At 71.8% G+C, this 56,027-nt stretch carries 52 protein-coding genes and 1 tRNA gene; 16 read left to right on the forward strand and 37 right to left on the reverse strand.

Annotated elements, in window-relative coordinates; translation table 11 throughout:
* The 9 genes from VFC33_11995 to VFC33_12035 form a co-directional block, all read right to left on the reverse strand.
* The coding region (locus VFC33_11995; GenBank protein HZR13957.1) for an HAD-IC family P-type ATPase at window positions 1-1,032 on the reverse strand (1,032 nt) is incomplete at its 3' end.
* Window positions 1,029-2,735, reverse strand: a complete 1,707-nt coding sequence (kdpA, locus tag VFC33_12000; GenBank protein HZR13958.1) for a potassium-transporting ATPase subunit KdpA — start codon at window positions 2,733-2,735, stop codon at window positions 1,029-1,031. The genes kdpA and VFC33_11995, both read right to left, overlap by 4 nt.
* A complete protein-coding gene (locus tag VFC33_12005; GenBank protein HZR13959.1) occupies window positions 2,732-2,824 on the reverse strand; it encodes a potassium-transporting ATPase subunit F in 93 nt (30 codons plus the stop codon). The genes kdpA and VFC33_12005 overlap by 4 nt, the downstream gene beginning before the upstream one ends.
* Entirely contained in the window at window positions 2,821-2,976 is a 156-nt protein-coding gene (locus tag VFC33_12010) for a hypothetical protein (GenBank protein HZR13960.1), read from the reverse strand. Before VFC33_12010 ends, VFC33_12005 begins: the two co-directional genes overlap by 4 nt.
* A gap of 1 nt (window position 2,977) precedes the next feature.
* Window positions 2,978-3,718, reverse strand: coding sequence for a DUF4118 domain-containing protein (locus VFC33_12015; GenBank protein HZR13961.1), 741 nt, complete (start codon window positions 3,716-3,718; stop codon window positions 2,978-2,980).
* Window positions 3,719-3,806: 88 nt separating this feature from the next.
* Window positions 3,807-5,780 (reverse strand): APC family permease, encoded by a 1,974-nt coding sequence (locus tag VFC33_12020; protein ID HZR13962.1) that lies wholly within the window; start codon window positions 5,778-5,780, stop codon window positions 3,807-3,809.
* Between the two features lie 162 nt (window positions 5,781-5,942).
* A complete protein-coding gene (locus VFC33_12025; GenBank protein HZR13963.1) occupies window positions 5,943-8,300 on the reverse strand; it encodes a sodium-translocating pyrophosphatase in 2,358 nt (785 codons plus the stop codon).
* A 217-nt stretch (window positions 8,301-8,517) separates the two neighbouring features.
* On the reverse strand, window positions 8,518-8,820 hold the full coding sequence (locus tag VFC33_12030; protein HZR13964.1) for a hypothetical protein: 303 nt from the start codon (window positions 8,818-8,820) through the stop codon (window positions 8,518-8,520).
* Complete coding sequence (locus VFC33_12035; protein HZR13965.1) at window positions 8,817-10,826, reverse strand: APC family permease; 2,010 nt, start codon at window positions 10,824-10,826, stop codon at window positions 8,817-8,819. Before VFC33_12035 ends, VFC33_12030 begins: the two co-directional genes overlap by 4 nt.
* Window positions 10,827-10,924: 98 nt before the next feature.
* Between VFC33_12035 and VFC33_12040 the strand changes: the two genes are divergently transcribed.
* The 6 genes from VFC33_12040 (at window position 10,925) to VFC33_12065 (ending at window position 16,710) form a co-directional block, all read left to right on the forward strand.
* The gene (locus tag VFC33_12040; GenBank protein ID HZR13966.1) at window positions 10,925-11,596 is read left to right on the forward strand and encodes a TrkA family potassium uptake protein; all 672 of its coding nucleotides are present in this window, start codon (window positions 10,925-10,927) and stop codon (window positions 11,594-11,596) included.
* Complete coding sequence (locus VFC33_12045; protein HZR13967.1) at window positions 11,596-12,258, forward strand: TrkA family potassium uptake protein; 663 nt, start codon at window positions 11,596-11,598, stop codon at window positions 12,256-12,258. Before VFC33_12040 ends, VFC33_12045 begins: the two co-directional genes overlap by 1 nt.
* Window positions 12,259-12,334: 76 nt before the next feature.
* Window positions 12,335-12,955 carry a hypothetical protein gene (locus VFC33_12050; protein HZR13968.1) on the forward strand — a complete coding sequence of 207 codons (621 nt, stop codon included), beginning with the start codon at window positions 12,335-12,337 and terminating at the stop codon, window positions 12,953-12,955.
* Window positions 12,952-13,875 (forward strand): LCP family protein, encoded by a 924-nt coding sequence (locus VFC33_12055; protein ID HZR13969.1) that lies wholly within the window; start codon window positions 12,952-12,954, stop codon window positions 13,873-13,875. Before VFC33_12050 ends, VFC33_12055 begins: the two co-directional genes overlap by 4 nt.
* Before the next feature lie 109 nt (window positions 13,876-13,984).
* Entirely contained in the window at window positions 13,985-16,261 is a 2,277-nt protein-coding gene (locus tag VFC33_12060; GenBank protein ID HZR13970.1) for a DEAD/DEAH box helicase, read from the forward strand.
* Window positions 16,262-16,305: 44 nt separating this feature from the next.
* A complete protein-coding gene (locus tag VFC33_12065; GenBank protein ID HZR13971.1) occupies window positions 16,306-16,710 on the forward strand; it encodes a protease inhibitor I42 family protein in 405 nt (134 codons plus the stop codon).
* Here VFC33_12065 and VFC33_12070 read toward each other — a convergent pair.
* Genes VFC33_12070 through VFC33_12100 form a run of 7 tightly spaced genes read right to left on the reverse strand, consistent with a single transcriptional unit; the run spans window position 16,697 to window position 21,327 of the window.
* Complete coding sequence (locus VFC33_12070) at window positions 16,697-17,068, reverse strand: Rv3654c family TadE-like protein (GenBank protein HZR13972.1); 372 nt, start codon at window positions 17,066-17,068, stop codon at window positions 16,697-16,699. The genes VFC33_12065 and VFC33_12070 overlap by 14 nt on opposite strands.
* Entirely contained in the window at window positions 17,065-17,517 is a 453-nt protein-coding gene (locus VFC33_12075; GenBank protein HZR13973.1) for a TadE family protein, read from the reverse strand. Before VFC33_12075 ends, VFC33_12070 begins: the two co-directional genes overlap by 4 nt.
* The gene (locus VFC33_12080; GenBank protein ID HZR13974.1) at window positions 17,451-17,681 is read right to left on the reverse strand and encodes a DUF4244 domain-containing protein; all 231 of its coding nucleotides are present in this window, start codon (window positions 17,679-17,681) and stop codon (window positions 17,451-17,453) included. The genes VFC33_12075 and VFC33_12080 overlap by 67 nt, the downstream gene beginning before the upstream one ends.
* A gap of 49 nt (window positions 17,682-17,730) precedes the next feature.
* On the reverse strand, window positions 17,731-18,411 hold the full coding sequence (locus VFC33_12085) for a type II secretion system F family protein (GenBank protein HZR13975.1): 681 nt from the start codon (window positions 18,409-18,411) through the stop codon (window positions 17,731-17,733).
* Window positions 18,408-19,277, reverse strand: a complete 870-nt coding sequence (locus VFC33_12090; protein HZR13976.1) for a type II secretion system F family protein — start codon at window positions 19,275-19,277, stop codon at window positions 18,408-18,410. The genes VFC33_12085 and VFC33_12090 overlap by 4 nt, the downstream gene beginning before the upstream one ends.
* Entirely contained in the window at window positions 19,274-20,473 is a 1,200-nt protein-coding gene (locus tag VFC33_12095) for a CpaF family protein (GenBank protein HZR13977.1), read from the reverse strand. Before VFC33_12095 ends, VFC33_12090 begins: the two co-directional genes overlap by 4 nt.
* Window positions 20,470-21,327, reverse strand: a complete 858-nt coding sequence (locus VFC33_12100; GenBank protein ID HZR13978.1) for a hypothetical protein — start codon at window positions 21,325-21,327, stop codon at window positions 20,470-20,472. The genes VFC33_12095 and VFC33_12100 overlap by 4 nt, the downstream gene beginning before the upstream one ends.
* A gap of 70 nt (window positions 21,328-21,397) precedes the next feature.
* Here VFC33_12100 and VFC33_12105 point away from each other — a divergent pair, with 70 nt between their 5' ends.
* Window positions 21,398-22,327, forward strand: a complete 930-nt coding sequence (locus VFC33_12105) for an HAD-IB family hydrolase (protein HZR13979.1) — start codon at window positions 21,398-21,400, stop codon at window positions 22,325-22,327.
* Window positions 22,328-22,550: 223 nt separating this feature from the next.
* On the opposite strand, the gene VFC33_12110 is transcribed toward VFC33_12105, so the two are convergent.
* Both VFC33_12110 and VFC33_12115 read right to left on the reverse strand, forming a co-directional pair.
* The gene (locus VFC33_12110; protein HZR13980.1) at window positions 22,551-23,462 is read right to left on the reverse strand and encodes a hypothetical protein; all 912 of its coding nucleotides are present in this window, start codon (window positions 23,460-23,462) and stop codon (window positions 22,551-22,553) included.
* On the reverse strand, window positions 23,459-23,794 hold the full coding sequence (locus VFC33_12115) for a PadR family transcriptional regulator (protein ID HZR13981.1): 336 nt from the start codon (window positions 23,792-23,794) through the stop codon (window positions 23,459-23,461). Before VFC33_12115 ends, VFC33_12110 begins: the two co-directional genes overlap by 4 nt.
* Window positions 23,795-23,865: 71 nt before the next feature.
* Here VFC33_12115 and VFC33_12120 point away from each other — a divergent pair.
* A tRNA-Sec gene (locus VFC33_12120) sits at window positions 23,866-23,957 on the forward strand.
* Between the two features lie 43 nt (window positions 23,958-24,000).
* The gene (locus VFC33_12125) at window positions 24,001-24,900 is read left to right on the forward strand and encodes an alpha/beta hydrolase (GenBank protein ID HZR13982.1); all 900 of its coding nucleotides are present in this window, start codon (window positions 24,001-24,003) and stop codon (window positions 24,898-24,900) included.
* 75 nt (window positions 24,901-24,975) lie between these two features.
* Here the strand turns inward: VFC33_12125 and VFC33_12130 are convergent, their stop codons facing one another.
* Window positions 24,976-25,914, reverse strand: coding sequence for a sigma-70 family RNA polymerase sigma factor (locus tag VFC33_12130; protein HZR13983.1), 939 nt, complete (start codon window positions 25,912-25,914; stop codon window positions 24,976-24,978).
* A 269-nt stretch (window positions 25,915-26,183) separates the two neighbouring features.
* On the opposite strand from VFC33_12130, the gene VFC33_12135 reads away from it, so the two are divergent.
* On the forward strand, window positions 26,184-26,504 hold the full coding sequence (locus VFC33_12135) for an antibiotic biosynthesis monooxygenase family protein (GenBank protein HZR13984.1): 321 nt from the start codon (window positions 26,184-26,186) through the stop codon (window positions 26,502-26,504).
* A 9-nt stretch (window positions 26,505-26,513) separates the two neighbouring features.
* Here the strand turns inward: VFC33_12135 and VFC33_12140 are convergent, their stop codons facing one another.
* From VFC33_12140 to VFC33_12160, 5 genes are all read right to left on the reverse strand, one after another.
* Complete coding sequence (locus VFC33_12140; GenBank protein HZR13985.1) at window positions 26,514-27,155, reverse strand: hypothetical protein; 642 nt, start codon at window positions 27,153-27,155, stop codon at window positions 26,514-26,516.
* Window positions 27,156-27,157: 2 nt separating this feature from the next.
* A complete protein-coding gene (locus tag VFC33_12145; protein ID HZR13986.1) occupies window positions 27,158-27,988 on the reverse strand; it encodes a DUF455 family protein in 831 nt (276 codons plus the stop codon).
* On the reverse strand, window positions 27,985-28,647 hold the full coding sequence (locus tag VFC33_12150; GenBank protein HZR13987.1) for a hypothetical protein: 663 nt from the start codon (window positions 28,645-28,647) through the stop codon (window positions 27,985-27,987). The genes VFC33_12145 and VFC33_12150 overlap by 4 nt, the downstream gene beginning before the upstream one ends.
* 77 nt (window positions 28,648-28,724) lie before the next feature.
* On the reverse strand, window positions 28,725-29,597 hold the full coding sequence (locus VFC33_12155) for a DMT family transporter (protein HZR13988.1): 873 nt from the start codon (window positions 29,595-29,597) through the stop codon (window positions 28,725-28,727).
* Window positions 29,585-31,294, reverse strand: coding sequence for an NAD+ synthase (locus VFC33_12160; GenBank protein HZR13989.1), 1,710 nt, complete (start codon window positions 31,292-31,294; stop codon window positions 29,585-29,587). Before VFC33_12160 ends, VFC33_12155 begins: the two co-directional genes overlap by 13 nt.
* A gap of 63 nt (window positions 31,295-31,357) precedes the next feature.
* Here VFC33_12160 and VFC33_12165 point away from each other — a divergent pair, with 63 nt between their 5' ends.
* The 4 genes from VFC33_12165 to VFC33_12180 all read left to right on the forward strand — a co-directional run bounded on the left by VFC33_12165 (window position 31,358) and on the right by VFC33_12180 (window position 37,128).
* Entirely contained in the window at window positions 31,358-34,150 is a 2,793-nt protein-coding gene (locus tag VFC33_12165; protein ID HZR13990.1) for a bifunctional [glutamine synthetase] adenylyltransferase/[glutamine synthetase]-adenylyl-L-tyrosine phosphorylase, read from the forward strand.
* A gap of 142 nt (window positions 34,151-34,292) precedes the next feature.
* Window positions 34,293-35,246 carry a DUF3500 domain-containing protein gene (locus VFC33_12170; protein ID HZR13991.1) on the forward strand — a complete coding sequence of 318 codons (954 nt, stop codon included), beginning with the start codon at window positions 34,293-34,295 and terminating at the stop codon, window positions 35,244-35,246.
* Window positions 35,243-36,163 carry an alpha/beta hydrolase gene (locus VFC33_12175; protein ID HZR13992.1) on the forward strand — a complete coding sequence of 307 codons (921 nt, stop codon included), beginning with the start codon at window positions 35,243-35,245 and terminating at the stop codon, window positions 36,161-36,163. Before VFC33_12170 ends, VFC33_12175 begins: the two co-directional genes overlap by 4 nt.
* A 101-nt stretch (window positions 36,164-36,264) precedes the next feature.
* Complete coding sequence (locus VFC33_12180) at window positions 36,265-37,128, forward strand: enoyl-CoA hydratase-related protein (GenBank protein ID HZR13993.1); 864 nt, start codon at window positions 36,265-36,267, stop codon at window positions 37,126-37,128.
* 9 nt (window positions 37,129-37,137) lie between these two features.
* Here the strand turns inward: VFC33_12180 and VFC33_12185 are convergent, their stop codons facing one another.
* The 7 genes from VFC33_12185 to VFC33_12215 all read right to left on the reverse strand — a co-directional run bounded on the left by VFC33_12185 (window position 37,138) and on the right by VFC33_12215 (window position 44,725).
* The gene (locus tag VFC33_12185) at window positions 37,138-38,280 is read right to left on the reverse strand and encodes a lipid-transfer protein (protein HZR13994.1); all 1,143 of its coding nucleotides are present in this window, start codon (window positions 38,278-38,280) and stop codon (window positions 37,138-37,140) included.
* Window positions 38,280-38,735: a Zn-ribbon domain-containing OB-fold protein gene (locus VFC33_12190; protein HZR13995.1), complete on the reverse strand. Its 456-nt coding sequence runs from the start codon at window positions 38,733-38,735 to the stop codon at window positions 38,280-38,282. Before VFC33_12190 ends, VFC33_12185 begins: the two co-directional genes overlap by 1 nt.
* Before the next feature lie 5 nt (window positions 38,736-38,740).
* Entirely contained in the window at window positions 38,741-41,179 is a 2,439-nt protein-coding gene (locus tag VFC33_12195; protein HZR13996.1) for a CoA transferase, read from the reverse strand.
* Window positions 41,131-41,751, reverse strand: coding sequence for a TetR-like C-terminal domain-containing protein (locus VFC33_12200; GenBank protein HZR13997.1), 621 nt, complete (start codon window positions 41,749-41,751; stop codon window positions 41,131-41,133). Before VFC33_12200 ends, VFC33_12195 begins: the two co-directional genes overlap by 49 nt.
* On the reverse strand, window positions 41,752-42,825 hold the full coding sequence (locus VFC33_12205; protein ID HZR13998.1) for an amidohydrolase family protein: 1,074 nt from the start codon (window positions 42,823-42,825) through the stop codon (window positions 41,752-41,754).
* Window positions 42,826-42,953: 128 nt separating this feature from the next.
* Window positions 42,954-44,276: an ABC transporter substrate-binding protein gene (locus tag VFC33_12210; GenBank protein ID HZR13999.1), complete on the reverse strand. Its 1,323-nt coding sequence runs from the start codon at window positions 44,274-44,276 to the stop codon at window positions 42,954-42,956.
* A gap of 20 nt (window positions 44,277-44,296) precedes the next feature.
* Window positions 44,297-44,725 (reverse strand): nuclear transport factor 2 family protein, encoded by a 429-nt coding sequence (locus VFC33_12215; protein ID HZR14000.1) that lies wholly within the window; start codon window positions 44,723-44,725, stop codon window positions 44,297-44,299.
* A gap of 141 nt (window positions 44,726-44,866) precedes the next feature.
* On the opposite strand from VFC33_12215, the gene VFC33_12220 reads away from it, so the two are divergent.
* Window positions 44,867-45,718 carry a phytanoyl-CoA dioxygenase family protein gene (locus VFC33_12220; protein HZR14001.1) on the forward strand — a complete coding sequence of 284 codons (852 nt, stop codon included), beginning with the start codon at window positions 44,867-44,869 and terminating at the stop codon, window positions 45,716-45,718.
* Window positions 45,719-45,728: 10 nt separating this feature from the next.
* Window positions 45,729-47,501: a beta-N-acetylhexosaminidase gene (locus VFC33_12225; GenBank protein HZR14002.1), complete on the forward strand. Its 1,773-nt coding sequence runs from the start codon at window positions 45,729-45,731 to the stop codon at window positions 47,499-47,501.
* A gap of 10 nt (window positions 47,502-47,511) precedes the next feature.
* Here VFC33_12225 and VFC33_12230 read toward each other — a convergent pair whose 3' ends face one another.
* The 6 genes from VFC33_12230 to rhaD all read right to left on the reverse strand — a co-directional run.
* On the reverse strand, window positions 47,512-48,486 hold the full coding sequence (locus VFC33_12230) for a Gfo/Idh/MocA family oxidoreductase (protein ID HZR14003.1): 975 nt from the start codon (window positions 48,484-48,486) through the stop codon (window positions 47,512-47,514).
* 2 nt (window positions 48,487-48,488) lie between these two features.
* Window positions 48,489-49,235 (reverse strand): DeoR/GlpR family DNA-binding transcription regulator, encoded by a 747-nt coding sequence (locus VFC33_12235; protein HZR14004.1) that lies wholly within the window; start codon window positions 49,233-49,235, stop codon window positions 48,489-48,491.
* Window positions 49,232-51,880: a family 78 glycoside hydrolase catalytic domain gene (locus VFC33_12240; GenBank protein HZR14005.1), complete on the reverse strand. Its 2,649-nt coding sequence runs from the start codon at window positions 51,878-51,880 to the stop codon at window positions 49,232-49,234. The genes VFC33_12235 and VFC33_12240 overlap by 4 nt, the downstream gene beginning before the upstream one ends.
* Window positions 51,877-53,103, reverse strand: a complete 1,227-nt coding sequence (locus VFC33_12245) for an alpha-hydroxy acid oxidase (GenBank protein HZR14006.1) — start codon at window positions 53,101-53,103, stop codon at window positions 51,877-51,879. The genes VFC33_12240 and VFC33_12245 overlap by 4 nt, the downstream gene beginning before the upstream one ends.
* Complete coding sequence (locus VFC33_12250; GenBank protein HZR14007.1) at window positions 53,100-54,521, reverse strand: FGGY-family carbohydrate kinase; 1,422 nt, start codon at window positions 54,519-54,521, stop codon at window positions 53,100-53,102. The genes VFC33_12245 and VFC33_12250 overlap by 4 nt, the downstream gene beginning before the upstream one ends.
* Window positions 54,518-56,027, reverse strand: a 1,510-nt coding sequence (gene rhaD, locus VFC33_12255; GenBank protein HZR14008.1) for a bifunctional rhamnulose-1-phosphate aldolase/short-chain dehydrogenase, incomplete at its 5' end; no start/stop codon positions are given. The genes rhaD and VFC33_12250, both read right to left, overlap by 4 nt.

Consider the following 56,027-nt stretch of genomic DNA (forward strand, 5'->3'; position numbering starts at 1 on the left):
CTCGTCCGCCAGGCTCGAGACCTGCGCGGCCTCGGCGAGGTCCTGCAGCGCGACACCGTCGACCGGGACGAGCTCGGCTGCCTGCCGGTTCCCGAACGTGATCGTGCCCGTCTTGTCGAGCAGCAGGGTGGAGCAGTCGCCAGCGGCCTCCACGGCGCGTCCGCTCATCGCGAGCACGTTGCGGCGCACGAGCCGGTCCATCCCCGCGATGCCGATCGCGGACAGCAGGCCGCCGATCGTCGTCGGGATGAGGCACACGAGGAGCGCGACGAGCGTGATGACCGGCTGCCGCGCGTGCGCGTAGATCGCGAACGGCTGCAACGTGACCGTCGCGAGCAGGAACACGATCGTCAGGCCGGCGAGGAGGATGTTCAGCGCGATCTCGTTCGGCGTCTTCTGGCGGTTGGATCCCTCGACCAGCGCGATCATCCGGTCGACGAACGTCTCGCCGGGGCGCGCGGTGATCCGCACGACGATCTCGTCCGAGAGCACCCGGGTGCCACCCGTGACGGCCGACCGGTCACCGCCCGACTCACGGATGACGGGCGCGGACTCGCCCGTGATCGCGGACTCGTCGATGCTCGCGATCCCCTCGATCACCTCGCCGTCGCTCGGAATGACCTCGCCCGCCGTGACGACGCACTCGTCGCCGGGCTGCAGCTCGGTGCTCGGACACTCGGTGACCGACCCGTCGGCCCCGCGGCGCCGCGCGACCGTCTCCGTGCGCGTCCGCCGGAGCGTGTCGGCCTGGGCCTTCCCGCGCCCCTCGGCGACGGCCTCGGCGAAGTTGGCGAAGAGGACGGTGAACCAGAGGAACGCCGCGACCAGACCGGCGAAGACGTTCTCCTGCATCGACGACGAGGGCGCGTCGCGCAGGAACAGGATCGTCGTCAGGACGCTGCCGACCTCGACCACGAACATCACCGGATTGCCGACCATCGTGCGCGGGCTGAGCTTCACGAAGCTGTCGACGATCGCTCGCCGCACCAACGCGGCGTCGAGCAGCTTCGCCTTCTCACCGGGCTGCGTCATGCCAACCGCTCCACGATCGGACCCAACGCGAGGGCTGGGAAGTAGGTGAGGCCGACGACGATCAGCACGACACCACCGAGCAACCCGGCGAACAGTGGCGTGCCGGTCGGGAACGTGCCGGCCGACGCGGGGACCTTCTGCTTGCGCACGAGCGAGCCCGCGATGCCGAGCGTCGGCACGATGAGGAAGAACCGGCCGACGAGCATCGCGAGCGCGAGGGTCACCTGGTACCAGGTCGAGGTGACGGTCAGGCCGCCGAACGCGGAGCCGTTGTTGTTCCCGGCCGACGTGAACGCGTAGACGATCTCCGTGAAGCCATGTTGACCGGGGTTGAGGATCGCGTGCCGCGCGCTGCCGATGACCACCGACGCTCCGGCGAAGCCGAGCACGACGAGCGGCACGAACAGGATGTACAGCACGACGAGCTTGACCTCGCCGGCCTGGATCTTCTTGCCGAGGTACTCCGGTGTCCGGCCGACCATCAAGCCCGCGATGAACACCCCGAGCAGGACGAACACGAGCATCCCGTACAGCCCCGAGCCGACACCGCCCGGGCTGACCTCGCCCAGCATCATGTTGGCGAGCGGGACCGCACCGCCGAGCGGCGTCATGCTGTCGTGCGCGCAGTCGACGGCTCCCGTCGACGTGCCGGTCGTCGAGGCGGCGTACAGGCCGCACCCGGCCGAGCCGAACCGTGTCTCTTTCCCTTCGAGGTTCCCGCCCGGGTTCGTGGCGCTGACGTGTTGCGCGGCACCGGCCGTCGTCAGGTGCGGATTGCCCGCGGTCTCCTGCGTCATCGCGAACCCCGCCGCGCCGGCCCACAGCACGAACATGACCGCGAACACGACCCAGCCCTGGCGTTGGTCGCCGGCCATCTTCCCGAACGTGTACGTCAGCGCGAACGGGATGAGGAGCAGCAGGAAGATCTGCAACACGTTCGTGATCGCGTTCGGGTTCTCGAACGGGTGCGCCGAGTTCGCGTTCAGCGGGCCGCCGCCGTTCGTGCCGATCTCCTTGATCGACTCCTGGCTGGCGAACGGGCCGCCCGGTATGTGCTGCACCTGGTGAGTGACCGTGTGCGCGGTCGTGAACCCGTGCAGGTTCTGGATCACGCCCTGGCTGACGAAGACGAGCGCGAACACGAAGGAGAGCGGCACGAGGATGCGCAGCGTGCCGCGCACGAGATCGACCCAGAAGTTCCCGATCGTGCCGCCGCGCGCCCGGACGAGCCCGCGGACGAGCGCGATGGCGACCGCCATGCCGACCGCGGCAGACGCGAAGTTCTGCACCGCGAGCCCGGCCATCTGCGTGAGATGGCTCATCGTCGACTCGCCCGCGTAGCTCTGCCAGTTGGTGTTGGTCGTGAAGCTGACCGCGGTGTTGAACGCGACGCTCGGCGACACGCCCTTCACGCCCGTCGGGTCGAGAGGGAGGTGACCCTGCAGACGCTGGAGCAGGTACAGGAGCAGGACCGACACGACGCTGAACGCGAGCGTCGCGAAGGCGTACGCGCTCCAACGCTGCTCGCGCTCCGGGTCTACGCCGGCGACGCGGTAGACCGCGCGCTCGACGGGGAGGAACAGCCGGTCGCCGGGCGCGGCTCCGCCGCCGAACACCTTCGCCATGTACGAGCCGAGCAGCGGCGTCGCGACGACGAGTGCGACGGCGACGAGCGCGAACTGCCCCCACGCGGGGAACGTCATCCCAGCCGCTCCGGCAGCAGCAGGGCGATGACGAGGTACACCGCGAGCACGATCGCGACGACCAGCCCGACGACGTCGTCGATCTTCACGCCGCGCGCTCCTCGGGGCTCGTGGGCGTCTCGTCCGCCGTCACGACCGTCTCGTCGGCGCCGATGATCCGGTCGCACGCGAACACGAGTGCGACCGCGAGCGCGAAGAACGCGATGACGACCAACGGGTAGACGACGTCAGCGAGCTGCATGTCACGCGGTCCCGTTCACGAGGAGTGAGCCGAGCTGGTCGGCGAGTGCGATCGCGGTCGCGCGGTCGTCGCCCGGGATGAGCATCCCGAAGGTGTCGTACGGGAGGTCGAGAACGAACCGTCCGATCTGCCGGCCGTCGCCCCACACGGGGAGCTCGAGCCGGCGCGACTCGGCCGGACCGCCGTCGTCCCCGGCGATGCGGACCCGACCGTGCGCGAGCACGGGAAGCGTGGCGACGAACGGCGGCCGTTCGAACCAGCACGCCTCGAGGTCGAGCAGGTGGGTGAGCTCCGCCTCGACCGCGCGGATCAGCCGGCCCGGCGGCTCGCCACCGGCCGCGAGCTCGGCGAGCCGCTGGATCCGGTCGAGCTCGTGCTGCTTCTGCAGGGCGTGCATCCGGCTGCGGTACATGCGCACGACGAGCTCGCCGACGACGAGGCCGACCACGAGCAACAACACCGTCGTCTCGATGTCGTCACGCCCGTTGATCGCGAACGACCCGTACGGCCGGGTGAAGAAGACGTCGAACGCGACCGCCGACGCGAGCGCGCTCAGCGCGCCGCCCGCGCGGCCGCCGAGGATCGCGGACGCGACCACGACGACGACGAGCACCAGCGCGACGTTCGACGCCAGCATCTCGGACCGCAGTGGCACCAACGCGGCCGCCACGACGAAGGGCACGCCGACGGCGACCGCCAGACGCCACGGTGTCAGCCGGGGAAACGGTTCGACGGGCTTCACGCACGCCCTTGTACGACACGTGCGGCCGCGCCCGGAACGCACTTGACGGCTTCCTGACGCCCGGCGGACGCCTCTTGACGACCGTCCGCTACGCGTCCGCGTGGACGGACGTCTCGCCCATCTTGTACGGGATGATCGTCACGTTCGCGTGCTCGAGCCCGCTGATCGCCTCGGCGATCTCGTCACCGGTTCGGTCGTGCAGGAAGCGGTGCCACGTGTGGCTGTAGACGCGGTGCGGGAGCACCACGGTCACCTCGGTCTGGCCGTCGGCGAGCTCGGCTGCGACGTACTCCAGCACGGCGCGCGCGACACGCCGGTCGGGACAGTCGACGAGCTCGAGAGGAACGCGCGCGAGGCCCAGCCGCGCCCATTCGGCGGCGAGACGCGCGCCCGCGTCGCGGTCCCACGCGATGTGGACGGCGCGCATCTCGTCGGGAACGAGCGTGCGCGCGTACTGGATCGCACGCGCCGTGCTCTGGTCGAGCCGCGCGGCGAGGACGAGGACGACATGGCGGCGCAGCACGGGTGCGGTGACGGCTGCGGTCACGTCGTGCTCGAGCTGGTCGGCCTCGGACTCGTACTGGCGGTTGAGGCGTACGAGCAGCGCGACGAGGACGGGCACGAAGATGATGATCACCCACGCGCCGTGCGTGAACTTCGTGATGCCGATGATGACGTCGACGACGGCGGACAGCACGGCGCCGATGCCGTTCACGAACAGGCCCCGCCGCCATCCCGGTTCCTTGCGCGTGACGTGGTGCTTCGCCATGCCGGCCTGCGACAGCGTGAACGACGTGAACACGCCGATCGCGTAGAGCGGGATCAGCCGGTCGACCTTCGCGCCCGTCACGACGACGAGCACCGCGGCCGCGAGCGCGAGGGCGATGATGCCGTTGGAGAACACCAGCCGGTGGCCGCGCTTGGTGAGCTGGCGGGGCATGAAGTTGTCACCCGCGTGGAACGACGCCAGCCGCGGGAAGTCTGCGAAGCTCGTGTTCGCGGCGAGGACGAGGATCAGCATGGTCCCGACCTGGAGCAGCCCGTAGAGGAGGCCGCCGACCGGGCCCGTCCCGAACACCTGCTTGCCGACCTGCGAGATGACCGTCGGCGTCCCGGACACGTACGGGATCGGGTGGACACGCGTCGAGAGGACGGACAGCCCCAGGAAGAGCGTCCCGAGCGTCGCGCCCATGATGATCAGCGTGACGCGCGCGTTCTTCCACTCGGGCTTGCGGAACGCGGTGACGCCGTTGGAGATCGCCTCCACACCGGTCACGGCCGCGCCACCCGACGCGAACGCGTGCAGCAGCACGTACAGGCCCGCCCCGTACGCGAGGCCGTCGCCCGGGCTGCCGAGCTTCAGCATCCCCTTCTTGCTCACCGACTGCGGCGCGAGGTGCCCGAACCCCATCTTGTAGAAGCCGACGAGCAGCAGCACGCCCATGATGCCGATGAAGAGGTACGTCGGGACCGCGAAGATCTTCCCGGACTCACGGACGCCCTTCAGGTTCCCGACCGCGATCACGACGATGAAGAACAGCGAGATCTCGACGGAGTACGGGCGGAGCGACGCGATCGCGGACGTCAGCGCGGCGGTGCCCGCCGCCGTCGACACCGCGACGGTGAGCACGTAGTCGGTCAGCAGCGACACCCCCGCGACCTGCGCGGGCAGGAGGCCGAAATTGTCGCGCGTGACCATGTACGCGCCACCGGCCGTCGGGTACTCCTTGATCGTCTCGCGGTACGAGAGGATCAGGAAGAACAGCACGACGAGCATCGCGATCGTCACGGGGACCACGAGGCTGAACGCCGCGAGGCCCACCGCGATGACGAGGACGCGGAGGATCTCCTCGGTCGCGTACGCCGAGGACGAGATACAGTCCGACGAGAACACCGCGAGCGCGGTGGGGATCCCGAGGCGCTCGTGCTCGAGCTGGTCCGTGTCGAGCGGCGGACCCAGGAGACGCTTCTTCAACCGGTAGCGCCGGCTCTCGGGAAGGTTCGGCGCCGCGGTCGGCGGCGGCATCGGAGTGGGCGCCTGACGCGGGGTGACGGTCTCCATCGCGCGTTTCTACGGGTCCCACCCCGCGCGCCCGCAGCCCGGCCCGGCGTCTTGACGCGTTCTTGACGCGGACCGGCCGCGTCCTGATGCGGACGCGACACGGCCCGCCGCTCGATGGAGGGCGGGCCGTGACAGCGGATGACGCCGTTGCTGCCGTGTGTCTTACGGCGCGAGCTGCGCCTCGCGCTCGTGGATCGCCTCCTCGACGATCTCGGACTCCTCGGCGAACCCGCCGCCCTTGCGCTTCGAGAACGCGATCGCGACGAGCAGGATGACGAGGCTCGCACCCGCGATGCCGAAGCGCGCGGCGTCGTTGTTGCGGAGGCTGATCACCGCGGGGAGCACGAGGAGCGCGACGAGATTCATCACCTTGATGAGCGGGTTGAGCGCGGGACCCGCGGTGTCCTTGAACGGGTCGCCGACGGTGTCGCCGATGACGGCGGCCTTGTGTGCCTCGGAGCCCTTGCCGCCCTCGTGACCGTCCTCGATGTACTTCTTCGCGTTGTCCCACGCGCCACCGGCGTTGTTGAGGAAGTTCGCCATCAACTGACCGGTGAGGATGACGGCGCCGAGGAACGCGCCGAGCGCGAGGTAGCTGACGCCGAACCCGACGATGACGGGCGACAGCACCGCGAGCAGCGCGGGCGTCGCGAGCTCGCGCAGCGACGCCTTCGTGCAGATGTCGATGACCGGGCCGTAGTCGGGCCGCTTCGTGCCCGCCATGATCTGACCGTCGGCGAACTGCGAGCGGACCTCCTGCACGACGGTCCCCGCGGTGCGGCCGACGGCGCGGATGGCGAGCGCGCTGAACAGGAACGCGATCGAGCCACCGATGAGCAGTCCGATGAACGTCTTCGGCTCGGCGATGTTGATCTGGGTCGCGGTGTCGTGGAAGAGGGCCGAACCGGTCTTGCCGATGTTGAGCTCGCTGCCGATCGTCTCGATGAACGAGGCGAACAACGCGACGGCCGCGATGACCGCGGAGCCGATCGCGAACCCCTTCGTGACCGCCTTGGTCGTGTTCCCGACCGCGTCGAGCCCGACCATGATCCGCTCCGGCTCGCCGCCGAACTCGCCCGACATCTCGGCGATGCCCGCCGCGTTGTCGGCGACCGGGCCGAAGCTGTCCTCGGACACGACGACGCCCGTCGTCGCGAGCATGCCCATGCCGGTCAGCGCGATGAGGTACAGCGAGAACTGGATGTTGCCGCCGCCGAGCCCGATCGCGACACCGATCGTGATGGCGATGGCGATGATCGCCCACACCGACGACTCGAGACCGCTGCCGATGCCGGCGAGCACCGTCGTGGCCGGGCCGGTGCGTGTGGCCTCCGCGATCTCGCGGACCGGCTCGCGCTCGGTGGACGTGAAGTGCTCGGTGAGCGCGCTGACGGCCTGGGCGAGGATCAGCCCGACGACGACCGCGCCGAACATCTTCCAGCCCTCGTTCTTCGGGCCGTTGCCGACGTACGCGAGCGCGACGACGAGCGTCGCGACGACGGTCAGCACGCCCGCGGTGAGGAACCCGCGGTTGATCGGTGCCATCGCGGAACGGTCGTTGTCCCTGGCGCGCACGGCGAAGACGCCGCAGATCGACGCGAGCACGCCGAGCGCGCGGACGATCAGCGGGAAGATCAGACCGAGCACCCACTTGGTCGGGTCGTGGGGATAGATGGAGCGGAACGCGGCGACGCCCAGGATGATCGACGCCACGAGCGTGACCTCGTAGCTCTCGAAGAGGTCGGCCGCCATCCCGGCGCAGTCGCCGACGTTGTCACCGACGTTGTCGGCGATCGTCGCGGGGTTGCGCGGGTCGTCCTCGGGGATGCCCTGCTCGACCTTGCCGACGAGGTCGGCACCGACGTCGGCCGCCTTCGTGAAGATCCCGCCGCCGACGCGCATGAACAGTGCGAGCAACGATCCGCCGAAGCTGAAGCCGACGAGGATCGCGGTCGCGCTGTTCTGGAAGACCATGATGATGATCGTCGCCCCGAGCAGGCCGAGGCCGACGGTGAACATGCCCGCGATGCCGCCCGTCCGGAAGGCGACGCGAAGCGCACCGGGCAGGGACCCGGTGCGCGCGGCGGCTGCGGTGCGGACGTTCCCGCGTACTGCGAGGCTCATCCCGATGAACCCGGTGAGCCCGGACAGGAACCCGCCGACGATGAACGCGATCGTGCGGAACGCGCCCGACGCGACGAACGACAGCGCCTCCTCACCGCCCGGCTTCGCGACGCGCGTCGACGTGAAGAAGACTGCCGCCGCGACGGGCACGAGGATGATGAGGATCGTGCGGAACTGGCGCCGGAGGTACGCCATCGCGCCCTCCTGGATCGCCTTCGCGATCTCGCGCATCGTCGGCGTGCCCTCGTCCGCCGCGAGGACGCCGCGCATGAGGAACAGGCCGACCAGGATCGCGAGCAGCGCCGTGGCGATCGAGAACACCAGCCAGAACCACTCCGCGCCGGTGAGCTTGAACTCCTGGTAGCTGCCCTCGGCCGCGAGGATGATGCTCCCCAACTGCGTGACTCCTTGGTCGAGACCCCACCGGTCGCCCTCGGACCGGATGCGTCGCTGACGCGCGAACCGTCGCTCCCCCGGCCCGGCGCGGCGGGTCCCGGGGGCGAAACTGCGGCGAGACACGGTACGGGCGCATTTCGGGCAGTGTCAATCTGTACGGAACATCACACGCCGGACGCGCGCGCGACCGAGACGGCACGTACGCCGCCGGCGGCGTTCAGTGGTCGAGCAGCTCGACGACGGGGTTGAGGATCGCGAGGTAGCCGCGGTGCTCCCCGACCATCCCCTCGGCGATGACGTGCCGGCCGAGCTCGACGCCCGCGATCCTCCGGCGCCCGAGGAAGATGAGCAGCAGCCCGCCGGTGTCGTCGACGACCGTGCACTCGAGCGAACCCACCTCGGCCCAGGGCTGCACCCGGATCGAGCGGATCCGACCCCGCACGCGCACCCACGTCCGCCACGTCACCTGGCCGATCGGGACGACGGGCAGGCTCCCGGGCTCGGCGTCCGTCGCGGTCATGCGTGCGGCGAGTCCATGCGCTCGCCGTCCGACTGGACCTGCTCGACCGTCAGCGACGGCGCGCCGAGGTGGTACGGGATCTGGGTGACGTTGACATGCTGGAGCTGGCTCATCGCGCGCGCCATCTCGTCCGCGGTGCGGTCGTGCAGCAACCGGTGCCAGAACCGCTTGTACACGCGATGGGGCATGACCACGGTGACCTCGGTGTCACCGCCGGCCAGCTCGGCCGCGACGTATTCGAGGGCGGCGCGGGCGATGCGGCGGCTCGGGCAGTCGACGAGCTCGAGCGGGACGCGCGCGAGACCGAGCCGGCGCCAGTTCGCGGCGAGCTCCTCCGCCGCGTGACGGTCGATGGCGATGTGCACGGCCCGCATCTCGTCGGGCACGAGGGTCCGTGCGTACTGGATGGCGCGCGCGGCTGCGCGATCGAGGCGCGCGACGAACACGAGCACGACGTGCCGCCGCAGGATCGGCGCGGTCGCCGCGGTCTCGGCGTCGCGCTCGAGCTCCTCGGCCTCCGCCTCGTACTGGTGGTTCAGGCGGTACAGCAGCGCGACGAAGATCGGGACCAGCACGATGATGATCCACGCACCCTCGGTGAACTTCGCGACCGCGAAGATCACGAGGACGATCCCGGACAGCACCGCACCGGTCGCGTTCACGACCAGGCCCCAGCGCCACCCGGGCTCCTTCTTCCTGATGTGGTGGCGCGCCATGCCGGACTGCGAGAGCGTGAACGACGTGAACACGCCGATCGCGTAGAGCGGGATGAGGCGGGCGACGTTCGCGCCCGTCGCGACCACGAGGACCGCCGCGACCGCGCCGAGGGAGATGATCCCGTTCGAGAACACGAGGCGCTGCCCGCGCTTCGTGAGCTGCTTCGGCATGAACGCGTCGGCCGCCTGGAACGACGCAAGGCGCGGGAAGTCGGCGAAGCTGGTGTTGGCGGCGAGGACGAGGATCAGCATCGTCCCCGCCTGCAGGATGTAGTAGAGCGAGTCGCCGAGCGCGCCGCCCCCGAACACCTGCTTGCCGACCTGCGAGATGACGGTCGGCGTGCCGGACGTGAACGGCACCGCGTGGACCTTGGTCGACAGGACCGACAGTCCCAGGAACGCGGTGCCGAGCGTGACGCCCATGATGATGAGCGTCACCCGGGCGTTCTTCCACTCCGGCTTGCGGAACGCGCTGACGCCGTTCGAGATCGCCTCGACGCCCGTCATCGCGGAGCCACCCGACGCGAACGCGTGCAGGAACGCGTAGATCCCGATGCCGTAGAGGAACCCGCTGCCGGCCGTCCCCGCCTTGATCATGCCCTTCTGGTGGATCGACTGCGGGACGAGGTGCCCGAACCCGGCCTTGTACAGGCCGAGCACGATGACGAGCCCCATCATGAACATGAAGAGATAGGTCGGGAACGAGAACACCCGTCCCGACTCGCGGACACCACGCAGGTTGCCGAACGCGATCACGACGATGAAGAAGAGCGAGATCTCGACGGCGTACGGGCGCAACGGTGACGCCGCGGACGTGAGCGCGGCCGTCCCGGCCGAGACCGAGACGGCGACGGTCAGCACGTAGTCGGTCAGCAGCGAGACACCGGCGACCTGCGCGGGCAGCAGCCCGAAGTTGTCGCGGGTGACCATGTAGGCGCCACCCGCCGTCGGGTACTCCTTGATCGTCTGCCGGTAGGACAGGATCAGGAAGAAGAGGACGACGAGCATCATCAGCGTCGCCGGCACGACGAGGCTGAAGGCGGCGAGGCCGGCCGCCGGCACGAGGACGCGCAGGATCTCCTCGGTCGCGTACGCGGAGGACGAGATGCAGTCCGACGAGAACACCGCGAGCGCGGTGGGGATGCCGAGGCGCTCGTGCTCCAGCGCCTCGGTGTCGAGCGGCGGACCGAGGAGCTTGTGCTTCAGCCGGTAGCCCCGGCTCTCCTTCAGCTCGACCTCGGGCGCGGGCGGCAGCGGCTTCGGCGTCGCCTGCGTCGGGAACGTCCGCATGCGGGACAGTCAACCACGACCCGGACACACCGCTGGATCCGGTGACACCTCGCCCGGCCGGTACCATCTGCGACTTCACACGAGCACGGGAGTGCGTGGTGCACGTCGTCGTCGTCGGGTGCGGTCGGGTCGGGAGCGAGCTCGCCGGCATGCTCGAGAAGTCCGGTCACACCGTCGCGGTCGTCGACAAGCGGCGCGAGGCGTTCCGCCGGCTGCCGACCGGCTTCGGGGGCACGACGGTCGTCGGCTTCGGCTTCGACCGCGACACGCTCGCCGAGGCGGGCATCGAGCGGGCGGGCGCGCTCGCCGCGGTGACGAGCGGCGACAACTCGAACATCATGTCGGCGCGCGTCGCGCGCGAGACGTTCGAGGTCGAGCGGGTCGTGGCCCGCATCTACGACCCGCGTCGCGCCGTGATCTATCAGCGGCTCGGGATCCCGACCGTGGCCACCGTCTCCTGGACGACCGACCAGGTGATGCGGCGGTTGCTCCCGGGTGCGCACCCGGCGGACTGGGTCGACGGCAGCGGGCAGGTCGCGCTCGTCGAGCGCGATCTCCCCGCGCACTGGGCGGGCAAGAAGCTCGCGGAGCTCCAGGAGCCGGGCCGGTTCGTCCTCACCGCGGTCACGCGGCTCGGCGGTGCGCGCGTCTTCGACGGCGATCTCGTCGGCCAGGAAGGCGACGTGCTGCACTTCGTCGTCGACATGAACGACCTCGACGCGCTGCGCGCGCGATTGCAGGGCGCGGGCGACGAAGGAGGCGGGCACTGATGCGCGTCGCGATCGCGGGGGCGGGCAACGTCGGGACGTTCATCGCGAGCGAGCTCGTCGCGAACGGCCACGCCGTGCTGCTGATCGAGCAGGACCCCGACGTCGCCGGGAAGGTCCCGACCGCGGCCGGTCTCGACGTGAAGGTCGCCGACGCGTGCGAGGTGTCGTCGCTCAAGGAGGCGGGACTCGACACGTGCGACGTCGTCGTGGCCGCGACCGGTGACGACGAGGACAACCTCGTCGTCTCGCTGCTCGCGAAGCAGGAGTTCGCGGTGCCCCGCGTCATCGCGCGCGTGAACCACCCGAAGAACGAGTGGCTCTTCAACGAGTCGTGGGGCGTCGACCTGTCCGTCTCGACGCCGCACCTCATCACCGCGCTCGTCGACGAGGCGGTGAGTGTCGGCCGGCTCGTGCGGCTGTTCCAGCTCGAGGGTGGCCAGGTGCGCCTCGTCGAGGTCCGGCTGGACGAGCAGTCGACGATCACCGGGAAGGCGATCCGCGAGGTCGACGTGCCCCGCGACGCGACGTTCGTCGCGATCGTGCGCGACGACCACGTCGTGATGGCGCGCGGTGACACCGTGTTCCACCCCGGCGACGAGGTGCTCGCGCTCGTGACACCCGACTCGGAGGACGAGGTCCGCAACCTGCTCACAGGGGGCTGATCGCTTCCCCAAGCGTCCACCGCTCGGTGCGCGCGGCATGCCATCCTGTCGCCGCTCTATGTCGCCGTCCCGCACCATGGCAACCGTCGTGGCCGTCGCGATGTGCGCGTCCGCGCTGGCCGCGTGCTCGGGCGGATCGTCGAAGGCACGCTCGTCGAAGGCCGCGCCGATCAACAGCAGCGTCGCGCTCCAGTTGACGACCACGAACGTCGAGAGCGCGGGTCCCGCGGTCGCGTTCCCCGCGGACGTCCGGGACCAGGCCGCGCAGGTCGTGAACAGCTACGTCGAGGGCGCGGTCGTCACCGCGTTGCGCACGGGCACGAGCGACCCGAGGTTCACCCAGGTGTTCACGCCCGACGCGGCCGCGAAGGCCACGGGGCCGGACCGCGCCGTCGTCACCGACGACGGCGTCGAGAAGACGACCGGCTCGATCGATCCGTCGAAGGCGACGGTCGCGCTCACCGCGCTGGCGGACACGGCGGGCCACGTCGTGCTCGTCTCGGCCGCGCTGACGCTCGACCTGCGCGCGCCCGTCGCCGGCGGGACGCTGCACCTGACCCGTCTCGGTGACCTGGTCCTGGCGCCGTCGGGCGGCGCTTGGCGCGTCGCCGGGTACGACCTCGCGGTCACCCGCGACGGGCCCGGCGTGACCGCGGCCGCCGCGTCCGGGCGCGCGCACGAAGGGCCGACGGCATGACACTGCTGCGCCGGCACCCGGTCGTCAGCGCGCTCGTGATCGCACCGCTGTGCGCGCTCCTCGCGGTCGCCCTGCTGTTCGCCGCGTGGCTGCACGGGACGCGCATCCCGTTCGCGTCCGGCGCGACGTGGTTCAGCGTCGAGAAAGTGGGTCAGGCGCACTACAACGGCGAGCCGACACAGCCCGTGTTCTTCCTGATCGTCGGGAACGACTCGCGCGGCGGACCCGGCAACGCGCGTGGTGACGCGCTCCACCTCGTCGGTGTGAACCCGGCGCTGCACAAGGCGACGATCCTCGACATCCCGCGCGACACCAGCGCGCAGATCCCCGGACACGGCACCGACAAGGTCAACGCTGCGCTCGCGTACGGCGGCCTGGCGTTGCAGGCGCAGACCGTCGCGAAGCTCGTCGGCGTCGACGTCCCGTACGCGATGACCACCGACTTCGACGGGTTCACCGCGCTGATCGACGGCGTCGGCGGCATCGACGTGAACGTGCCGTTCCCGATGCACGACACGTACTCGGGGGCGTACTTCCAGCCCGGCGTGGTCCACATGAACGGCCAGCAGGCGCTCGCGTTCTGCCGGGACCGTCACGACTTCCCCACCGGCGACCTCCAGCGCAGCGAGGACCAGGGGACGTTCATGCTCGCCGCGCTCGCGCAGCTCCGGGCCCAGAACCCGGACGCGACGGGGACGATCCACCTGCTCGCGCTGCTGGGCCGGCACGTCCAGCTCGACGGCATCGGCCTCGGCGACCTCTACCGCCTCGTGCGGCTCGGCCTGGCCTTCGACCCCAGCCAGGTCCGCAACGTCCGGGTCCCGGTCACGAACGGCACCGGCACGAACCTCGCGCTCGGCTCGGACGCGCAGTCCCTCTTCCGCGACTTCGCCGACGACGCAGTGCTCGAGAGTCATTGATCGGTCGCGCTCGCAAGCTCGCCGCTCCCCTGCCAACAGCTCCTTGCGCTGGCCAACGCGATCGACCGCGCCGGTCCGTCTGCGTCACACCTCCACCTATCCTCGGGGCGTGGACGCGTGCGACACCGTCGGCGAGCTCTGCGCGCACCCCGAGCTGTCGGAGCGCGTGGTGTTCCGCGCCACCTTGCCGGCGCGCCCGTCCCGCTTCGCCGAGCCCGAGGTGGAGCTGCGTCGCGACACGATGGCGCTGCTCGGCCAGCGCAAGATCGACGCGCTCTACACCCACCAGGCGCGCGCGGTGGACGCGCTGCGAGCCGGGCGGAGCATCGTCGTGGCGACGGGCACGGCGTCGGGAAAGTCGCTGTGCTACCAGGTGCCAATCCTGGAGTCGGCGCTCGCAGGACGCAGCGACACCGCGCTGCTGCTGTTCCCGACGAAGGCGCTCGCGCAGGATCAACTCCGCTCGCTCCGGTCGTGGATGATCCCAGGGCTACGCGCGTACGCGTACGACGGTGACTCCTCGCCCGACGAGCGCGCCGAAGCGCGCAAGCGCGCGACAGTGCTGCTGACGAATCCCGACATGCTCCACGTCGGGATCCTGCCGACACACCAGCGATGGGCGACGTTCCTGATGCGATTGCGCTACGTCGTCGTCGACGAGCTGCACACGCTGCGCGGGATCTTCGGCAGTCATGTCGCGCATCTCCTCCGTCGGTTGCGACGTCTCTGCGCGCACTACGGCTCGGACCCGGTCTTCTGCTTCTCCAGCGCGACGATCGGCAACCCGGGTGAGCTGGCGTCGACGTTGTGCGGCCTCCCCGTCGAGGTGATCGACGACGACGGCGCGCCGCAGGCCGAGCGGTCGTTCGTGTGCTGGCAGCGCCCCGTCGTCGACGAGCGCTCGGGTGCGCGCGCGTCGGGCAACGTCGAGACCGGACACCTCCTCGCGCGGTTCGTCGCCGGCGACCACCAGACCCTCGCCTTCACGCGCACGCGCACCAGCACCGAGCTCGTCGCCGCGCACGCGCGCCGCGCGCTCGAGAGCAGCGCGCCGCAGCTCGCGTCGCGGGTCAACGCGTACCGCGGCGGCTATCTCGCGACGGAGCGGCGCGCGCTGGAGCAGGGCCTGAACGACCGGGCGCTCCTCGGGGTCGCGGCGACGACCGCACTGGAGCTCGGCGTCGACATCGGGGGGCTCGACGCGATCGTGCTCAACGGGTTTCCCGGGACGCTCGCGTCGATGTGGCAGCAGGTCGGCCGGGCCGGCCGGTCCGCTCGGCGCGCCGCCGCGGTGCTCGTCGCCGGCGACGACCAGCTCGACCAGTGGTACGCCGCCCATGCCGACCAGCTCCTCACCCGCCGACCGGAGGCCGCGGTCGTCAACCCGGCCAACCCGTTCGTCGCGGCACCCCACATCGCGTGCGCAGCACACGAGCTACCGCTCACCCACGACGACGAGCAGTACTTCGGGGACCAGCTCGACGACGTCGTGCGCGATCTCGTCCTGAACGACGAGCTCAAGCCGCGGGGTGGCCGGATGTTCTGGTCCGGGCGCGATGCGCCGGCCCGGCGGGTCGGGTTGCGGAGCGGATCGTCGGTCGAGTTCCGGCTCGTCGACTGCGGTGACGACCGCCTCGTCGGCACGGTCGACGGCGCGCGTGTCTTCAACGTCGCGCACGAGGGCGCGATCTATCTCCACCAGGGCCGGCAGTACCGGGTCGAGCGACTCGACCTGCGCGATCACGTCGCGTACCTGGTACCCGCCGACGACGCCGACGAGTACACGCAGACGCGCGACGACACCGACATCGAGGTGCGGGACGTCACCGCCTCACGCTCGATCGGCGCGGGCGTGGCCCATCTCGGCGAGGTGGACGTCACGAGCCGCGTGGTCGCGTACCAGCGGACGCGCGCGTCGACGAACGAGCGGATCGAGGTGGTCGAGCTCGATCTGCCGCCCCAGTCGCTCGTGACGCGGGCGTGCTGGTACACGGTCCCGCACGACGTGCTCGCGCGCGCGGGCGTCGATCCCAACCGCGTGCTCGGCACGGTGCACGCCGCCGAGCACGCGCTCATCGGGCTGCTCCCACTGTTCGCGATCTGCGACCGCTGGGACGTCGGCGGCGTGTCGATGGCGTGGCATCCCGTGACGGGTGAGCCGACGATCTTCGTCTACGACGGGTACCCGGGCGGAGCCGGCATCGCCGAGCTCGCGTACGACGCGCTCGAGAGCCACGTGGCGGCCACGCTCGAGCTCGTGGCCGGCTGCGGATGCGAGGACGGGTGCCCGTCGTGCGTCCAGTCGCCGAAGTGCGGCAACTGGAACGAGCACCTCGACAAGAGCGGTGCGATCGCCGTGCTCCGGCTTCTCGCCGGCGGCCGCTGACCCCGCCGCTCAGGTCGCGTCCCCGGCGTGCCGATGGGGACGCGATGCGAGGGACACGAGCGAGCCTCCTCCTGCTGTCCGCGTGCGCGCTGCTGACGTTGCTCGGTGCGTGCGCCAGCTCGTCGCACACCGCGAAGGGCACCCCGACGTTCACCGACCCGAAGCAGGCGATCTCGGTGCGTGTCGGCCAGCAGTTCCATGTCGAGCTCGCGGCCACCCCCGGGACGGGGTACTCGTGGCGGGTCGGTCAGACCCAACCCGAGCTCGTGGTGCAGACCGGTGCCCGCTACGTGCCTCCGAGCACGACACGGGTCGGGGCGGCCGGCCGGCAGGTGTTCGACTTCCGCGCGACGCGCAAGGGCGAAGGCGCGCTCGCGCTCGTGTCGGTCGGGCCCGGGACGAACGCGCCCGTCGGCAAGAGCGACGAGTTCCGCATCACCGTGCACTGACGCCGGCTTCGGGCCGGACCTCCGCACGGGCGGTCGCCCGCGCGTGCGAGTGACCCGCGAGACCGTGCACCGGGACCTCGACCGTCACCTGCGCGTCGCGCCCGGTGCAGTCGCACGAGACGAGCGTCCCACCGTTGCGCGCCGCGATCGCGCGCGCCGCTGACACCGCGTCGCGGCGTCCGAGCGCGAGCGAGTCCGCGGCCGCGAGCGCGGCAGCGTCGGCAACCGTCTCGGCGCGCGCCTTCGCGACGAGCGCCGTTCCGAGACGCGCCGCGCCGACCACGAGACCGAGCGCAACGACGAACACCGCGATCACGAGCATCGACGCGCCGCCGCGTTCGCCCCGGGCGCGGGTCATCGCTCGACCCGCATCGTCGCGTGCGCGTGCAACACCGGATCCGGGAACAGCACGCCGACGAGCGGCAGGTCGGTGATCGATCGGAACGACACGTCGACCGTGATCGGCTCGCCGACGTGGGGCCGCGCGCCGACCTTCACCTTCACCCCGTGCAGCACCCGGTTCCCGGCCGCCACGGCGCGAGACGGATCGCGTTCGACGCTCGCGGCGCGGGCAGCCTCACGCGCCGCGTGGATGACACCGAGCTGGTCACGCACGACGAGACCGACCTGGACGATCGCGAGCAGCGCCATGACGATCAGGGGCAGGACGAGGGCGAGCTCGACCGTGGCTTGGCCCCGTTGCCGGGGCCAAGCCGTGGCCGAACGTCGCGGCGCGGCGCTCAGGGCAGCACCTTCCCGATGACGGTGTCGAACAGCTTCGTGATCGCGTGGCTGTGCGATGCCCACGTGATGAGCAGCGTCCCGAGCGCGGCCGCGCCGAGGATCACCAGCGCGTACTCGGCGGTCGTCTGACCGGCCTCGGTGGTGACGAGGCGCGTGCGAACGGCTGCGAGCCGAGCACGTGCCGCGGCCAGGACGGTGAGGAACGTGTGGACGAGACGTCGGAGCAAGTTCGGACTCCCTGTTCGTGGAACGCGATGCGCGGGGAAGCGCGGCCCGTCAGGAACGGGCGAACCCGGTCAGGAGCGCCGGCGCGACGGTCAGCAGGCCGAACGCGGGCAGCACGAGGAACACGAGCGGGAACAGCAGGCGGACGGGGACGGTGCGAGCGCGGGTCTCCGCGCGCCTGCGTGTCGCGGCGCGCGCGTCGTCGGCGAGGCGGGCGAGCACCGGCGCGACCGGTGCACCGGTCCGCTCGCACATCTCCATCGACTCGGCGAGCGGACGCAGGACGGGCTCGCGACGGCCCAGGTCTGCGAGCGCGTCGCCGAAGCCGACGCCCAGCGCGCAGGAGGTGAGCACCGACGTCAGGTGCGCGGCCGTCGGGTCCGGCGCCCATCGCGACGCCGCCTCGACGGCGAGGTACGGGGTGCAACCGGCGCCGACCGCGACGGTGAGGAGGTCGGCCACGAGTGGCAGCTGTGACGACAGCCGGTCGCGGCCCCGCGCCGCCCGTCGACGCGCGACGGTGCCGCGCACGACCCGACCGACGACGCCGAACCGGGCGCGCCCGATGACGGCCGCGACGAGGGTGCGCCGCGGTGCGGGGCCGACCGTGCGGGGCGGCGCGAGATCCCGAGCCCGCGCCGCGAGGACGCTCGCGCGAGCCCGACGGACGATGGGCGTCGCGAGCAACAGTCCCGCGACGACACCGACGAGCCACGCGCCGAGGGGGCTCATGTCTCGACCGACCGCACGACGTGCCGCATCCAGATCGCGGCGAGGACCTCGAGCCCCAAACCCGCGACGAGACATGCCTGCCCAACCGGCGTCGTGGCGAGTGTCGCCGTCGACGCGGGGTCGGTCGCCGCCTCGAACGCGAGGAACGCGATCGGCGCGGCGCCCACGACGACGGCGGACAGCCGCGCTTGGGCCGAGAGGGCACGCGCCTCTGCCGCTGCGCCGTGCTGATCGCGCAGCGAGCGCGCGAGGCCGTCGAGCGCGGGCGCCGATCCACCGCCCACCCCACCTGCGACCGCGAGCGCGCCGGCGACCGCACGCACGGTCGGCGTCGACCGTTCGGCGACCCACGCGGTGAGCGCGCCGTCGAGCGACGCACCGAGCTCGAGGCGGGCCTGCGCGCGACGCAGGTCCGCGCCCACGACGTCGTCGCGCGCCGCGAGCACGTCGATCGCCGTCCGCAACGTGCCTCCCGCGCGGAGCTCTCCCGTCACGACGTCGAGCGCGTTCGGCAGCGCGGCGTCGAGGGCTCGCGTCCGACGGTTGCCCGCGCTGCGGAGCCAGAGCGGCCCGCCGACGAGGCCACCGACCGCCACGAGGGGCGCGAGCGCGGCGGAGAACGCGAACGAGAGCATCGCCGCGACCATGACGACGCCGAGCCACAGCTCGACCGCGCTCTCGGGCGTCGTGTCGACCGTCGCGTCGTGCAGCGCGCGCTCGACGCGGGGCCGGAACCGTTCGGGGACCCGCCAGCCGCGTTGCGGTGCGAGCGCGCGGAGGCGCTCCCGGGCGCGTGCGCGCGAGGCCGCGACCGCGAGGCGGACCGCGACGAACGCGCCGGCCACGAGGAGCGGGAGCGCAGTCATCCGTGTCCCCGTCGAGACGCGCGCGTCGGCTGACGACTCGACCAGCCGGACCCGTCGGGCCGCCGGACGAGCAAGGGCGCGACGGCGAGGTCGTCGTCATCGCCACGCACCTCCGCGACGCACTCGACCCGCCGCGAGCCGTCGGGCGCGCGACGCACCTGCACGACGGCGTCGACGCCGGCGCCGATCTGAGCGCGGACCGCCGTGAGCGGTAGGGCGACGCCCGAGAACAGGACGAGCGTCTCGAGACGGCGCAACGCGTCGCGAGGCGAGTTCGCGTGGATCGTCGACAGCGACCCGTCGTGCCCGGTGTTCATCGCCTGCAACATGTCGAGCGCCTCGCCGCCGCGGACCTCGCCGACGACGATGCGATCCGGCCGCATGCGCAGCGCAGCGCGGACGAGCTCCCGGACGGTCACCTCGCCGGCGCCCTCGGCGTTGGGTCGCCGAGCCTCGAGACGCACGACGTGCGGCTGGCCGAGACGCAGCTCGGCGGTCTCCTCGATCGTCACGATGCGCTCCTGGGCGGGGATCGCGGCCGAGAGCGCGTTCAGCAGCGTCGTCTTCCCCGCGCTGGTCGCACCGGACACGACGACGTTCCATCCGCCGCGCACCAGCCCACCCAGCAGCGCGACACCGTCCTCGTCGAGTCCGAACTCCTCGAGCGCGACCGCGCGCGTGCGGAACCGCCTGATCGTGACGCACGGGCCGTCGATCGCGAGCGGCGGGACGACGGCGTGGAGACGGGAGCCGTCGGCGAGCCGCGCGTCGACCATCGGCGAGGCGCGGTCGAGCCGCAGCCCGAGCGGCGCGATGACGCGACCGACGAGACGTACGATCGTCGCGGCGTCGAGTCCCAGCGTGACGGGCTCGAGCCGGCCCTGCCGCTCGACGAACGCGCGACCCGCGCCGTTGAGCATGATCTCGGTGACCGACGGGTCATGGAGCAAGGGCTCGAGCGGTCCCAGCCCCGCGACCTCGCGGACGAGCTCGTCGAGCAGGACGTCGTGGTGCGCGGCGCGCAGGAGCGGTGCTTCGTCGCGGAGCAGGTCGGCGATGCGCGCGCGCAGGTCGTTCGACGCGTCGTCGAACGTGACGCCCGCGCCGACGAGCCGATCGTGCACGCGACGCTTCACGGCGTCCGGATCGATGGACGGCGCGACCCGGGGCCGCGCTGCCGGTTGCAGCGCGGTCATGCCGCGGCTCCACGCCGGCCGCCGGTCGCGCCGACGGCACGCATCGCATCGCGTGCGGGACGGAGCACGCTGTCGGGCGCACGGCGCGCGAAGACGCCGGCGTCGACAAGACGCGCCGCGCTCGACGTCCACGGCACGCTCGCGACGGCGGGGATCGCCAGCACCTCCGTGACGTCGCGCGCCAGGAGCGACGACTGGTTCTCGCCGACGACGACCGCGCCCGCCGCGTGCGCGACGAGCGGCGCGTGCACGGCGCGCCGCAACCCGAGGTAGCAGGCGCGCACGACGACGAGCGAGACGTCCGACACCTCGACCACGGCCCGCGCCGCAGGGGTGTCGGCCCGGCCGGCGTCGACGATCGTCGGCACCGGACCGTCCCGCAGCGCGACCGCGAGCGCGGCGCCGGCCTCGGCGGCGGCCGGCGGCGCGAGGACGCCCGACCCCGTCCCGCGTGGGAGCAGGGTCACGCCGGTCGTGACGTCGACCGCGAGACGGTCGAGCGCGTCGCTCGGCGCGTCGGGCCCGGCCGCGAGCCACTCCGCGACGCCGGTGTCGGGCTCGGACGAGAGGGCGAAGATGGCGGGCTGGTCGCCGTCCAGGTCGACGAGGCGCGCCGCGAGCACGCAGTCGCGTTCGGCACCGCGACGGGACGCCGGGCGCGCGAGCGCGATCGCACAGGCGGCCGCGAACACCGAGGTGCCGGAACCGCCTTTCGGGGACCACAGCGTGACGAGCACGTCTTCCTCCACGTGGAGCACACGGCGCGCGAGCGCGCCGACGACACACGGAGGAAGTCGTGCGGGGAAGCGACGAACGACGGGGCGACGGACGTCGCCGAGCGCCGGGACCGCCATCGGTCGACCGGGAGCCGGAACGGTAGGGACACGGGCGACCCGGCGTCAAGGGGCACGTAACCTGGCGCCCGTGGAGGCCGCCTTCTTCGACCTCGACAAGACGATCATCGCGAAGAGCTCGGTCCTCGCGTTCGGTCGCCCGTTCTATCGGGAGGGACTGCTGTCGCGCCGCGCGATCGTGAAGAGCGCGTACGCGCAGGTGGTCTTCATGCTCGTCGGCGCGGACGAGGAGAAGATGGAGAAGCTGCGCGAGGCGATGCTCGGGCTGACGCGCGGCTGGGACCAGAAGCACGTCGCGCAGATCGTGCGCGAGACGCTCGACGAGGTCGTGTCACCGATCATCTTCGCCGAGGCGCTCGAGCTGTTCGCGCAGCACCACGAAGCAGGCCGGCAGGTCGTGATCGTGTCGTCCGCGCCGGCCGAGGTCGTCGAGCCGCTCGCCGAGTTCCTCGGTGCCGACCGCGCGATCGCGACGCGCGCGCAGATCGACGACGAGGGCCGCTACACCGGTCAGCTCGCGTTCTACGCGTACGGGCCGCACAAGGCCGCCGCGATCCGCGAGCTCGCGTCGCTCGAGGACGTCGACCTCGAGGCGTCGTACGCGTACAGCGACTCGGTCACCGACCTGCCGATGCTCGAGGCGGTCGGCCACCCGGTCGCGGTGAACCCGGACCGTGAGCTCGCGCGGATCGCACGTGAGCGCGGCTGGGAGACGCAGACGTTCCGCCAACCCGTCCGGCTGCGAGACCGCGTCCCCGTTCCCCCCGCCGGGCCGACGATCGCGGTCAGCGGCGCGCTCGCGGTCGCGGGGATCGGGGTGGCGACGTGGTGGTGGTGGCGCCGTCAGGACCATCGCGCCACGAAGGCGAGTCCGAACGGCGCCCGGCACGCGCTGCAACGGGCCCGCACCGCGTCGAGCGAGGCGGCGTCGGCGTTGCGTCTCAGCGCGGGCGCCGTCGCGTCGGCTCGACGAGCCGCGCTGGCGTTGACACGCGATTGACCGCGCGCAACGAGCCCGCACCCGCGGGCTCGTTGGACGTCGAGTCGTGGTGGTGGATCAGGCCTCGCGGACCTTCTTCGCGACGACCGCACCGATCGCGACCACGATGAGGAGCAGGAGCAGCTTCTTCACGGATTCTCCCTGGGTCCAGCGACACGCCTACCGGGCGGCCGAATCCTAACCGCAGGACGGCCGGCGCTCGCGCCGAGCCGTCGAGCGACCGTCAACGACGGGCGATGCGAAGCGCACCTGCGGTCGACACGGCGAGACCGGCGACCATGACGGCCATCGCCACCGCGAGAGGCACGTCGAGTGCCGTTCCCGTCGTCCCCCGAGGCGTGCCGGCGAGGAACCACGGCGCGGACGCCGCCATCGCACCCCACCACGTCGCGGTCGCCGCCGTGACGACGACCATGACGACCGCGAGGGCGAGGGCGAGCGCGGCCTCGCAGCGCAGGACCCGCCGGGTCAGGAGCACGTGGCGGCCGACCGTGACGGCGACGACCGTCCAGGCTGCTAGACAGGTCACCGCGAGCGCGACCCAGGCGAGGAACGCGACCCCGTACCCGACGCTCCCGCCGTTGCGCGCGTGCGCGGGCAGGTCGTGCGCCCAGAGCACGAGCGGGATCGTGGACGCGACCAACACGACCGTCACGACCACGGCGCGCGTGACGTGACCGCGCAGCGACGCCCAGCCCCCGGCTCGCACGAAGCGGACGAACGCGGGACCGGCCAGCAGGGCACCCGTGACGACGAGCAGTCCACCGACGACGGCCGCGACGGAGACGACGTCGAACGCGGCCCTCGGGAGCGTGCGCGCGCCCGCCGGCAGCGACGCGGCGAAGTGCTCCGACGACTTCGAGAACCCGGCGCCGCCGATCATGAAGACCGCCCACGCGATCAGCACGAGCAGCGCACCGCCCCGCCAACGCGACTCCTCGGGCACGCCGGGGCCGAGGAGGAACAGCGCACGGGCCCGCTCGACGAGGCCGTGCCCGGCGAGCGACGCGCGCTCGCGAAGCCTCGGTCCGTCCCCGCCTGCGTGGTCCTCGATCAGCGCGCGCAGCTCGTCGCCGTACCGGGCGCGCCACGCGGCCGGGTACCACCGGAGCGGATCGCGCCGCGCGCGGGTCACGACGCGGCCCCGAGTGCCCGGAGACGCGCCGCGCCGACGCGCGACAGCGTCCGCATCTCGTCGACGACCGCGGACAGCGCCTCCGACCCCGCGGCCGTGATCCGGTACGGGCGGCGCCGGTCGTCGGCGGGCAGCGGCTCGATGAGGCCGCGCTCCTCGAGCCGCGTGATCGCGCCGTACAGCGCGCCCGGCCCGAGCGACACGCCCGCGAACGCCTCGATGTCCTTGGCCAGCGCGTGACCGTGCTTGGGTCCCCCGGCCAGGCTCGTGAGGATCAGCACCGGCGGGTCGTTGGGCCGGCGCAGACCCGCGGTGCGTGCTCGTCTCCGCATGCCCGGCATGATACTACGCGGCACGTAGTACTACGCAAGAGGTAGCAGTGTCGTCGTGCCAGACTCTCGCCGGAGGTGAACGGGGTCTGGTGGCCCCCCTCGTCTTCAAAACGAGTGGGACGGGCGATCCCCGTCCGGTGGGTTCGATTCCTGCCACCTCCGCGCAGGGACGGCGCGGTCACCGCCGACCGATAGCCTGCCGCGCCATGCCGACGCCCCGCGCGCGTCATTCGCGCGACATCCCGCCGGGTCGCTTCGTCGACGTCGACGGCCCCGTCCACTACCGGGAGTGGCCCGGGCCCGACGACCTCACGATCGTGTGCGTGCACGCGCTCGGCCGGAACCACTTGTCGTGGATCGGGCCCGCGCCCGCGCTCGCGAAGCACGGGCGCGTCCTCGCGTTCGACATGCCGGGCTACGGGCTCACCCCGCGCGACGGCAGGCGGGGAACCGTGCCCGCGCAGCAGCAGACCCTGAACGGCTTCCTCGACGCGACGACCCACGGGCCCGTCGTGCTCGTCGGCGAGTCGCTCGGCGGCGCGGTCAGCGCGCGCCAGGCCGGTCAGGATCCGGACCGCGTCGCAGGCGTCGCGCTCGTGAGCGCGTACATGCCGCCGGTCTTCGGCGGGTGGCGCGCGCCAGCCGTCGTCAGCGGGCTCCTGCTCGAGCGTCTCGGTGAGCTGGGCCGGATCCTGGTCGACATCCCGCTCGACCGCATCGTGCCGCGGGTCGGGCGGGTGCCGCTGAGCGACGAGGTGCGGCGCCTCGCCGCGGAGATGCAGCGCGAGGAGCCACGCACCCTGCTCTCGAACGTGACGGACGCCGAGGCGCTCGCGTCGCTCGTGACGATGTCCGCGCTGACCTCGCGGGCGCACGAGATGTTCGACGCGATCCGCTGCCCGGTCCTGATCCTGCACGGCGAGGTCGACGCGGAGGTGCCGGCCGTGTGGGCGCGGGCGGCCGCCGCCGACCACCCGGACTGGGAGCTCCACGTGATCCGGGAGGTCGGCCACATCTGCGATCTCGACGACCCCGGGCTGTGGGCGAGCATCGCGACCCGGTGGATCGAGCAGACGGTGAAGCCGCGAGCGCGTCGCGAGGCCTGAGCGGGAGCCGACGCGCCGAGGCCGGGCGCTCGACCCGGCCTCGTACGAAGACCGCCGTGCGGCGGCAGGAACGGATCAGACTGCGAGCAGGTCGCGCGCGCCCGTGTCGGCGGACGGGTGACGCAGCTTCGACATCGCCCGGGCCTCGATCTGGCGGATGCGCTCCCGGGTGAGGTTGAAGTACTCGCCGACCTCCTCGAGCGTCCGGGGCTCACCCCGATCGAGCCCGAAGCGGAGCGCGAGGATCTGGCGCTCCCGCTCGTCGAGCGGCGACAGCAGCTTCTCGATCTCCGCGGGCAACAGCGCGGTCGCGGCGACCTCGAACGGCGACTCGGCCGAGCGGTCCTCGACGATGTCGCCGAGCTCGGCGTCCCCGTCCTCGCGCAGCGGCTCCGAGAGGGAGAGCGGCTCGGCGGCGAAGCGGAGCGCCTCGGTGACCTTGTCCTCGGGCATCTCGACCTCGGCCGAGAGCTCGGCCAGCGTGGCCGGACGACCGAGCTTCAGCTCGAGGCGCGAACGCGCCTTCTGCAGACGGGCGAGCGTGTCGCCCGCGTGCACGGGGAGCCGGATCGTGCGACCCGTGTTCGCGATGCCGCGGGTGATCGCCTGGCGGATCCACCACGTCGCGTAGGTCGAGAACTTGAAGCCCTTGCGCCAGTCGAACTTCTCGACCGCGTGCATCAGGCCGAGGTTGCCCTCCTGGATGAGGTCGAGGAGCGGCAGGCCGGACGCCTGGTACTTCTTCGCGATCGACACGACGAGACGCAGGTTGGACTGGACGAACGTCCGCTGCGCGTCCTCGCCGTCACGGCCGACGCGGCGCAGCTCGCGCTTCTTCGCGGGGGTCAGGCTCTTCCCGCCGGCCAAGAGCTCTTCGCGCGCAGCGTTGCCGTTCTCGATCTGCTGCGCGAGGCGGACCTCGTCGTCCTTCGTGAGCAGCGGGTACTGCCCGATGTCGGTCAGGTACAACCGGACGAGATCTTCCTCGTCCCGCTCGACGCGCTCCTTGGCCACGCTCGCTGTCCTTCTCGTCGGTCGGTCCGGCACTTCGCCGGTCCGACGCGACGGCTCGGTCGACTCTTCCCTGACAGTTTCTGGCAACGAGGAAGAGAGCGCGCTCGGCTACATCGGTCGAACGGTCCACAGTCGAGCTGCACTCACCCCGGTACTGAGTACGATACCGGTGCCGTCAAGATTGGTTGTCCACAGATTTCCCCCCGTCTCTGTGGACAACGGTGTGGACGACGGGACGGGCGGGCGAGCGGCGCGGGAGGGTGGACGCGGTGGCCGACGACGTCGAGCTGTCGGTGGTCGCCGGCTCCTTCCGGGCCCGGCCCGGCCAGGAGGCGACGCTCGCCGCGCTGCTCGCCAAGTACGTCGTGCTGACCCGGATGCGGCCCCACTGCCGAAACGTCGACCTCGTCATGTCGGTCACGGAGAGTGGTCGATTCCTCGTGGTCGAGAAGTGGGACGATCCCGATGCCCAGCGGGCCCACCTCGATGCCGAGGAGACGGTCGAGATGGCGCGCGCCGCGGTCGAGATCCTCGCGGCGAAGCCCGATCTCGGGCTCTACGAGGTCGTCAGCGCGCACGACCTCGACTGACGAACGGCGTCAGGCCGGCGTCGCGTCCGGCTTCGGCGCCCGGAGCTGCTCCTTGCGCAGCGCGGTGCGCTTCGGACGTTCCCGCGTGTCGGCCGCGTCCGTGTCGCGGCAGGCCTGCTCGAGGTCGTCCCACGTCAGCGCGTCCGCGTGCCACAGCCGCTCGAACACCGCGTCGGCGACGTCGTTGAACCCGTGCTGGAGCCGGTAGTGGTACAGGAGCCGGTCGGGACGGGTCGCGGGGACACCGAGCCGCGCGGCCCGGCCCTCGGTCCAGACGTCCCATGCCGCACGCTGGCGGTCCGAGAGCTCCTCGTCCGCGGGCGCGTTGCCGAACTCGGGACGCAACCGGTCGCACGCGCGCAGGAACGCCCGGGCGAGCTCGGCTCGGGCGAGCTCGTGCTGGAACTGCAGCGGCCGCTTCGGATCCTCGAAGTTCGCACCCGACATCCACATGTCGACCCGCGGCGGGTCGCCGAGCACGTCGACGAACGTGCCTGTGAGGGGATGCGGCAGCACCTCGTCGATCTCGAGCGCGACGTCCACGTCGTCGGGGAAGCCGGTGACGCGCGCCGCGTCGACGGCGAGCCCGTGGACCGTCGCGGTGTGGTAGGGGACGAGCCGGAACGGGTCGGGCGTGACCGTGATCGTCACCGTCAGGCCCCGTACGCCCCACCCTGCTGCGCCGCCGCGGCCATCGCCTCGGCGTCCGCCTGGGCCTGCTTCGCGATCTCGGCGAGCTCGTCCATCTCGGCGTCGTCGAACCCCGCCATGGCGCGGAACCTGCGCGCGAGGTGGATCGGGTTCTCGTCACCCTCGCCGCGGAAGCCGCCGAGGCTGAAGATCTTGTCGACGGTCCGCTGGAACTCGAGCGCCCGGTTCCGGCGCTCCGTGTCCTTCTCGGTGAGGCGGCGGAGCCAGTCGGAACCCATCTTCACGTGGGTGACCTCGTCGGCGAGCATCCAGTCCTCGCAGAACTCGAGCACCGGGTCGCCCGACACGTCGCCGAACTCCTTCATCGTGTTGAAGACGTCGATCGCGAGGCCTTCGAGCGCACGGTTCACACCGCAGAGACGCAGGACCGGGTCGTCGGCGCACGCGGCCTCGTAGAGGAACGTCGACTCGGTGAACTCGCCGATCTCGGTCCCCATCCACTCGGAGAGCTTCACCGAGATCTCGACGTGACGCGACTCGTCCCAGCACTGGCGCGCCATGTCGAGCTTCAACGCGAACGGGGCGTCCTCGTCGTCGAAGTCGAAGCAGGTGCGACCCGCGCCCTCGAGCGCCTGGATCTCGCCGACGAAGATGCCGTGCATCAACGAGCGGGCCCGATCCGCCGCCGCCGGGCGGGACGGCTCGAGCTTCGCGGAGCCGAGGTCCCGCTCCATCATCGCCATGTTGCGCGGGTCGAGGACGCGGTCCTCGATCTTCGTGCGCACGAACCGCTCGTCGCGGGCCAGCTCGTTCGGCGGGAAGATCTTCCTCACGCCAGGACCTCCTCGTTGTGCGTGTCCTGCGCAGTGCCCAGGCTACCGGGGCCCGCGACACCGCCGGCCCGGACCATCAGCTGCTCGAGCTCCGTCTGGCGACGCGACGCCCGCTCCACCTCTTCGGGCGTCGCGAGCAACGACTGGAGCAGCATCTCGCCGTCGCGCCAGTCGTCGATCTCGTCCTGCAGCGCGAACCGCAACGACCGCATCGTCGGCGCGTCCGTGATCGAGCTCGTGGCGTTCAGGTGGTACGTGTACGCGCCGATCAGGCGCGGCTGCAGGACGCGGTAGACGCCGACCAGCTTCTCGATGGTCAGCTCGGGCGCCTCGGGCTCGCGCAGCGCGTCGACGAACGCGACCAACTCGTCGTTGGCCGGCACCGTGAGCCGCTCGGGGTTCATCTCGCGCAGCTCGGGGAGGCGCTTGTGCCAGAGCTCGGCGTGCCAGGCGTGGTGGTAGCACTGCCGGCCGAGGACCATCTTCACGTCGAGCTCGGGGATCGTCGCGACCCAGCCGCCCAGCGCCTCGAACAGGCGCATCTCGATCCACTTGTAATTGCCGACGCGGCGGGCGGACTCCGAGACGTCGAACAGGCCGGGCAGCTCCCGGCGGTCCCACGGCGCGAACGCGGGGCGGGGCTTCGTCGGGTCGGCCAAGGCGGGTGACCTCCAGGTCGGCGGCGCGTGACAGTCTCCGCTGCCTTGACCGCCCGGTCAAGGACGCTCGACGCGGGTCAGCGTTCGGCGACCTCCTCGACGAGGATCGCGGCGAGGATCACCGCCGCGCCCGCCGCGCCGAGGGCACCGAGACCGTGACCGGTCGCGTACGCGGTCGCCGTCGCGAAGACGGGCTCGAGCGAGAGGAGCAGCGCACTGCGCGTCGCGGACGCGTGGCGCTGCCCGTAGACCTGGAGCGTGAACGCGAGCGCCGAGCACGCGAGGCCGGTCACGACGATCGCGGTCCACGCCCGCACCGTCAGCGCGCCGGGGCCGGTGACCGCGAGCGCGGGCAGCGTGAAGAGCGCGAGCGCTCCCATCTGCGCGGTGTTGAGCACGAACGGATCGAAGTGCGACGACCAGCGACCGAGGATGACGATCTGCACCGCGAACGCGACGGCGCACCCGAGCGTCAGCGCGTCGCCGGCACTGACGTGGAGCGTCGCGCCCGTGATGAGGAACAGCCCGAGTACGGCCAGCCCGACGGCCACCACCGTCGACCGCCGGAGCGCGTGACGACGCAACGCCACCTCGATGAGGGGCGTGAACACGACGAACAGCCCGGTGATGAACGCCGCGCTCGACGGGTCCGTGTACTGCAGCCCGACGGTCTGCAGCAGATAGCCGGCGGTGAGCGCGACGCCGAGCGCGACCACGACACCGAGGAACGCGCGGCTGCGCACGCCTTCGATCGACGACGCGCGCCTTCGCGCCGCGAACGGCGCGAGCGCCGCCGTTCCGATCGCGAACCGCAGCACGATGAACCCGGCCGGGCTCACGTCCTGCAGCGCGTCCTTCACCATCACGAACGTGACGCCGAAGCACGCGGCCGCGACGACGAGCGCCGCGTCGGGCGCGTCGACCCGGACCCGCGACGTCAGCTGGACCAGCGGTTCGTGATGGGCAGACGGCGGTCCTTGCCGAACGCCTTCGGCGAGACGCGCACGCCCGGCGGCGCCTGCCGGCGCTTGTACTCGTTGCGGTCGACGAGCGTCGCGACGCGTCGGACGACGTCACCGTCGAGACCCGTCTGCTCCAGATCGGCGACGGACTGGTCCTCCTCGACGTAGCCCTCGAGGATGTCGTCGAGCACGCCGTACGGCGGCAACGAGTCCTCGTCGCGCTGGTCGGGGCGCAGCTCTGCGCTCGGCGGCTTCGTCAGGACCGTCTCGGGGACGATCTCGCGCCCGGCACGCTCGTTGCGGTCGACGCACAGCGCGTACACGAGCATCTTCGGCACGTCCTTGATGACCGCGAAGCCACCGGCCATGTCGCCGTAGAGCGTGGAGTAGCCCGTCGCCATCTCGCTCTTGTTCCCCGTCGTGAGCACGAGCGAGCCGAACTTGTTGCTGATCGACATGAGCAACGTGCCGCGGATGCGGGCCTGCAGGTTCTCCTCCGCGAGCCCGCTCGCCGTTCCGGCGAACGCGGGCTCGAGCATCTCGAGGAAGGCCGCGTGCGCGGTCTCGATCGGGATGGTGATCGTGCGGATGCCGAGGTTCGCGGCGAGCCGGTCGGCGTCCGTCACGCTGCCCTCGCTCGAGAACCGCGACGGCATGAGCACGCCGAGCACACGATCGGGGCCGAGCGCGTCCGCCGCGATCGCGGCGACGAGTGACGAGTCGATCCCCCCGGAGAGGCCGATCACGACGTCGGTGAAGCCATTCTTGCGCACGTAGTCACGCGTGCCGAGGACGAGCGCCTCGTACACCTCGCGCAGCGGCTCGAGCAGCGGCGTGACGCGGGCCGGCGCGGCGCGCTCGGCGATGCGCGCGTCGTTCACGCGGATCTCGGGCAGGAGCGGCGCGCTCACACGACCGCGCGGGTCGAGCAGCCGGCGACGGAAGCCCGGACGGACCTCGACGTCGACGACGAGCAGGTCCTCCTCGAACTGCTTCGCGCGCGCGAGCAGACGACCGCCCTCGTCGAACACCATCGACGCGCCGTCGAAGACGAGCTCGTCCTGGCCGCCGACGAGGTTCACGTACACGAGCGGGACTGACGCGTCCGCCGCGCGCGTCGCGAGCATCGTCTCGCGCTCACGGATGCGGCCGGCGTAGTAGGGCGACGCGTTGATGTTCACGACGATCTCGGCACCACCCGCGGCCTGGCTGAGGATGGGGCCCGTCGGGCTCCACGCGTCCTCGCAGACGCTGAGCGCGACCCGCACCCCGTTCACCACGAAGAGCGGACCGTCGACGTCGGACGCGACGAAGTAGCGCTGCTCGTCGAACACGCCGTAGTTCGGCAGGAGGTGCTTCCGGTAGACGCCGTGCACCCGACCCTGCGCGCACAACGCCGCCGAGTTGTAGAGGTCGCGGCCCGCTTCCGGGTAGCCCACGACCGCCGCGGCGCGGCCGGTGCGCGACGCGAGCTTCTCGAGGCTCGCCGCCGCCTCGGCGACGAACGCCGGGCGCAGCAACAGGTCCTCGGGCGGGTAGCCCGTGATCGCCAGCTCGGGGAACGCGACGACGTCGCACCCCGCCTCCTCGGCGGCGTCGTACGCGCTCAGCATGCGCTCGACGTTGCCGTCGAGGTCACCCACGACGAGGTCGAGCTGGGCGGCGGCGATGCGCAGGCGCGGCACACCCACAGGATACGAGCACGTGCGGGGGCAGCCCTCGCTCGGCATCGTGCGACACTGCAGTGCGTGGTGAGCGTGCTCGGACGGCCGTCGATCGTCGACGCGATCGAGCGTTCCGCCGACCCGATCACGGCGCGCGTCGCGTTGGAGCGGCTGACGGAGGCCCATCCCGGTCTCGACGCGGAGCTGGCCTCGAGCCCCCGGCTCGTCGACGCGCTCGTCGCGGTGTCGGTCGCGTCGCGGTCCTTGCTCGCCGGGCTGCTCGTCGACGCCGAGATGGTCGACGCGTTGCGCGACGTCGACTCGTTGGAGCGCGAGCTCGACGTTCAAGCGTTCCGTGACCGTCTCGCGCGTGGCCTTGCGGGCGCGGATGATCCGGCCGCGGCGCTCCGGCGCTGGAAGCGTCGCGAGCTCGTCCGCGTCGCGGCACGCGACCTGCTCGGCCTCGCCGACCTGCGCGCCGTGGGTGCGGAGCTGGCTGCGCTCGCCGAGGCGGCGCTCCGGGCGGTGGCAGACCTCGCAGCACCGTCGGGCGGCCTCGCGGTGATCGGCATGGGCAAGCTCGGCGGCTGCGAGCTGAACTACTCGAGCGACGTCGACGTGCTGTTCGTGCACGAGAACGGGGCGGACGACGCCGAGCGGGCCGCACGCCAGGTCCTCGCGCTGATGGCCCACCCGACCGCCGACGGGATCGTGTTCCGCACCGACGCCGACCTGCGCCCCGAGGGCCGCGCGGGGCCGCTGACCCGCAGCCTCGACGCCTACCTCGCGTACTACGAGCGCTGGGCGCAGAACTGGGAGTTCCAGGCGCTGATCAAGGCCCGGCCCGTCGCAGGCGACGGCGACCTGGCGGAGCGGTTCATGACGCGCGTCGCGCCGTTCGTGTGGCCGGCCGTCCTCAACGCCGACGCCGTCCGCGAGATCCGTGAGATGAAGGCGCGCGCCGAGCAGGAGACCAGGCGCCGCGGTGTCGGCGACCGGGAGCTGAAGCGCGGACCGGGAGGGATCCGCGACATCGAGTTCGCCGTGCAGCTCCTCCAGCTCGTGCACGGCCGCCACGACCCGTCGATCCGCTCGCGCAACACGCTCGAAGCGCTCACGCAGCTCGCGCGCGCGGGGTACGTCGACGACGAGGACGCGCGCCGTCTCGATCGCGCGTACCGCTCCCTGCGTACCGTCGAGCACCGGCTGCAGCTCTGGGACGAGCAGCAGACCCACACGCTCCCGACCGACGCGTCGGCACGCGCCCGCCTCGCGCGCGTCCTCGGCTACCGCGACCGTGGCAGCGCGTCCGCGTGGGCGCAGTTCGAGGCGAACCATCGAGCGCAGCAGGCGACGGTCCGGTCGATCCACGAGAAGCTGTTCTTCGCGCCGCTGCTCGAGACGCTCGCCGGAACCGGTCCGCTGTCGATCGAGGCGGCCGAGGAGCGGCTCGTCGCGTTCGGCTTCACGGACGTCGCGCAGGCGCGTGCCGCGCTGCACGAGCTGACGTCCGGCCTGACCCGCCGTTCGCAGCTGATGCAGCAGCTCCTCCCGCTCGTCTTGGAGTGGTGCTCCGTCGCGCCCGATCCCGACCTCGCGCTGTTGCAGCTGCGCCGGCTCGTCGAGGGCCCCGTCCGCTCGACCGCGCTCGCGACCGCGTTCCGCGACGTGCCGGCCACGGCGGAGCGGACGTGCCGGGTGCTCGGGTCGAGCCGCCTGCTCGGGGACGCGCTCCGCCGCCACCCGGAGCTCGTCGAGCTGCTCGGCTCGGACGCGCAGCTCGCGGTCGAGAAGTCGCGCGACGAGCTCGTCGACGAGGCGACGCGCACGCTCACGTGGCGCCAGGACGCGGAGGGCAGGCGTGAGGGGCTGCGGCGGTTCAAGCGTCGCGAGCTCGTCCGCATCGGCGCGCGCGACCTCCTCGGCTTCGCCGACACGGAGACGGCGGGTCGTGAGCTCGCCGCGCTCGCGGACGCGTCGGTGCATGCCGCGCTCGAGATGCTGGCACCGCCGTTGCCGTTCGCGGTGATCGGCATGGGCCGCTTCGGTGGCGCGGACCTGTCGTACGCGTCCGACATCGACGTGCTCTTCGTGTACGAGGGGACGGGCGCGGACGACTTCGCCGAGGCCGAGCGCGTCGCCGAGGCGCTCATGGTCGAGATCGGCGCGACGACGGCCGAGGGTCAGACGTTCCGCATCGACGCCGCTCTCCGTCCGGAGGGCAAGCAGGGCCCGCTCGCGCGGTCGCTCGACGGGTACCGCGAGTACTACGAGCGCTGGGCGTTGACGTGGGAGTTCCAGGCGCTCCTCAAGGCGCGGCCGGTCGCGGGTGACATGGAGCTCGCGGCCCGGTTCTGCGACCTCGTCGAGCCGTTCGTGTACCGCGACCCGTTCCCGGACGACGCGGTGCGCGAGGTGCGGCGGATGAAGGCGCGCATCGAGCGCGAGCGGATCCCGCCCGGCGAGGACCCGCAGTTCCACCTGAAGCTCGGGCGCGGCTCGCTGTCCGACGTGGAGTTCACGGCACAGCTCGTCCAGCTCGAGCACGGCGCGCGCATCCCGTCGCTGCGAACGCCGTCGACCGTCGTCGCGCTGCGCGCGGCCGCGGCCGCCGGCGTCCTCGACCCGTCCGACGCATTCGCGCTCGAGCAGTCGCACGCGTTCTGCTCACGCGCGCGCGACTACCGGTTCCTGCTCACGGGGAGCCAGCGCGAGTCGCTGCCGCAGGACTCCGTGGAAGCGCTGCGCCTCGCACGGATGCTCGGCTATCTCGGCCGTCCGCAGGCGTCGTTGCGGGACGACTACCGCCGCATCACGCGCCGCGCCCGGCGTGTCGTCGAGCGGGTCTTCTACGGCCGCGAGCCCGACGCCCCCTGACCGGTTGGTACACGAGTCGCGGTCCTGGGCGCGAGTTGTGTACCAACGCGGGATGGCGGCGGGACGATCTACCGTCTGTGTCCGTGGCTCCCTCGGCTCCGCCCTCCCGGCCATCCGGCCAGGGCTCCGCCTCGTAGCGCACATGGACCTGGCCTCGTCGCTCGCGGACGCCACCGGCACGTTCCTCGGGTCGCTCGACGGCTCGCAGCGCGCGCTGGCGTGCATCCCGTTCGATCACGACGACGAGCGGCACACGTGGGCGTACTGGCCGACGGAGCGCCGCGGCATGCCGGTGTCGAAGCTCGAGCGCGCGCAGTCGAAGTCGTTGCACCGGCTGCTCGCGACGCTCGTCCCGCTGCCCGCGTTCGCGCGTGTCGTCACGATCATGGGGCTCGACGAGGTGCTCGACCGGCTGGAGCGCTACGGCAGCGACCGTCGTCACCGTGACGACTACTGGCTGACCGTCTTCGGTGAGCCGGGTGCGGACGCGTGGGCGGTGCGCTACGAGGGGCACCACGTCTCCCTGCACGCGACGGTCGTCGACCGCGAGGTGCGCCTCACGCCGTTGTTCCTCGGCGCGAACCCCGCGTCGGTGCACGACCACGGGATGACGGTCGTGGCACCGCTCGCGGTCGAGGAGCAGCTCGGCTTCGACCTCCTGCACGCGCTCACGGTCGAGCAACGAGCGTCCGCGGTCGTCGCCGACGTCGCACCCGACGACATCGTGACCCGCAACGACCGGCACGTCGGCGACTCGATCCCCGACGACGGCGTGCCGATCGCGGCGCTCACGGGCGTGGCCGCGGACACGGCTCGCCGGCTGCTCGACGTGTACCTCGCCCGCTTCCCCGCCGGTGCACGCGTGCCCGATCCGGATCGGGCCCGCTTCGCGTGGGCGGGCGCGCCGGAGCCGGGCGTCGGGCACTACTACCGCGTCGCGGGCCCCCGGTTGCTCGTCGAGCTCGACAACACCCAGGACGACGCGAACCACGTCCACACCGTCGTGCGCGAGCCGTCACACGACTTCGGTGAGGACGTGCTCGCGGAGCACCACCGTCGCGCGCACGCGCGGGAGGCAAGAGAGGAGCAGGGATGATGTGGCCCGAGGAGTACGAGGGGCTGCGCGACGAGGCCCGGGCGATGGCGGACGCGATCCGCGAGCTCATGAGCGCCGACGCCGCGACGATGCCGACCGACACCGCGGGACGCGTCGCGGCCGAGCGCCGGATGATGCAGTCGTTCGAGGTCGAGTCACCGGACGGCACCGACGAGTCGATCGCCGGCGTGCCCTGCCGCGTGTTCCGCAGCCCGTCGCCGCGAGGGACCTACGTGCACTTCCACGGTGGGGCGATGATGCTCGGGAGCCCGCGCATGAACGACGTCGGCAACGCGGAGATCGCGAAGACGCTCGGCGTGGACGTCGTGTCCGTTGACTACCGACTCGCGCCCGAGTACCCGTTCCCGGCCGGCAGCGACGACTGCCTCGCCGTCACGAAGGCCGTGCTCGACTCGACCGACGGGCCCGTGGTGGTGGGCGGCGAGTCGGCCGGCGGCTACTACGCGGCCATGACGCTGCTGCGCGTGCGCGACGAGCTGGGTGCGATCGACCGTGTGACCGGCGCGAACCTCGTCTTCGGTGTCTACGACCTGAGCGGGACGCCGTCGGGTGTCGGGGTGAGGCCGAGCAACGTGGCGGACATGCTCGACCCCGAGCTGAGCGGCTTCGTGCTCGAGTGCTTCCTCCCCGGCGTGTCGCGTCTCGACTCACGCGCGCCGCAGTACTCGCCGCTGTATGCCGACCTGCGCGACATGCCTCCCGCGCTGTTCACGGTCGGGTCGGCCGACCACCTGCTCGACGACACGTTGTTCATGGCGGCACGCTGGGAGGCGTGGGGCAACGAAGCCGAGCTGGCGGTGTACCCGGACTGCATCCACGGGTTCGTCGCCTTCCCGATGGAGCTCGGCAAGCGCGCACGCGAGCGCATCGGCACCTTCCTGGACGGCTGCTTCTGACCCCACCGCCGTTGTGTGAAGCGTGACCGACGCTCTGTGTCCGTCACGCTTCCCAAAAGCGACTAGGACTACGGACCCGACCGCGCGTCCCGGAGGCCGCCGTGCAGAGCAGCGTCAGGTACGACCAGTACGACCACGTCCTCGTCGACGAGCCCCTGCCGGGTGTGCGGCGGATCACGCTGAACCGGCCCGACAAGCGCAACGCGCTCAACCACCCGCTGCGAGGCCAATTGCTGCAGGCGCTGCGCGAGGGCGATGCCGACGACGACGTGCGCGTGCAGATCATCCGCGGCGCAGGACCGTCGTTCTCGGCCGGCTACGACCTCGGCGGTGGCAACGAGGGTCACGAGATGCCCTTCTACACGCCCGAGGGCGAGGGCCAGTGGCCGCGCCACGTCACCGAGAGCTGGATGAGCATCTGGGATCTCGCCAAGCCGGTCATCGCGCAGGTGCACGGGTACTGCCTCGCGGGCGGCAGCGAGCTCGCGACCGGATGCGACCTCGTCTACATGGCCGAGGACGCGCAGATGGGCTACCCGGCGGTTCGCTTCGGCGTTCCCGACATGCACTTCCACGCCTGGTACATCGGACCGCGCAAGGCGATGGAGATGATGCTCACGGGCGACTCCATCTCCGGCGTCGAGGCCGTGCAGCTGGGCTGGGCGAACGCGGCGTACCCGGTCGAGGAGCTCGAGGAGCGCGTGCTCGAGGTCGCGTCGCGCATCGCGAAGATGCCACCCGACATCGTGCGCCTGAACAAGCGCATCGTGCACCGCGGGATGGAGGTCATGGGCCTGCGCACCGCGATCCGGGTCGGCACCGAGCTGTGCGCGCTCGGAACGCACCAGAAGAGCCTGCACGAGTTCGTCGCCAACACGCAGAAGCGCGGGCTCACCGCCGCGCTCGACGCGCGTGACTCGAAGTTCGGCGACTACCGCACCGGCGAGCAGCAGCCGAGCGCATAGCCGGCCTCCTCAGGCGCGTTCGAGGATCAGGCCGCTGCGGCCCGCGGCGACGAGGACGTGCCCGACGTCCGGGATCTGGTTCGCGGCGCTCCCGCGCACCTGACGCACGCCCTCGATCACGTTGTTGACGCCGTGGATGTAGCCCTCGCCGAGCAGCCCGCCGTTCGGGTTGACGGGGAGGGAGCCGTCGAGCTCGATGTTGCCGTCCGCGATGAAGTCGCGCGCCTCACCGCGACCGCAGAACCCGAACGCCTCCAGTTGCAGGAACACGATCGGGCTCATGTTCTCGTAGATCATCGCGACGTCGACGTCGCGCGGCGTGATGCCCGCGGCGTCGTAGAGCTGGCGCGCGACGAAGCGCGCCTCGGGGAGCTCCGCGAGATCGGCGTGGTAGTAGCTGTGCATCACGCTGCCGTCGACCAGGTGCCCGTCGGCCGCGGCGCGGACGCGCACCGCTGGGTTCGGGAGGTCGCGGCCGCGATCCGCGCGCGTGACCACGAGCGCGGCACCGCCGTCGCTCTCCTGGCACATGTCGAGCAGTCGTAGGACCGGCTCGACGATCCACCGTGACGCCTGGTGGTCCGCGAGCGTGATCGGACGGCGATGGAACCAGGCGTTCGGGTTCGTCGCCGCGTGCTTGCGCGCGACGACGCTGTAACGCCCGAAGTCCTCGTTGGTCACGCCGAACTCGTGCATGTAGCGCTGGAACTGCAGCGCGTACGTCTTGCCCGGCGTGTCGAGACCGAAGGGCATGTACCAGTTGAGTCCCGGCACGCTCGCGCGCGCGTTCGGCTGACCGAACCGGCGCCCGGACCGCTCGTTGAACGCCCGGTACAGCAGGACCACGTCCGCAACTCCGGCGGTCACCGCCGCCGCGGCGTGCTGGACCATGGTGTTGGAGCCCGGCCCGCCGTGCGGCGTGCGCGACCAGTACCGAAGCTCGGGGATCCCCAGGCAACGCATCAGCTCGAGCTCGTCGTTGTCGTCGAGGGTGAACGTGACCATGCCGTCGACGTCGCGCGGCGCGAGACCCGCGTCGTCGATCGCCGCGCTCGCGGCCTCGGCCGCGAGCTGGAGCGTGCTGCGACCGGAGCACTTCGAGTACTCCGTGTGCCCGATCCCGGCGATGACGACGTCGTCGAAGCGCGCCATCACGCTCCCCCCGCCTTCTGTGAAGCCTCATGCACACCATGTGTGTCTGAGCCTTCCCAAAACGGGGTCGTGGGGCGGAACTGGGGAAGGACCGTGCCGTCGTGGTCGACGAACACGACCTCGACCGGCATGTCGTTGTGCACGTCGGCGGGCTCGACGTCCACGAGGTTCGACACGAGGCGCACGCCTTCGTCGAGCTGCACGAGCGCGACGATCCGCGGCTGCGCGTCCGGCTCGGTCGGGTGGCGCGACACGATCCACGAGTACACGGTGCCGCGCCCCGTCGACTCACGCGCCTCGTGGCGCAACGAGCGACACCGCGCGCACATCGGAGCCGGCGGGTGTCGCACCGCGCCGCAGTCCGCGCACGCCTGCAGCAACAGCCGGCCCGCGCGCACGCCGTCCCAGAAGAAGGCGTCGTCGGCGCCGGGGACGGGCGGGATGACCGACGGCATGATCGCTACCGCGAGCCGTCTCGCACGACACCGTCGTGGACGAGCGCGTCGATCTCGTCGGTCGAGAGGCCCGCATCAGTGAGGATCTCGCGCGTGTGGTCGCCGACGACGAGCGGCGGGCGGGGGATCGGCGGCTGCGTGTCGGAGAAGTCGACGACGCGGCCGAACTGCTCCAGCCTCCCGACGAGCGGGTGCGCGTACGTCACGACCCATTCGCGATCGACCAGCTCGGGATCGTCGAACATCTCGACGGCGTACGAGTCGGACGAGACCTCGCAGGGCACGCCGTGCCCGTCGAGCAGCTCGAACCACTCACGCGCCGGGCGCGTGCGGAAGACCCGTTCCAGGTGCGCGCCCAGGTCGTCGCGAAGCGCGGAGCCGAGCGCCTTGGCGAGCCGGTCGCGATGCTCGTCCGTCACCGCGGCTAGACACAGCCAACCGTCGGCCGTCTGGTAGAGCCGGTAGAGCGGGCCGAGACCGAGCTGCATCTTGTCGAGACGCGGTCGCGGGCCGGGCGTCCCGTCGGCCAACGTCCATGCGTACGACGTGTTCAGCAGGCACGCGTAGAGGATCGACGTGTCGACGAACTGTCCGACACCGGTCCGCTCGCGGTGGTAGAGCGCCTGGATCACGCCGATGGCGCCGAGGAACCCGTTGCCCGTGTCCCCCATCGAGGTGAGGCTCCAGATCGGCCTTCCCCCGTCGGCGCAGCCGCCGTCCTCGTACTCGACGCCTGCGAGCGCGGCACCGCTCTGGTCGTTGCCTGGCAGCCCGTCGCGTGGACCGCGCTCGAACGCACGCGTGTGGCAGTAGACGAGCGCGGGGTTGACGCGCCGCAGCGACTCGTAGTCGACGCCGAGACGCTCGGCCGCGTCGTACCGCATGTTGTGCATGACGACGTCCGCGTCGCGCACGAGCGCGTGCAGCACGTCGAGGCCGCGCGGGTTCTTCAGGTCGACCGCGATGCTGCGCTTGCCGCGGTTGCACGAGTAGGCGATGTGGTTCGCGTGCCACCACTCGTCGTGCAGCGCGTTGACCTTGACGACGTCGGCGCCGAGGTCGGCGAGGACCTGCGCGCCGAAGGGACCCGCGACGGCGAGGCCGAGATCGAGCACGCGCACGCCGTCGAGCGGACCGCGCAACGGTGCGTCGCGCGCGGCGGGCCGGTCGCGCAACGGCGCAGTCGCCTCGACACGCACCTCGTCGGTGTGCTCGCCGGCGCGCGGTGCGGCGCGGCGGATCGCGCCGGGCGTCTCGCTCATCCTGTACGGCAACCCGACGGTCCGGATGCGCCCGACCTCCGGGTCGTCGAGCTCGGTGACGCACCCGTCGGCGAGCAGCGTGGGATCCGCCAGGGCCTCCTCCGGTGACCGCACCGGTTGCAGCACCACACCCACCTGGGCAGCGACCCGCACCCACTCGTCGGCGGGGAAGCGCCGGAACGCGTCGGCCATCAGCGGGTAGTAGTGCAGGAGCACGACGAGCTCATCGGGTGCCATGCCGATGCGCGTCGGGTCGTCGCGCGGCGTGGCGGCGTCGTCGGGGACGCGCAACGTCTCACCCGCCGACGCGCCGAGCACGAAGCGCGGGTTCGGCACCCAGTGGTGCACCCAGCGACCGTCCGCGCACTCGAACAGGCCCTTCGGCGAGCGCGCGTCGGGCACCCACGACACGAACCCGGGCGCGTCGGGACGTTCGACCCGCTGACGGCTCCCGAGGCCGAGACAGAGCGCGGCCTGCAAGAGCGACGTCTCGACGAGCTGTCCGCGTCCGGTGATCTCGCGCGCACGCAAGGCGGCGCTGACCGCGCTCGTCGCGATGAAGCACGCCGCGAGGCTCGGCCAGTACGACGCGGGGAACAGCGGCCCGTCGCGCGGCGCGCCCTGGGGCGCGCCGTCGGGGACGTCGAGGTCGGGGATCGCGGGCTCGTGGCCGGCGAGACGCTCGATCGTCCCGCCCCACCACCCGCGCTGCTCCCAGTGCAACCCCGTGCGCGCCGCGACGAGCGCGTCGTACGCGGGACGCTGCGCGTCGCGGGTGTCGCGGCCGTACCCGGTGATCGACCCGTACACGAGACGCGGATTGCGCGCGTGCACCGTCTCGTAGTCGATGCCGAGCCGCCGCGTGACGCCGGGTGTGAAGCTCTCCACGACCACGTCGGCGCGATCCGTCAGCGCGAGGAAGGTCGCACGGTCGTGCGCGTCGCGGAGGTCGAGGACCGCGCTCCGCTTGCCGCGGTGCCAGACCCGCGCGCCCGAGAGCGATCGGAACGGGTCACCGCCTGGTGGCTCGACCTTCACCACGTCGGCGCCCTGGTCCGCGAGCAGCATCGTCGTCATCGGGCCGGCGATCCCCCACGAGACGTCGAGGACGCGCAGCCCGGCGAGCGCCCCGGTCATCGGCGCGTCGTCCTCGTACGCGACGTGCGCGCGGCGCCCGGCCACCGACCGGATGCGAGCATCGTGCGGAACAGCTCGAGGATCTCGCGGTAGGTCTCGTCGGTGTCGCCGAGGGGCTCGTAGAGGCCGACGCTCTCGCCGACCGAGAACCCGCGCAGGGTCGCGCTGAAGACGCGGTGCGCGTGCTCGACCTGCGAGTCGTCGAGGCCGTACGAGCGCAACGTCGCGCGCAACGGCTCGCTCATTCGCAACGTCACCGCGACGAACTCGGCGTCGTCACGCTGCCGGTACGTCAGGAGCGCCTCGCCGCGCCCCGGGTGCTGGCGGGGGTAGCTGCGGTAGACGTCCGCGATCGCCGCGAGGGCGTCGTCGCGCGAGCGTCCGAGCGCGGCGGTCCACAGCAGCTCGCCCATCTCCGTCGCGGCGAGCAGTGCGACGTGCCGTCGGAGCGCCTCGAGGCTGTCGACGTGCGTGTACATCGACGTGACGTGGCGATGCAGCTCGCGCGCGACCCGCGAGAGCGTGACCGCGGACCAACCCTCGCGGTCGGCGATGTCCGCGGCCGTCCGCACGACGGTGTCACGGTCGAGCGGCTTCGCGTGACGCTTCGGAGGCACTCAGAGGTTCCAGACGCGTGACGCGTTGCCGGAGACGATCAGCTCACGCTCCTCGGCGGGGATGCCGGCGAACTGCTCGTCGACGATCTCGCGCGAGCGCGGCCAGGTCGACACCGGGTGCGGGTAGTCGGTCGACCACATGATGTTCTCGACCCCGATGCGGTGACGCAGCAGCTGCAGCCCGTCGGGCTCGTCGATGACCGTCAGCGAGATGTTGCGGTGGAAGTAGAAGCTCGGGAGCTCTCGCAGCTCGGGGAAGTCGTACTTCTGGCGCGTGGCCATGTCGTCGACGATCCAGAGGTACCACGCCACCCAGCCGAGTCCCGGCTCGACGAACACGAGCTTGAGCTCGGGGAAGCGCTCGAGGACGCCGGTGAGCATCCACATGCCGAGTGCCTCGCCCGCGCTCAGCCCGGTCATCGGGACCATGACGCCGTTCTGCGGTGTGGGGTCGCGGCGCGTGAGATCGTCGAGCGCGGTGTTGAGGCCGATGTGGCAGCACATCGGCAACGACGTCTCGCTGATCGCCGACCACAGCGGGTCGTACCGCTCGTGGAAGTAGTCGGGCTGACCGAGCTCGGTCGGGAAGACGGGGAGCTGCAGCGACTTGCCGCCGAGCGCGGCGACGCGGTGCACCTCGTCGACGGCGGCGGCGACGTCGTGGATCGGGATCTGATACGAGACGACGAGCCGCTTCGGGTCCGCGCTGGCGAACTCGTGCATCGCGTCGTTGAACGCGCGCGTCGCCTCGCGCCACCCGTCGCGCAGCAGGTAGAGGTAGCGGTACGCGCTCACCTCGCAGTACACGACCTCCGCGTCGACTCCGTCGGTGTCCATGTCCTCGAGGCGCGCGTACGGATCGCCGTGACCGGGCCGGTTGAACGCGGGGTGGTCGTAGCGCTGCATCGCCGACGCGTTGGCCTTGCCGGCACCGCTCGCCATGACGCGCGCGGTGAACTCGTCGACCGCGCGGTCGTACTCGTCGTGGTGCTTCACCGCGAGGTGCGACTTGATCTGGTCGTGCGACAGGCGGACGTGCGAGTCCGCCGAGACGAGCCGCTCACCGTCCGCCATGGGCTGGTCCTCCGCTTCGACGCGCCGTCGGGACTCACGGACCCCTAAGGCTTAGGGACAATACCCGAGGGCTTCCGTCATGTCGAGAGGCCGCCATGGCGAGCGGCGCGGGCACGTCCCGCTCGCTGCTATCTCGTCAGCGTGAACGCCGGGCCGACGTCGACGAACTGCGGCTTGCCCGAGCCCTGCTTCCAGGTCGGGTCCAGCTTCTGGAGCTGGAACCGGTCCTGCCCGTCGAACTTGTCCGGTCCGAACGACGCGTCCGGCGCGTCCGGCAGGTCGATGTGGCTCAGCGTCGCGAGCCCCTTCGCGAACGTCTCGTTGTTCAGGTTCTTCCCCGCGGCCTTCGCCGCCGCGGTGAACAGGTCGAGCGAGGAGCACGCGATCTGCATCGCGACGTACCCGCTCGACCTGCCCTGCAGGTCTTCCTGCTCGGGGCCGACGATGTCCTTGCCGGTCGCCTGCTTCCACACCTGGACGCAGCGCTGCATCGCGGGGTCGGAGAGCTCGGCGCCGGGCGCGGCGAGACCGGCGACGAGCGGGAACTTGCCCAGCGGGTTCGTGAAGACGGCGGCGGCGATGTTGCCGACGGACGTCGAGTACAGCCGCGGGTGGAACCCGGCGGCGTCGAAGTCGGCACCCGGGATGAACTGCCCCACGTCGACGACGGTGTCGACCCGCTCGCTCGTCATCCGTTGCGCGATGACCTTGTCCTGCGCGGCCGCGGCCTGCACGTCGTTGTCGGGCGCGTCGTTGAACGCGACGTCCGCGACCTTGTAGCCGGCGTCCTTCAGCGCCTTCGCGCCGACGTCGAGCAGGGGCTTGTACGCGGCCTGCGCCGCGTACACCGCGATCGTGTGGCCCTTCAGGTCACCGGCCTCGCCGAGCGCCCGAACGAGCGCGTCGATGGACCGCTCGGCGCTCGGGTCCCACGTCACCCACGGTGCGCGGGCCTGGGCGTGCTGCGCGTCGCTGGACGTGCCGCCGATCAAGATCGTCTGGTGCTGCTGCACGACGCAGAGGTCGTTGTTGCCGAGGAACCCGTTGAGGACGGCGAAGACCTTGTCGTCCTCGGTGAACTTCGTGCACGCGGCGAGCTGGTCCGTGTTGCCGATCGCCGAGAACTTGGCCGTCACGAGCTCGACCTGCCGGCCGTTGATCCCGCCCCGCTTGTTCAGGTCGTCGACGAGCGCGGTGATGATCTGCTCGTACGGGCCGTGGTCGATCTTGATGATCCCCGTCTTGGCGAGCGCCTCGAGGTCGATGTAGGAGAACCCGATCTTGATCGTGCCGGCGGTGACGCCCTGGCCGAGCGCCTCACCCTGCGACGACGCGCTCGACCGGCCCGTCGTCTTCGCGGCCTTGTTGCCGCGCGACGTCGTGCACGCGGTCGCGACGACGGCGACGATGACCGCCGCGACGCCCCACCTCCGAAGCGCCCCGCCGTTCATTCGAGCTCCTCGTCCCGTCGTCACTCGGCCGTCTCCAGGATGCGATGCAGGCGCGTGAGCCGAAGCGTCTTGATGCGCCAGCCGCCGCTCGTCTTCTCGTACGTCTCGTGGTAGTGACCGAACCCGTGCATCGCGCGCAGCGGCGATCCCTCGGGCCACCAGAGACGGTCGTCGAGTGCCCAGACGCCCGACGCGGTCGTCGGCGACGTCATCGTGATCTCCGGCATGTGTCCCTGGTGGACGGTCGTGACGTCACCGATCACGCCGCGCAGGAAGGTGACGAACGCGTCCGCGCCGTGCACCACACCGCCACCGTCGACGGAGGTGTCGACCTCCACGTCGGGCGTGAACACGTCCCGGAACGCGTCCCAGTCCTTCGTGTCCATCAGCCTGAAGTACCGGGCCTTCAGCTGCTTGATCGCCTCGATCTCGTCGTGCACGTCGCTCATCAGGAGGTGGTCCTTCCGTCGCCGGGCGGAGCGGTCGGGTGGGACGGTACGCGCCCACACCGTTCGGCGACCGCTGACGAGCGACGATCCGTGCTGATATAACAGCGTTACGACCTTTGCGTCGCACGGGAGACGTTGCTCGTGAGTGACTACGCGGAACGATTCATACGCGAGGGAATGGTCGCCGTCGAGGACGCGCTCGACCCCGCGTTCTGCGAGGAGGTCGTGGCGCGCCGTCTCGCGGACATCGGCGTCGACGAGGACGACCGCTCGACGTGGCCGACGGGCCCCACCCATCTCGCACCGACGACCGTGTTCGCCCTGGCCGACGTCGCGCCGCGAGCCGCCGACGTCCTGTACGAGCTCGTCGGTGGGCGCGACGCGCTCGCCTTCAGCGACCTGGCCGACAACCTGATCGTCAACTTCCCGGACCCGGACGTGGCCTGGTGGCCGCCCGAGCAGTGGGACGCACCGACGGCCGGCTGGCACAAGGACGGCGACTGGTTCCGGCACTTCCTCGACAGCCCGGAGCAGGGGATCCTCGGCATCGTGTTCTGGCGCGACGTGACCGAACGGCAGGGCGCGACGTACGCGGTCGCCGACTCGATCGCGCCGATCGCGCGGTTCCTCGACGAGCACCGGGAGGGCGTCGAACCGGGCGGGTTCCCCGTTCGCGAGATCGTCTCCCGGGCGCGCGACTTCCGCGCCCTGACCGCCCGGCAGGGAACGGTGGTCTGGGCTCATCCGTACGTCGTGCACACCGCATCCGTGAACGCAACGGACCGTTTGCGGATCATCTCCAACACGACCGCGATGCTGCGCGATCCGCTCGTCCTCTCGGACGCGCGCGAGCACACGCCGGTCGAGCGCGTCGTCCTCGACGCGCTCGGCGTCGACACGCTGGACTTCCGCCCCACGGGCGAGCGCGCGCGGATCGTCCCGGAGCGCGAGCGTCGGTGGAAGGCCGAGCAGGAGCGCCGCCCGTCGCGATAGACCGTCGCGCGTGAGCGCCGACGACATCGCACTCTTCCCCCGTCCGCGCCATCTCGTCGTCCACGACGGCGCGCACGTCGATGTGGCGACGCTCGCCGTCGACCGACGAGTCGACGAGTCGTTGCCGTCCGAGGGGTTCACGCTCGAGGTGCGGTCCGACGGCGTCAGGATCGCGCACGCCGACGACGCGGGGGCTCGTCATGCCGAGTCGGTTCGCGCGCAGCTCGCTCGGCGTGGCCACGGCACACCGCCGCTCGATGTGGCCGATCAACCCGCCTTCTCGGTGCGTGGATACATGCTCGACGTCTCCCGCGACCGCGTCCCGACCCGTGACACGCTCGCGAGGCTCGTCGAGGTGCTCGCGCTGGCGCGCTACAACCAGCTCCAGCTCTACACCGAGCACACCTTCGCGTACCGCGACCACGAGGTCGTGTGGCGCGACGCGTCGCCGCTCACGCCCGCCGACATCCGGTGGCTCGACGGAGTCTGCGCGGCCGCGGGCATCGAGCTCGTCCCGAACCAGAACGTCTTCGGCCACTTCGGCCGCTGGCTCGCGCACGACGAGTACCGCGCGCGAGCGGAGAGCCCGGACGGGTTCGAGATGATGCCGGGGGTCGTGCTGCCGCCGACGGTGCTCGCGCCGACCGAGGACAACGCGCGACTCGCGCTCGACCTGCTCCACGAGCTTCTCGCGTGCTTCACGAGTCGGCGCGTGCACATCGGCTGCGACGAGGCGATGGAGCTCGGCCAGGGCGTCAGCCGCGAACGCGCCGAGCAGACGTCACGCGGCCGGGTCTTCCTCGAGCACGTGCTGCGCATCGCGACGCCGTTGCTCGCAGACGGCTACGAGGTGCAGATGTGGGACGACATGCTGCGTCACGAGCCGGCGCTGCTGCGCGAGCTCCCGGCTGGCGTCGTCCCGGTGCCCTGGACCTACGAGCAGCCCGGCGCTCCCGTCGCGCGTCCGCTGCCGCCGTGGTTCGACGACCTGATGGCGCGGCTCGGGTACGCGGAAGGCGACCTCACGGACGGCTTCGCGCACCTGCTCGACCACTACGGCGACGTCGGGCGCCCGTACCTCCTCGCGCCGGGCACGTCGACGTGGAACTCGCTGGTCGGTCGGGTCGACAACGCGTTCGGGAACATCGACGACGCGGTCCGCACCGGCCTCGACCGGCGCGCGGACGGAGTCCTCGTGACCGACTGGGGCGACAACGGCCACCTGCAACCACCGGTCGTCAGCCTCCCCGGGATCCTGTTCGGTGGCGCCGCCGCGTGGTGCGGGGACACGAGCCCCGATGTCGACGTGACGGCCGCGATCGACGACCTCGTGCTGGGCGACTCGACGCGCCGCCTGGGGCGCGTGCTCGACCGCATCGGCCGGGTGTGGTCGCGCACCGGCCAACACGCGCTGAACGGCAGCCCGTTGCAGGCCGCGCTCGTGCCCGACGCCATGTTCTTCGCGTTCGGCGAACCCGATGCGGACGCGGTCCGTTCGGTCGTCGACGACCTCGACGCTGCGCTCGACGACATCGCTGCCTCGCAGCCGACGTCGAGCGACGCGGCCGCCGCCACGCTGCAGCTCACGGCGGCCACGCGGCTGGCGCGTCACGGTGCGTACCGCTTGCTCGCCCGCGCGGGTGCCAAGGCGCCCGATCGTCGGGAGATGGCTGACGACCTGCGCGAGGCCGTCGAACTCCACCGCGACTCCTGGCTCGCGGTGTCACGGCCCGGCGGCCTGCGCGACAGCATCGGCCCGCTCGAACGTCAGCTCGCGGAGTAGGAGACGCGCGCTACTCGCCCGGGTAGACGACGCCCAGCTGCGCGCGCATGGCGTCGAGCGTCGTCATGATGCGCAGCGTCTCGTCGAGCGGCATGATGTCGCTCTCGGTGCGTCCGTCGCCGATGCAGCGGTGCACCTCGTCGACCTGGAAGCGCAGTCCGTCACCGGCGTACGCGGCATCGATGCGCTCCACCCCACCGGGACCGCCGACGGTGATCCAGTCCGGGCAGTGCATGAACGCGGGGAGCTCGACCCAGCCGTCCGTCCCCGTGATGCGCGCCGTGCAGCTCAACGACGCGCGGATCGCGGCCTTCACGACGCCGAGCGATCCATCGGCGTGGTGCAGGACGCCGGCGACCCGCTCGTCGACACCCGTCTCCCCGATCGCGCCGTCGGCGACGACGCGGTCGGGAGTGCCGAGCACGAGCGAGCACAGCTGCACGGGGTACACGCCGAGATCCAGGAGCGAGCCGCCGCCGAGGCTCGCGTCGAACAACCGGTGCTCCGGTACGACCGGCATCCGGAACCCGAAGTCCGCCTCGACGACGAGCGGTGCGCCGATCCGGCCGCGGCCCAGCACGTCGACCAGCGCACGGTACGAGGGGAGGAAGCGCGTCCACATCGCCTCCATGAGGAAGACGCCGTGCGCGCGCGCCGCGTCGACCATGCGCTGTGCCTGCCGCGTGTTCAGCGCGAAGGGCTTCTCGCACAGCACGTGCTTGCCCGCCTCGACGAGCACCACGGTGTCCCGCTCGTGCCGCGAGTGCGGGGTCGCGACGTACACGACGTCGACCTCGGAGTCCGCGGCGAGGTCCTCGTAGCTCGCATACCTGGTCGCGATGCCGTACTTGTCGCCGTACGCGTTCGCGCGCTCGAGCGCGCGTGACGCGACCGCGGTGATCGTGCCGCCGTCGACGAGCGTCATGCCGTCGGCGAACCGCGCGGCGATCGCGCCCGGCCCGACCACGCCCCACCGGAACGTCATCGTCACACCACCTTCAAGGTGCGCCGGTACGCGTCGAGGCGCCGGTCCTTCGGATCCAGGTCGGTCACGAGGACGTCGATCCGCTCCACGGGGAGGCAGCGGGCCGACCCGCGCTGGCCGAGCTTCGTGTGGTCGACGGCGACGACGATCTCGCCGCTGACGTCCGCCAGCGCGAGCTTCACGTCCGCCTCCTCGAGCGTCGTCTCCGTCGTACCGCTCGGGTCGATCCCGGCGGCCGAGACGAACAGGCGCCGGAGCGCCACATCACGCGCCGCCCGCGCCGCGAGGGGACCCACGAGACTTCCGGTCCTGCGGTCGAGCTGCCCGCCCGTCAGCAGCGCGGTGACGCCGGGCCGGTCCTGCAGCGCGGCGAACGCCTCGGGACCGTTCGTCACGACCGTGAGGTCGCGCGCGCCGTCGATCGAGCGTGCGAGCCGCTGCAACGTCGTCGACGCGTCGACGCCGATCGCCCCCGTCTCGCCCACCAGGACCGCGAGCTTCGCGGCGATGCGATCCTTCGCGCGCGTCTGCTGACGGAAGCGGTCGGCGAACAGCTGTGGACCGAGGGCCATCGCACCGCCGCGGACGCGCCGGACCAGGCCTTGCTCCGCGAGCGTGTCGAGGTCGCGCCGGATGGTCATCTCGGAGACGTCGAGCTCGAGCGCGAGGTCGCTGACGCGCACGCGACCCTCGGCGTCGACGCGCGCGCGGATCTGCGCCAGGCGGTCGATGGAATTGACGGTCGTCACGACGCTATCCGGGCTTCGAAGCGATGACGACCGGGACCGGCCGCGTGCGTTGCGCCGTCGGGCAGCGTCACCTCCGCCTCGCTGCCGGGCGCGACCTCGACGTCGAGCACGAACGCACCGTGCTCGACCCGCCACGACGACGCGATCGGTCCGTACGGCGTGTCGAGACGCGCCTCCGCGGACGTGATGCCGCCCCCGGGGCAGGGACGGATCTCGAAGCGGCGGTACGCGGGCACGCCGGGGATCGGGCGGATCCCGGCGACGTACTCGTGCAGGAACGAGACCACCGCACCCTTGCTGTAGTGGTTCAGGGACCCGCTGCCGCCCGCGTCGATGCCCTCCCAGTTCTCCCACACGGTCGTGGCACCGGCCTCGATCATGGCGAGCCACGACGGGGGCGTCGTCTGCAGCAGGAGCTCGTAGGCGACGTCGAGATGGCCGGTGTCGGCGAGCACGGGCAGCAGGAACGGTGTCGCGAGGAACCCCGTGCCGAGGTGGGTGCCCGCGGCGCGGATGAGCGCGACGAGATCGTCCGCCACACGCGTGCGGTGCTCGTCGTCGACGAGCCCGAACGCGAGCGCGCGCACGAGGTTCGCCTGGGTCACGGGCGTCACCTCACCGTCGGCTGCGACGTACTCGGCCTGCCACGCGGCGCGCACCTCGCGCGCGAGATCGTCGTACCTCGTCGCGTCGTCTGGCTTCCCGACGAGCCGCGCGACCTCGGCGAGCGTCGAGAGCGAACGGAACAGAAACGCGGTCGCGACCTCGCCGACGTCCCGCTCACCGGTCATGACGGGCATGGTGTCCGCGTCGGGCTCGCACCACTCGCCCCAGTGGAACCCGATGTCCCACAGGTACCGCTCGTGCGGTGCCGGCTCGGGTCGTGCGGCGACGCGCGACGGGTGCCGGTGCTCGGCCGCGCGCCCCAACGCGAAGTCGACCCACCGCTGCATGGAGGGGTACTGGCGCTCGAGCACGTGTACGTCGCCGTACGACTGCCACATCTGGAACGGGACGAGCACCGCGGCGTCGCCCCATCCCGCCGAACCGGTGAGGTAGCTCGCGATGGCGTTCGTCCGAGCGGCGGGCGGCAACGGCTCCGGGACGAAGTTCGGGACGCGCCCGTCGTCCCACTGGTCCGCCGCGAGATCACGCAGCCACCGTTCGCTGAAGCCCGCGACGTCGTACAGGAACGACGCCGTCGGGGCGAACAGCTGCCAGTCACCGGTCCAACCGGCGCGCTCGCGCTGCGGGCAGTCCGTCGGGATCTCGCACGCGTTGTCGCGGAAGCTGAGCACGGTCGCCTCGTGCAGCGCGTTGACGCGTTCGTCGCTGCACCGGAACCGACCCGTCCGGACGAGATCGGTCTGCACGAGCACGCCGGTGACGTCGACCGTCGTGAGGTCGCGTGCGCCGTCGACACCGACGAACTGGAAGCCGTGCGTGGTGTGGCGCGGCTCGAAGTCGGGCGCGCCCGCACCGCTGCTCACGACCTCGTCGACCTGTCCGGCTCCGAGCGACGTCCGCGTCACGAAGTCGAACGCTTGGAGGTGACGCACGTCGACGTCGCCGTCCTCACCCAGCCGCTCGCCGTGACGAAGGCGAACGACGTTGCCCGCGTCGCCGAGTGCCGCGCCGGCGACGCGCACCCAGCCGTTGATGTTGGCCCCGAGGTCGACGACCTGACGCCCCGGGTCGAGGCGTGTCACCGACGCGGGTCGGTACTCCTGCACCCGGCGGGTCGGTGGGGCCGGCGACACGGTCAACCGGGCATCCGGCGGCGCGACGACGTCCACCCCGGTCCAGCCCGTGACCGGGGGGAACGGGACGCGTTGGTCGACGCGCTCACCTTCCATGAGATCGGCCGCGACGATCGGCCCGTCGCCGCTGACGTCCCACGACTCGTCGGTCGCGACGACGTGCCGGTTGCCGCGGACGTCGGTGAGCTCGACCTGTGCGAGCAGCGCGAGTGCCTTGCCGTAGCAGCAGTCCTCACGGGTGAAGCCCACGCTGCCGCGCCACCAGCCGTCGGTCACCGTCGCGACGAGCGTGTGCTCGCCCGGTGTGAGCAACGGCGTGACGTCGTAGGTCTGCACCTCGAGATGGGACCGGTACGCGGTGAAGCCGGGCGTGAGCTCGAGGTCACCGACCCGGACACCGTCGAGGTGGAGCTCGTAGATCCCGTGCGCGGTCGCGTAGATGCGCGCGCGCTCGACCGCTTCGTCGACCGCGAACGTGCGCCGGAAGTACAACGCGCCCCGCTCGCCGCGCGGGTTCAGCGGGTCGACGCCGTCGGGCGCGCCGACGAAGCGCGCGTCCCATTCGTCGAGGTCGAGCAGCCCGGTCTCGAACTCGTCGGGCGCGGACCAGTCGGTCCACCCTGCGTCGTCGCGGACCTGGACGCGCCACGAGACCTGCGTGCGTGAGCCGAGCGGGTCGAACGGCCACGGCTGGAGGAAGGGCTCCTCCGCCTCGATCTCCGCGGTCGTCGTCGCCCGGCCGTCGACGGTCGCCTCGACGCGGTACGCGCGCTGACGGCTCGAGCCCGGCGGCAGCCACCACGACAGGCGCGGCCGCGCGAACGCGACACCGAGCGGGCGGGGCCCGTGCTCGATGCGCAGCCGGGTCGGTACGACGTCGGTCACCGTTCTCCCTCCGGAAGGTCCAGCAACGAGCGATCGAGCTCACCCACGCTCGACACACCGAGCAGCGTCATGACGCGTTCCATGTCGGCGCGGAACCACTGCAGGACGCGGTCGACACCCCGCTCGCCCGCCGCGCCGAGCGCGTACAGGTACGCGCGCCCGGCCATCGCCGCGTTCGCACCGGCCGCGACCGCCTTCACGATGTCGCTCCCCCGCCGCACGCCGCCGTCGCAGATGATCTCGGTCCGGCCGCCAACCGCGTCCGCGACGGGGGCGACGAGCGTGAACGTGGCGGGCGCGCCGTCGAGCTGACGGCCACCGTGGTTCGACAGCGCGATCGCGTCGACGCCGTTGTCGGCCGCGATCACCGCGTCGGCGACGGTCTGGACACCCTTGAGCACGATCCGCCCGTCCCAGACGGAGCGCAGCCACTCGACGTCGGCCCACGACAACGTCGGGTCGAACTGCGTGTTGATGTAGTCCGCGAGCGTGACGGGCGACGCGCCGTCGCCGACCTCACGTCCGACGACGTTCGCGAACCGAATCGGTTCGCTGCGCACGAACGCCCACGTCCACGCCGGGTGCAGGGCACCGTCGACGAACGTGCCCGGCCCGATCTTCGGGGGCAGCTCGAACCCGCGTCGGACGTCGCGTTCGCGCCGGCCGTGCACGACCGTGTCGACCGTGAGGACGAGCGCCTCGTAGCGCGCGCCCTTCGCGCGGTCGATCATCTCCTTCACGAGCGCGCGGTCGCGCCATGCGTAGACCTGGAACCAGAGCCGACCGTCGCTGACCGCGCGGACCTCCTCGATCGACCGTGTGCTGAGCGTCGACAGCGTGTACGGCAGGCCGGCGCGCTCGGCCGCGCGGGCGACGGCGAGCTCGCCCTGGGGGTCGGCGATGCGCGTGAAGCCGGTCGGCGCGAGGACGAGCGGGTAGCCGACGGGACGGCCGAGGACGGCCGACGACACGTCGACCTTCGCGACGCCGCGGAGGACGCGGGGACGGAACGTCGTGCTCGCGTAGGCGGCCTGGTTCGCCGCGAGCGTGCGCTCGTCCTCGGCGCCGCCGTCGATGTAGTCGAACACGCCGCCCGGGAGGCGACGCTTCGCCACGCGGCGCAGGTCGGCGACCGATGCGGCGCGCCGCAGCCGGCGTTCGACGGGGTCGGTCTCGAGGCGCTCGAGCCGGATGACCGAGCGCAGCGTGCGGTAGGGGTTCACGACGGGTCGTACCTCCGCAGTCGTGTGGACGGCGAGCGCGCGACGTTCGCGCGCAGCTCCTCGAGCGTCGCCGGTGCGGCGCCGTGCGCGCGCGCCTGCACGAGCACGTTGCCGAGCGCGGTCGCCTCGACGGGACCGGCGACGACGGGTACCTGCAGCAGCTGGGCCGTCGACCGGCACAGCAGGTCGTTCTGCGATCCGCCGCCGACGACGTGGACCACGTCCACCCGTCGTCCCGCGAGCTGCGACGCCCGCCAAATGGTCGCGGCGTACGCGGCCGCGAGCGAGTCGACGACGCACCGGACCGTCTCGGCCGGGCTCACGAGCTCACGCTTCGCGGCACGTGCGAGGCGCGCCGGCATGTCGCCCGGGGCGACGAGCACGGGATCGTCGACGTCGACCACCGGACCGCCCGCAGGGAGCGCGGCGGCGGCGTCGAGCAGTGCCGGGAGAACGTGGTCGTGTCCGCGCTCGCGCCACGTGCGGAGCGACTCCTCGAGCAACCACAGGCCACCGGTGTTGCGCAGGAAGCGTGTGCGGCGGTCCACGCCGAGCTCGTTCGTGAAGTTGGCCTCGCGCACCGCGTCGGTGAGGACGGGTGCGTCGAGCTCCAGACCGACGAGCGACCACGTACCGCTCGACACGTACGCGAACTCGCCTGTCGTCGCGGGCACGGCGGCCACTGCGGACGCGGTGTCGTGCGCGCCGACCGTCGTGACGACGGTCGTGGGGCGCAACCCGAGCGCCCGGCACAGGTCCGCGCGCACACGTCCACGCGCGACGCCTGTGGGCTCGATCGGCGGCAGCATCTCGTGCGGGATCTCGAGACGGTCGAGCAGCACGGTCGACCACTCGCCGGTACGCACGTCGACGAGGCCCGTCGTCGACGCGATGGTCGCCTCGGTCCACAGCATGCCGGTCAGCCGGTACGCGAGCAGGTCCGGCAGCAGCACGACGCGCGCCGCCTTCTCCCACCACGGGCCCCGCCGCTCGGCGGCGAGCTGATAGATGGTGTTGAACGGCAGGAGCTGCAAGCCGGTGATCGCGAACAGCTCGTCGCGCGGAATGCGCGCGTGCACGCTCTCGACCACGGATGCGGTGCGCTCGTCGCGGTACGCGATCGGCTCCGCGAGCAGGTTGCCCTCGCCGTCGAGCAGGCCGTAGTCCACGCCCCACGTGTCGATCCCGATCGACTCGACCTCCGGGTACCGGCCGGCGAGCGCGGCGAGCCCGGCGAGCACCTCGTCGTACAGCGTCGTCAGGTCCCAGCGCAGGTGCCCGACGGCCTCGTGCACGCCGTTCGGGAACCGGTGCACGGTCTCGAGCCCGATCGCGTCGCCGTCGACGATGCCGGCCACAACCCGTCCGCTCGTCGCACCGAGGTCGACCGCGGCGAAGACGCGACGTTCCGGGCTCACCGGACGAACGCCGCCGCGATGCCGGCGTCGACCGGGACGAGCAGTCCGGTCGTGCGACTGAACTCGTCCGACGCGATCGCGGCGACCACGTCCGCGACGTGCTCGGGGAGCACCTCCCGCTTGAGCAGCGTGCGCTGCGCGTAGAACGCACCGAGCTCGGCCTCGGGGACGCCGTACACCGCCGCGCGTTGCGCGCCCCACCCACCCGCGAAGATCCCGCTGCCGCGGACGACGCCGTCCGGGTTGACACCGTTCACGCGGACGCCGTGCGGGCCGAGCTCCGCGGCGAGCAGGCGGACCTGGTGGGCCTGGTCCGCCTTCGTCGCGCCGTACGCGACGTTGTCCGGGCCGGCGACGAGCGCGTTCTTCGAGACGACGTAGACGATGTCGCCGCCGACGCCCTGGGCGATCATCGCGCTCGCGGCTGCGCGCGCGACGAGGAAGCTGCCCTTCGCCATCACGTCGTGCTGACGGTCCCAGTCCGCCTCGGTCGTGTCGAGCAGCGGCTTCGACACCGACAGGCCGGCGTTGTTGACGACGAGGTCGACGCCGCCGAACGCGCGCATCGCGGCATCGAGGGCCGCCTCGATTTGCGCGGCGTCGGTCACGTCGACCGGTACGCCGAGCGCGACGTCCCGGCCGCCGATGTCGCGCGCGACGTGCCCGGCCTTGTCGCCGTCCACGTCCGCGACGACCACGCATGCGCCGTCGGCCGCGAGCCGCTGCGCGATCGCCCGGCCGATCCCACTCGCGCCTCCGGTGACGAACGCGATCCGGCCCGTGTGGCGCTTCGGCTTCGGCAGCCGCTGCAGCTTCGCCTCCTCGAGCGCCCAGTACTCGATGCGGAACTTCTCGTCCTCCGTGATCGGCGCGTACGTCGACACCGACTCCGCGCCGCGCATCGCGTTGATCGCGTTGACGTAGAACTCGCCTGCCACGCGGGCGGTCTGCTTGTCCTTGCCGAAGGAGAACATGCCCACGCCGGGAACGAGCACGATGGCCGGGTCGGCGCCGCGCATCGCGGGCGAGTCCGGGGTGGCGTGCCGGGCGTAGTAGGCGGCGTACTCCTCGCGGTACGCGGCGTGCAGTTCTTTCAACCGCGCGGCGACCTCGTCCAACGGGGCGGTGGCGGGCAGGTCGAGGACGAGCGGGCGGACCTTGGTGCGCAGGAAGTGGTCGGGGCAGGAGGTGCCCAGGGCAGCGAGGCGGGGATGCTCGGCGCGGGCGAGGAAGTCCAGCACCACCTCGGCGTCGGTGAAGTGGCCGACCTGCGGCCGGTCGGTGGAGGCCAGGCCGCGGATCAGCGGCGCCAACGCGGCGGCGCGCGCCCGGCGTTCACCCTCCGGCAGGGCCTGGTACCCGTCCAGCACCGGCCCGAACGGCTCGGGTCGGCCGCGTTCGGCGAGGAGGCGCTCGGCGGTGCGGATGATGTGCAGCGAGTTGCGCTCGCACTCCTCCGAGGTGCCGCCCCAGGCGGTGATGCCGTGCCCGCCGAGGATGCAGCCG

The organism is Acidimicrobiia bacterium (assembly GCA_035651955.1).
Taxonomy (GTDB): domain Bacteria; phylum Actinomycetota; class Acidimicrobiia; order IMCC26256; family JAMXLJ01; genus JAMXLJ01.

What these genes read in the sequence shown, in the direction of transcription:
- kdpA (HZR13958.1), bottom strand. Translation starts at nt 2,735, where the DNA reads ATGACGTTCCCCGCGTGGGGGCAGTTCGCGCTCGTCGCCGTCGCACTC.
- VFC33_12010 (HZR13960.1), bottom strand. Translation starts at nt 2,976, where the DNA reads ATGCAGCTCGCTGACGTCGTCTACCCGTTGGTCGTCATCGCGTTCTTC.
- VFC33_12020 (HZR13962.1), bottom strand. Translation starts at nt 5,780, where the DNA reads ATGGAGACCGTCACCCCGCGTCAGGCGCCCACTCCGATGCCGCCGCCG.
- VFC33_12030 (HZR13964.1), bottom strand. Translation starts at nt 8,820, where the DNA reads ATGACCGCGACGGACGCCGAGCCCGGGAGCCTGCCCGTCGTCCCGATC.
- VFC33_12035 (HZR13965.1), bottom strand. Translation starts at nt 10,826, where the DNA reads ATGCGGACGTTCCCGACGCAGGCGACGCCGAAGCCGCTGCCGCCCGCG.
- VFC33_12045 (HZR13967.1), top strand. Translation starts at nt 11,596, where the DNA reads ATGCGCGTCGCGATCGCGGGGGCGGGCAACGTCGGGACGTTCATCGCG.
- VFC33_12050 (HZR13968.1), top strand. Translation starts at nt 12,335, where the DNA reads ATGGCAACCGTCGTGGCCGTCGCGATGTGCGCGTCCGCGCTGGCCGCG.
- VFC33_12055 (HZR13969.1), top strand. Translation starts at nt 12,952, where the DNA reads ATGACACTGCTGCGCCGGCACCCGGTCGTCAGCGCGCTCGTGATCGCA.
- VFC33_12065 (HZR13971.1), top strand. Translation starts at nt 16,306, where the DNA reads ATGCGAGGGACACGAGCGAGCCTCCTCCTGCTGTCCGCGTGCGCGCTG.
- VFC33_12070 (HZR13972.1), bottom strand. Translation starts at nt 17,068, where the DNA reads ATGACCCGCGCCCGGGGCGAACGCGGCGGCGCGTCGATGCTCGTGATC.
- VFC33_12085 (HZR13975.1), bottom strand. Translation starts at nt 18,411, where the DNA reads ATGAGCCCCCTCGGCGCGTGGCTCGTCGGTGTCGTCGCGGGACTGTTG.
- VFC33_12090 (HZR13976.1), bottom strand. Translation starts at nt 19,277, where the DNA reads ATGACTGCGCTCCCGCTCCTCGTGGCCGGCGCGTTCGTCGCGGTCCGC.
- VFC33_12095 (HZR13977.1), bottom strand. Translation starts at nt 20,473, where the DNA reads ATGACCGCGCTGCAACCGGCAGCGCGGCCCCGGGTCGCGCCGTCCATC.
- VFC33_12100 (HZR13978.1), bottom strand. Translation starts at nt 21,327, where the DNA reads ATGGCGGTCCCGGCGCTCGGCGACGTCCGTCGCCCCGTCGTTCGTCGC.
- VFC33_12115 (HZR13981.1), bottom strand. Translation starts at nt 23,794, where the DNA reads ATGCGGAGACGAGCACGCACCGCGGGTCTGCGCCGGCCCAACGACCCG.
- VFC33_12125 (HZR13982.1), top strand. Translation starts at nt 24,001, where the DNA reads ATGCCGACGCCCCGCGCGCGTCATTCGCGCGACATCCCGCCGGGTCGC.
- VFC33_12170 (HZR13991.1), top strand. Translation starts at nt 34,293, where the DNA reads ATGGACCTGGCCTCGTCGCTCGCGGACGCCACCGGCACGTTCCTCGGG.
- VFC33_12175 (HZR13992.1), top strand. Translation starts at nt 35,243, where the DNA reads ATGATGTGGCCCGAGGAGTACGAGGGGCTGCGCGACGAGGCCCGGGCG.
- VFC33_12185 (HZR13994.1), bottom strand. Translation starts at nt 38,280, where the DNA reads ATGGCGCGCTTCGACGACGTCGTCATCGCCGGGATCGGGCACACGGAG.
- VFC33_12190 (HZR13995.1), bottom strand. Translation starts at nt 38,735, where the DNA reads ATGCCGTCGGTCATCCCGCCCGTCCCCGGCGCCGACGACGCCTTCTTC.
- VFC33_12205 (HZR13998.1), bottom strand. Translation starts at nt 42,825, where the DNA reads ATGGCGGACGGTGAGCGGCTCGTCTCGGCGGACTCGCACGTCCGCCTG.
- VFC33_12210 (HZR13999.1), bottom strand. Translation starts at nt 44,276, where the DNA reads ATGAACGGCGGGGCGCTTCGGAGGTGGGGCGTCGCGGCGGTCATCGTC.
- VFC33_12215 (HZR14000.1), bottom strand. Translation starts at nt 44,725, where the DNA reads ATGAGCGACGTGCACGACGAGATCGAGGCGATCAAGCAGCTGAAGGCC.
- VFC33_12230 (HZR14003.1), bottom strand. Translation starts at nt 48,486, where the DNA reads ATGACGTTCCGGTGGGGCGTGGTCGGGCCGGGCGCGATCGCCGCGCGG.